General features: G+C 73.4%; 55 protein-coding genes and 1 tRNA gene (2 of these 56 running past the window's edge). 27 read left to right on the top strand and 29 right to left on the bottom strand.

Annotated elements, in window-relative coordinates; genetic code table 11:
- Window positions 1-1,488, top strand: the 3' portion of a protein-coding gene (locus AC1UE5_RS01530) for an N-acetylglutaminylglutamine amidotransferase (protein ID WP_482920295.1). The gene continues 294 nt to the left of window position 1, outside the view; the window shows 1,488 of its 1,782 coding nt (coding positions 295-1,782); its start codon lies off the left edge, out of view; its stop codon occupies window positions 1,486-1,488.
- Here AC1UE5_RS01530 and AC1UE5_RS01535 read toward each other — a convergent pair whose 3' ends face one another.
- Genes AC1UE5_RS01535 through AC1UE5_RS01550 form a run of 4 tightly spaced genes read right to left on the bottom strand, consistent with a single transcriptional unit; the run spans window position 1,489 to window position 4,481 of the window.
- The gene (locus AC1UE5_RS01535; protein WP_482920296.1) at window positions 1,489-1,887 is read right to left on the bottom strand and encodes a hypothetical protein; all 399 of its coding nucleotides are present in this window, start codon (window positions 1,885-1,887) and stop codon (window positions 1,489-1,491) included.
- Window positions 1,863-2,762, bottom strand: a complete 900-nt coding sequence (locus tag AC1UE5_RS01540) for a DMT family transporter (RefSeq protein ID WP_482920297.1) — start codon at window positions 2,760-2,762, stop codon at window positions 1,863-1,865. The genes AC1UE5_RS01535 and AC1UE5_RS01540 overlap by 25 nt, the downstream gene beginning before the upstream one ends.
- An 8-nt stretch (window positions 2,763-2,770) precedes the next feature.
- Window positions 2,771-3,160 carry a cyclic nucleotide-binding domain-containing protein gene (locus AC1UE5_RS01545; RefSeq protein ID WP_482920298.1) on the bottom strand — a complete coding sequence of 130 codons (390 nt, stop codon included), beginning with the start codon at window positions 3,158-3,160 and terminating at the stop codon, window positions 2,771-2,773.
- 28 nt (window positions 3,161-3,188) lie between these two features.
- On the bottom strand, window positions 3,189-4,481 hold the full coding sequence (locus AC1UE5_RS01550; protein ID WP_482920299.1) for a hypothetical protein: 1,293 nt from the start codon (window positions 4,479-4,481) through the stop codon (window positions 3,189-3,191).
- Between the two features lie 113 nt (window positions 4,482-4,594).
- Here AC1UE5_RS01550 and AC1UE5_RS01555 point away from each other — a divergent pair, with 113 nt between their 5' ends.
- Complete coding sequence (locus AC1UE5_RS01555) at window positions 4,595-6,262, top strand: glutamate synthase-related protein (protein WP_482920300.1); 1,668 nt, start codon at window positions 4,595-4,597, stop codon at window positions 6,260-6,262.
- A 39-nt stretch (window positions 6,263-6,301) separates the two neighbouring features.
- On the opposite strand, the gene AC1UE5_RS01560 is transcribed toward AC1UE5_RS01555, so the two are convergent.
- Window positions 6,302-6,769 carry an Lrp/AsnC family transcriptional regulator gene (locus tag AC1UE5_RS01560; RefSeq protein ID WP_482920301.1) on the bottom strand — a complete coding sequence of 156 codons (468 nt, stop codon included), beginning with the start codon at window positions 6,767-6,769 and terminating at the stop codon, window positions 6,302-6,304.
- 62 nt (window positions 6,770-6,831) lie between these two features.
- Between AC1UE5_RS01560 and AC1UE5_RS01565 the strand changes: the two genes are divergently transcribed.
- The gene (locus AC1UE5_RS01565; RefSeq protein ID WP_482920302.1) at window positions 6,832-7,719 is read left to right on the top strand and encodes an EamA family transporter; all 888 of its coding nucleotides are present in this window, start codon (window positions 6,832-6,834) and stop codon (window positions 7,717-7,719) included.
- A gap of 206 nt (window positions 7,720-7,925) precedes the next feature.
- Here the strand turns inward: AC1UE5_RS01565 and AC1UE5_RS01570 are convergent, their stop codons facing one another.
- Entirely contained in the window at window positions 7,926-10,097 is a 2,172-nt protein-coding gene (locus tag AC1UE5_RS01570; protein ID WP_482920303.1) for a molybdopterin-dependent oxidoreductase, read from the bottom strand.
- A 95-nt stretch (window positions 10,098-10,192) separates the two neighbouring features.
- On the opposite strand from AC1UE5_RS01570, the gene AC1UE5_RS01575 reads away from it, so the two are divergent.
- Window positions 10,193-11,809 (top strand): putative manganese-dependent inorganic diphosphatase, encoded by a 1,617-nt coding sequence (locus AC1UE5_RS01575; protein WP_482920304.1) that lies wholly within the window; start codon window positions 10,193-10,195, stop codon window positions 11,807-11,809.
- Here the strand turns inward: AC1UE5_RS01575 and AC1UE5_RS01580 are convergent.
- The 4 genes from AC1UE5_RS01580 to AC1UE5_RS01595 are packed head-to-tail and all read right to left on the bottom strand — an operon-like array spanning window position 11,806 to window position 16,959.
- Window positions 11,806-13,866, bottom strand: a complete 2,061-nt coding sequence (locus tag AC1UE5_RS01580; RefSeq protein WP_482920305.1) for a putative bifunctional diguanylate cyclase/phosphodiesterase — start codon at window positions 13,864-13,866, stop codon at window positions 11,806-11,808. The genes AC1UE5_RS01575 and AC1UE5_RS01580 overlap by 4 nt on opposite strands.
- A gap of 53 nt (window positions 13,867-13,919) precedes the next feature.
- Window positions 13,920-15,248 carry an acetyl-CoA hydrolase/transferase family protein gene (locus tag AC1UE5_RS01585; protein ID WP_482920306.1) on the bottom strand — a complete coding sequence of 443 codons (1,329 nt, stop codon included), beginning with the start codon at window positions 15,246-15,248 and terminating at the stop codon, window positions 13,920-13,922.
- Window positions 15,248-16,060 (bottom strand): ABC transporter permease, encoded by an 813-nt coding sequence (locus tag AC1UE5_RS01590; RefSeq protein WP_482920307.1) that lies wholly within the window; start codon window positions 16,058-16,060, stop codon window positions 15,248-15,250. The genes AC1UE5_RS01585 and AC1UE5_RS01590 overlap by 1 nt, the downstream gene beginning before the upstream one ends.
- Window positions 16,060-16,959 (bottom strand): ABC transporter ATP-binding protein, encoded by a 900-nt coding sequence (locus AC1UE5_RS01595; RefSeq protein ID WP_482920308.1) that lies wholly within the window; start codon window positions 16,957-16,959, stop codon window positions 16,060-16,062. Before AC1UE5_RS01595 ends, AC1UE5_RS01590 begins: the two co-directional genes overlap by 1 nt.
- Window positions 16,960-17,092: 133 nt before the next feature.
- Between AC1UE5_RS01595 and AC1UE5_RS01600 the strand changes: the two genes are divergently transcribed.
- Complete coding sequence (locus AC1UE5_RS01600) at window positions 17,093-18,340, top strand: sensor histidine kinase (RefSeq protein ID WP_482920309.1); 1,248 nt, start codon at window positions 17,093-17,095, stop codon at window positions 18,338-18,340.
- Window positions 18,328-18,990 (top strand): response regulator, encoded by a 663-nt coding sequence (locus AC1UE5_RS01605; RefSeq protein ID WP_482920310.1) that lies wholly within the window; start codon window positions 18,328-18,330, stop codon window positions 18,988-18,990. The genes AC1UE5_RS01600 and AC1UE5_RS01605 overlap by 13 nt, the downstream gene beginning before the upstream one ends.
- Here the strand turns inward: AC1UE5_RS01605 and AC1UE5_RS01610 are convergent.
- Window positions 18,987-20,588 (bottom strand): RecQ family ATP-dependent DNA helicase, encoded by a 1,602-nt coding sequence (locus tag AC1UE5_RS01610; protein ID WP_482920311.1) that lies wholly within the window; start codon window positions 20,586-20,588, stop codon window positions 18,987-18,989. The two genes, AC1UE5_RS01605 and AC1UE5_RS01610, sit on opposite strands and share 4 nt — an antisense overlap.
- Before the next feature lie 48 nt (window positions 20,589-20,636).
- Between AC1UE5_RS01610 and uvrC the strand changes: the two genes are divergently transcribed.
- The 3 genes from uvrC to AC1UE5_RS01625 are packed head-to-tail and all read left to right on the top strand — an operon-like array spanning window position 20,637 to window position 23,836.
- Window positions 20,637-22,499, top strand: a complete 1,863-nt coding sequence (uvrC, locus tag AC1UE5_RS01615; RefSeq protein WP_482920312.1) for an excinuclease ABC subunit UvrC — start codon at window positions 20,637-20,639, stop codon at window positions 22,497-22,499.
- 21 nt (window positions 22,500-22,520) lie between these two features.
- Window positions 22,521-23,474, top strand: a complete 954-nt coding sequence (rapZ, locus tag AC1UE5_RS01620) for an RNase adapter RapZ (RefSeq protein WP_482920313.1) — start codon at window positions 22,521-22,523, stop codon at window positions 23,472-23,474.
- Window positions 23,471-23,836, top strand: coding sequence for a VOC family protein (locus tag AC1UE5_RS01625; RefSeq protein ID WP_482920314.1), 366 nt, complete (start codon window positions 23,471-23,473; stop codon window positions 23,834-23,836). The genes rapZ and AC1UE5_RS01625 overlap by 4 nt, the downstream gene beginning before the upstream one ends.
- On the opposite strand, the gene AC1UE5_RS01630 is transcribed toward AC1UE5_RS01625, so the two are convergent.
- On the bottom strand, window positions 23,782-24,675 hold the full coding sequence (locus AC1UE5_RS01630; protein WP_482920315.1) for a DUF559 domain-containing protein: 894 nt from the start codon (window positions 24,673-24,675) through the stop codon (window positions 23,782-23,784). The genes AC1UE5_RS01625 and AC1UE5_RS01630 overlap by 55 nt on opposite strands.
- Window positions 24,676-24,747: 72 nt before the next feature.
- The gene (locus tag AC1UE5_RS01635) at window positions 24,748-26,031 is read right to left on the bottom strand and encodes a patatin-like phospholipase family protein (RefSeq protein ID WP_482920316.1); all 1,284 of its coding nucleotides are present in this window, start codon (window positions 26,029-26,031) and stop codon (window positions 24,748-24,750) included.
- Window positions 26,032-26,161: 130 nt separating this feature from the next.
- Here AC1UE5_RS01635 and gap point away from each other — a divergent pair, with 130 nt between their 5' ends.
- Genes gap through gpmI form a run of 4 tightly spaced genes read left to right on the top strand, consistent with a single transcriptional unit; the run spans window position 26,162 to window position 30,517 of the window.
- Window positions 26,162-27,169 carry a type I glyceraldehyde-3-phosphate dehydrogenase gene (gap, locus tag AC1UE5_RS01640; RefSeq protein ID WP_482920317.1) on the top strand — a complete coding sequence of 336 codons (1,008 nt, stop codon included), beginning with the start codon at window positions 26,162-26,164 and terminating at the stop codon, window positions 27,167-27,169.
- A complete protein-coding gene (locus AC1UE5_RS01645; protein WP_482920318.1) occupies window positions 27,166-28,299 on the top strand; it encodes a phosphoglycerate kinase in 1,134 nt (377 codons plus the stop codon). Before gap ends, AC1UE5_RS01645 begins: the two co-directional genes overlap by 4 nt.
- Entirely contained in the window at window positions 28,296-29,048 is a 753-nt protein-coding gene (gene tpiA, locus AC1UE5_RS01650; protein WP_482920319.1) for a triose-phosphate isomerase, read from the top strand. The genes AC1UE5_RS01645 and tpiA overlap by 4 nt, the downstream gene beginning before the upstream one ends.
- Entirely contained in the window at window positions 29,045-30,517 is a 1,473-nt protein-coding gene (gpmI, locus tag AC1UE5_RS01655) for a 2,3-bisphosphoglycerate-independent phosphoglycerate mutase (protein WP_482920320.1), read from the top strand. Before tpiA ends, gpmI begins: the two co-directional genes overlap by 4 nt.
- On the opposite strand, the gene AC1UE5_RS01660 is transcribed toward gpmI, so the two are convergent.
- The 3 genes from AC1UE5_RS01660 to AC1UE5_RS01670 all read right to left on the bottom strand — a co-directional run bounded on the left by AC1UE5_RS01660 (window position 30,514) and on the right by AC1UE5_RS01670 (window position 33,975).
- Window positions 30,514-32,529: an Ig-like domain-containing protein gene (locus AC1UE5_RS01660; protein WP_482920321.1), complete on the bottom strand. Its 2,016-nt coding sequence runs from the start codon at window positions 32,527-32,529 to the stop codon at window positions 30,514-30,516. The genes gpmI and AC1UE5_RS01660 overlap by 4 nt on opposite strands.
- A 36-nt stretch (window positions 32,530-32,565) precedes the next feature.
- Window positions 32,566-32,934, bottom strand: coding sequence for a hypothetical protein (locus tag AC1UE5_RS01665; RefSeq protein WP_482920322.1), 369 nt, complete (start codon window positions 32,932-32,934; stop codon window positions 32,566-32,568).
- A 111-nt stretch (window positions 32,935-33,045) separates the two neighbouring features.
- The gene (locus tag AC1UE5_RS01670) at window positions 33,046-33,975 is read right to left on the bottom strand and encodes a VOC family protein (protein ID WP_482920323.1); all 930 of its coding nucleotides are present in this window, start codon (window positions 33,973-33,975) and stop codon (window positions 33,046-33,048) included.
- A gap of 101 nt (window positions 33,976-34,076) precedes the next feature.
- Here AC1UE5_RS01670 and AC1UE5_RS01675 point away from each other — a divergent pair, with 101 nt between their 5' ends.
- The 4 genes from AC1UE5_RS01675 (at window position 34,077) to AC1UE5_RS01690 (ending at window position 37,538) form a co-directional block, all read left to right on the top strand.
- Window positions 34,077-34,571: a MarR family winged helix-turn-helix transcriptional regulator gene (locus AC1UE5_RS01675; RefSeq protein WP_482920324.1), complete on the top strand. Its 495-nt coding sequence runs from the start codon at window positions 34,077-34,079 to the stop codon at window positions 34,569-34,571.
- A 162-nt stretch (window positions 34,572-34,733) separates the two neighbouring features.
- Window positions 34,734-35,171: an Hsp20/alpha crystallin family protein gene (locus tag AC1UE5_RS01680; protein ID WP_482920325.1), complete on the top strand. Its 438-nt coding sequence runs from the start codon at window positions 34,734-34,736 to the stop codon at window positions 35,169-35,171.
- Window positions 35,172-35,316: 145 nt separating this feature from the next.
- Window positions 35,317-36,549: a tRNA guanosine(34) transglycosylase Tgt gene (gene tgt, locus AC1UE5_RS01685; RefSeq protein ID WP_482920326.1), complete on the top strand. Its 1,233-nt coding sequence runs from the start codon at window positions 35,317-35,319 to the stop codon at window positions 36,547-36,549.
- A 110-nt stretch (window positions 36,550-36,659) separates the two neighbouring features.
- On the top strand, window positions 36,660-37,538 hold the full coding sequence (locus AC1UE5_RS01690) for a GGDEF domain-containing protein (protein WP_482920327.1): 879 nt from the start codon (window positions 36,660-36,662) through the stop codon (window positions 37,536-37,538).
- Between the two features lie 57 nt (window positions 37,539-37,595).
- Here the strand turns inward: AC1UE5_RS01690 and AC1UE5_RS01695 are convergent, their stop codons facing one another.
- The 3 genes from AC1UE5_RS01695 to AC1UE5_RS01705 are packed head-to-tail and all read right to left on the bottom strand — an operon-like array spanning window position 37,596 to window position 40,068.
- The gene (locus AC1UE5_RS01695; RefSeq protein WP_482920328.1) at window positions 37,596-38,786 is read right to left on the bottom strand and encodes a protein kinase domain-containing protein; all 1,191 of its coding nucleotides are present in this window, start codon (window positions 38,784-38,786) and stop codon (window positions 37,596-37,598) included.
- The gene (locus tag AC1UE5_RS01700; RefSeq protein WP_482920329.1) at window positions 38,783-39,331 is read right to left on the bottom strand and encodes a hypothetical protein; all 549 of its coding nucleotides are present in this window, start codon (window positions 39,329-39,331) and stop codon (window positions 38,783-38,785) included. Before AC1UE5_RS01700 ends, AC1UE5_RS01695 begins: the two co-directional genes overlap by 4 nt.
- A 2-nt stretch (window positions 39,332-39,333) precedes the next feature.
- Window positions 39,334-40,068: a metallophosphoesterase family protein gene (locus AC1UE5_RS01705; RefSeq protein WP_482920330.1), complete on the bottom strand. Its 735-nt coding sequence runs from the start codon at window positions 40,066-40,068 to the stop codon at window positions 39,334-39,336.
- Between the two features lie 18 nt (window positions 40,069-40,086).
- On the opposite strand from AC1UE5_RS01705, the gene AC1UE5_RS01710 reads away from it, so the two are divergent.
- Window positions 40,087-41,316, top strand: a complete 1,230-nt coding sequence (locus AC1UE5_RS01710; protein ID WP_482920331.1) for a M48 family metalloprotease — start codon at window positions 40,087-40,089, stop codon at window positions 41,314-41,316.
- Here the strand turns inward: AC1UE5_RS01710 and AC1UE5_RS01715 are convergent.
- Window positions 41,313-41,636, bottom strand: a complete 324-nt coding sequence (locus tag AC1UE5_RS01715) for a DUF3467 domain-containing protein (RefSeq protein ID WP_482920332.1) — start codon at window positions 41,634-41,636, stop codon at window positions 41,313-41,315. The two genes, AC1UE5_RS01710 and AC1UE5_RS01715, sit on opposite strands and share 4 nt — an antisense overlap.
- A gap of 21 nt (window positions 41,637-41,657) precedes the next feature.
- Here AC1UE5_RS01715 and AC1UE5_RS01720 point away from each other — a divergent pair, with 21 nt between their 5' ends.
- The 4 genes from AC1UE5_RS01720 to AC1UE5_RS01735 are packed head-to-tail and all read left to right on the top strand — an operon-like array spanning window position 41,658 to window position 44,313.
- A complete protein-coding gene (locus tag AC1UE5_RS01720) occupies window positions 41,658-42,065 on the top strand; it encodes a 23S rRNA (pseudouridine(1915)-N(3))-methyltransferase RlmH (protein WP_482920333.1) in 408 nt (135 codons plus the stop codon).
- Window positions 42,066-42,069: 4 nt separating this feature from the next.
- Window positions 42,070-43,665, top strand: a complete 1,596-nt coding sequence (gene argS / locus AC1UE5_RS01725; RefSeq protein WP_482920334.1) for an arginine--tRNA ligase — start codon at window positions 42,070-42,072, stop codon at window positions 43,663-43,665.
- A gap of 32 nt (window positions 43,666-43,697) precedes the next feature.
- A complete protein-coding gene (locus AC1UE5_RS01730; RefSeq protein WP_482920335.1) occupies window positions 43,698-44,114 on the top strand; it encodes a ChaB family protein in 417 nt (138 codons plus the stop codon).
- A gap of 1 nt (window position 44,115) precedes the next feature.
- On the top strand, window positions 44,116-44,313 hold the full coding sequence (locus AC1UE5_RS01735; protein WP_482920336.1) for a hypothetical protein: 198 nt from the start codon (window positions 44,116-44,118) through the stop codon (window positions 44,311-44,313).
- On the opposite strand, the gene AC1UE5_RS01740 is transcribed toward AC1UE5_RS01735, so the two are convergent.
- Genes AC1UE5_RS01740 through AC1UE5_RS01750 form a run of 3 tightly spaced genes read right to left on the bottom strand, consistent with a single transcriptional unit; the run spans window position 44,310 to window position 46,065 of the window.
- Window positions 44,310-45,053 (bottom strand): cytochrome c biogenesis CcdA family protein, encoded by a 744-nt coding sequence (locus AC1UE5_RS01740; RefSeq protein WP_482920337.1) that lies wholly within the window; start codon window positions 45,051-45,053, stop codon window positions 44,310-44,312. The genes AC1UE5_RS01735 and AC1UE5_RS01740 overlap by 4 nt on opposite strands.
- Window positions 45,050-45,535 (bottom strand): cytochrome c-type biogenesis protein, encoded by a 486-nt coding sequence (locus AC1UE5_RS01745; protein WP_482920338.1) that lies wholly within the window; start codon window positions 45,533-45,535, stop codon window positions 45,050-45,052. Before AC1UE5_RS01745 ends, AC1UE5_RS01740 begins: the two co-directional genes overlap by 4 nt.
- Window positions 45,532-46,065 carry a TlpA family protein disulfide reductase gene (locus AC1UE5_RS01750; RefSeq protein WP_482920339.1) on the bottom strand — a complete coding sequence of 178 codons (534 nt, stop codon included), beginning with the start codon at window positions 46,063-46,065 and terminating at the stop codon, window positions 45,532-45,534. Before AC1UE5_RS01750 ends, AC1UE5_RS01745 begins: the two co-directional genes overlap by 4 nt.
- Before the next feature lie 52 nt (window positions 46,066-46,117).
- Between AC1UE5_RS01750 and AC1UE5_RS01755 the strand changes: the two genes are divergently transcribed.
- A tRNA-Gly gene (locus tag AC1UE5_RS01755) sits at window positions 46,118-46,188 on the top strand.
- 38 nt (window positions 46,189-46,226) lie between these two features.
- On the opposite strand, the gene AC1UE5_RS01760 is transcribed toward AC1UE5_RS01755, so the two are convergent.
- Window positions 46,227-47,330: a calcium:cation antiporter gene (locus tag AC1UE5_RS01760; RefSeq protein ID WP_482920340.1), complete on the bottom strand. Its 1,104-nt coding sequence runs from the start codon at window positions 47,328-47,330 to the stop codon at window positions 46,227-46,229.
- A gap of 33 nt (window positions 47,331-47,363) precedes the next feature.
- Window positions 47,364-47,666, bottom strand: a complete 303-nt coding sequence (locus AC1UE5_RS01765; protein ID WP_482920341.1) for an MTH1187 family thiamine-binding protein — start codon at window positions 47,664-47,666, stop codon at window positions 47,364-47,366.
- A 22-nt stretch (window positions 47,667-47,688) separates the two neighbouring features.
- On the opposite strand from AC1UE5_RS01765, the gene AC1UE5_RS01770 reads away from it, so the two are divergent.
- The 4 genes from AC1UE5_RS01770 to secG are packed head-to-tail and all read left to right on the top strand — an operon-like array spanning window position 47,689 to window position 50,816.
- Complete coding sequence (locus AC1UE5_RS01770; protein WP_482920342.1) at window positions 47,689-48,096, top strand: cytochrome c maturation protein CcmE domain-containing protein; 408 nt, start codon at window positions 47,689-47,691, stop codon at window positions 48,094-48,096.
- Between the two features lie 27 nt (window positions 48,097-48,123).
- Window positions 48,124-50,280, top strand: coding sequence for a heme lyase CcmF/NrfE family subunit (locus AC1UE5_RS01775; protein WP_482920343.1), 2,157 nt, complete (start codon window positions 48,124-48,126; stop codon window positions 50,278-50,280).
- Between the two features lie 2 nt (window positions 50,281-50,282).
- The gene (locus AC1UE5_RS01780; RefSeq protein WP_482920344.1) at window positions 50,283-50,564 is read left to right on the top strand and encodes a hypothetical protein; all 282 of its coding nucleotides are present in this window, start codon (window positions 50,283-50,285) and stop codon (window positions 50,562-50,564) included.
- 24 nt (window positions 50,565-50,588) lie between these two features.
- Window positions 50,589-50,816, top strand: coding sequence for a preprotein translocase subunit SecG (secG, locus tag AC1UE5_RS01785; protein WP_482920345.1), 228 nt, complete (start codon window positions 50,589-50,591; stop codon window positions 50,814-50,816).
- A 111-nt stretch (window positions 50,817-50,927) separates the two neighbouring features.
- On the opposite strand, the gene AC1UE5_RS01790 is transcribed toward secG, so the two are convergent.
- The 4 genes in view from AC1UE5_RS01790 to AC1UE5_RS01805 are tightly spaced (each overlapping or abutting the next) and all read right to left on the bottom strand, a layout consistent with a single transcriptional unit that may run on beyond the window.
- Window positions 50,928-51,866, bottom strand: coding sequence for a P1 family peptidase (locus AC1UE5_RS01790; protein ID WP_482920346.1), 939 nt, complete (start codon window positions 51,864-51,866; stop codon window positions 50,928-50,930).
- On the bottom strand, window positions 51,863-53,233 hold the full coding sequence (locus AC1UE5_RS01795) for a TldD/PmbA family protein (RefSeq protein ID WP_482920347.1): 1,371 nt from the start codon (window positions 53,231-53,233) through the stop codon (window positions 51,863-51,865). The genes AC1UE5_RS01790 and AC1UE5_RS01795 overlap by 4 nt, the downstream gene beginning before the upstream one ends.
- A complete protein-coding gene (locus AC1UE5_RS01800) occupies window positions 53,230-54,669 on the bottom strand; it encodes a TldD/PmbA family protein (RefSeq protein ID WP_482920348.1) in 1,440 nt (479 codons plus the stop codon). Before AC1UE5_RS01800 ends, AC1UE5_RS01795 begins: the two co-directional genes overlap by 4 nt.
- Window positions 54,666-55,272: the 3' portion of an iron-containing alcohol dehydrogenase gene (locus AC1UE5_RS01805; RefSeq protein ID WP_482920349.1), read on the bottom strand. The gene runs 386 nt beyond the window's last position; only the last 607 of its 993 coding nucleotides appear in the window; its start codon lies off the right edge, out of view; the stop codon is at window positions 54,666-54,668. The genes AC1UE5_RS01800 and AC1UE5_RS01805 overlap by 4 nt, the downstream gene beginning before the upstream one ends.

Genomic DNA, 55,272 nt, shown 5'->3' on the forward strand with positions numbered 1-55,272 from the left:
GACACCGAGGTCATCCTCAAGGCGTGGCACAAGTGGGGGCCGGACGCGCTGTCGCGGCTGCACGGCATGTTCGCCATCGCGGTGGCCGAGCGGGACACGGGCCGGCTGTTCCTCGCGCGCGACCGGCTCGGGATCAAGCCGCTGTACCTGGCCGACGTGGACGGCGGGCACGCGCTGCGGTTCGCATCGTCGCTGCCCGCGATCCTGCGCGCCGGCGGCGTGGACACGTCGATCGACCCCGTCGCGCTGCACCACTACCTCTCGTGGCACGCGGTCGTGCCGCCGCCGCGGACGATCCTGCAGGGCGTCCGCAAGCTCCCGCCGGCGACGGTGCTGACGGTGGAGCCGGACGGCTCTCGCAGCGAGCGCCGCTGGTGGGGCCCGGACTGGGAGGAGCACCCCGAGCTCGACGGGCTCGACGAGGCGGACTGGGCGACGCTGGTGCTCGAGGCGCTGCGGCGCGCGGTGCGCAAGCGGATGGTGAGCGACGTCCCCGTCGGCGTGCTGCTGAGCGGCGGGGTCGACTCGTCGCTGATCGTCGGGCTGCTCGCCGAGGAGGGCCAGCGCGGGCTGCAGACGTTCAGCGTCGGCTTCGAGGACGTCGGCGGCCAGTCCGGCGACGAGTTCCGCTGGAGCGACCTGGTCGCGCGCGAGTACGGCACCGACCACCACCAGCTCCGCGTGCCCGATCGCGAGCTGTTCCCGGCGCTGCGCGACGCGATCGACGCGATGGCCGAGCCGATGACGTCCCACGACGTCGTCGCGTTCTACCTGCTCTCGCGCGAGGTCTCCAAGCACGTCAAGGTCGTGCAGAGCGGCCAGGGCGCCGACGAGGTGCTCGGCGGCTACGACTGGTACCCGCCGCTGCTCGACGCGCCCGGGCTGGGGGACGACGCGTACGCGGCGGCGTTCTTCGACCGCTCCCACGCCGAGCTGCTCGGCCTGCTCGCGCCCGAGTACCGGCTGTCGCACGACCCCTCGCGGGAGTTCGTGCGCTCCCACTTCGAGCGGCCCGGCAGCGACCGCCCGCTGTCGCGCGCGCTGCGGCTCGACACCGAGGTGATGCTCGTCGACGACCCGGTCAAGCGCGTCGACAACATGACCATGGCGTGGGGACTGGAGTGCCGCACGCCGTTCCTCGACCACGAGTTCGTCGAGCTGGCGGCGCGCATCCCGGGCGAGCTGAAGCTGGCCCAGGACGGCAAGGGCGTGCTGAAGGACGCGGCCCGCGGCGTCATCCCGTCCGCGGTGATCGACCGCGAGAAGGGCTACTTCCCGGTGCCGGCGCTGAAGGAGCTGCGCGGGTCGTACGTGCAGCTCGTCCGCGACGCGCTGCTGGCGCCCGAGGCCCGCGAGCGCGGGCTGTTCGACGCCGCCGCGGTCGAGCGGCTCCTGGCCCGCCCGAACGCGACGATGACGAACATCGGCGGGAACGTCCTGTGGCAGCTCGGCGTCCTGGAGCTGTGGCTTCAGGCCCGCGCGGTGTAGCTAGGCGAGCGACTCCGGCTCGTCGTCGTCCTCGCCGCCCTCGGCGAGCGACTCGAGCGCGCTGAGCGCCAGCAGCTGCGCGGGCGTGCCCTCGACCTGGCCGTCGCCCAGCTCCCGCAGCTCGGGCATGAACGACGCGCCGACCTGCACCTCGTCGCCGCCGGCGTCCGAGAACGAGATGACGGCGCGGCCCGCGCCGAGCACGGCCGGCGGGTCCTCGAAGCCGTTGCGGACGGACACCAGGATCTCCTCGACCTGCGCGCGCCAGTGCTCGCGGGCCGTCTCCTGCTCCTCGGGGGTCATGTTGCCGAGGTGACGGCCGTGGATGCGCTCCATCGCGGCGAGGCCGGCGCGGACGCTCTCCTCGGACACGATCAGCTCGACGGGGATCTGCTCCATGCGCCGGAGGGTATTCGCAGGGCGCCCGTCGCGGTCAGGACGCCGAGCAGGATCGTCAGGCCGCCGGCCAGCTGGACGCCGCTGGGAGCTTCGTCGAAGATCGCGATGGCGAGGAGGACGCTGCCGAGCGGCTGCAGCAGGAGCAGCACGGCGCCGAGCGCGGCGGGCAGGAGCGGGAGGCTGAGCGAGATGAGCATCCACCCGAGCACCTGCGACGTGAGCGCGAGGAGGAGCAGCCAGCCGGTCGCCTCCCAGCCGGGCGTGACGTCGAGGACGCCGGCCAGCTCGCCGTACGCGAACGCGACGACGCTCGCGACGACGGAGACGTCGAGCAGCGGCCCGGCCGGGCGGCGCGCGCCGGTGTTCGCCCGCCGCACGAGGAGGATGAACGCGGCGTACGTGACCGCGTTGAGCAGGCCGTAGACGACGCCGAGGACCGGGTCGTCGCCGTACGCGCCCTCCTCCAGCAGGCCGGAGATCAGCATGACGCCGGTGAGGACGATCGGGAGCGCGACCACGACCCGCTGCGAGGGCCGCTCGCCCAGCGCGGCCCACGCCGCGAACGCGACGAACACGACCTGGAGGTTGCCGAGGACGGTGCTCAGGCCGGCGCCGACGTTCTCGATCGCGTGGTGCCAGAAGATCAGCGTCGCCGCGAACAGCGTGCCGGCTGCGAGACCCGTGCGCAGGTCGCGCGTGCGCGGTCCGTCCCGCCGCGCCTCCGCCCGCGCAAGCAGCCACAGCACCGGGACCGCGTAGAAGCAGCGGAAGAAGGCCGCGGTCTCGGGCGACACCTCGGCGAGCCGGACGAGGATCGCCGAGAACGCGATGGTGAGCGCGCCGGCCAGTGCGATGAGCACGGGCCGGTCGCGCACGTCCGGAGCTACTGCCCGCCGCGCTCGGCGGCCAGCGCGTTGATGCGCTCCTCCAGCTGCGGGATGCGGTTGCGCAGCCGCCGCAGGTCCCAGCCGGTGAGCGTGATGAGGCGCATCGGCGACGAAGCGGTGACGGTCGCGTTGCGGACGCCCTTCTTGACGACGCCCACCTCGCCGAACACGTCACCCGGGCCGAGCTTCGCCACGACCTCGCCGTCGTGCGAGACCTCGGCCTCGCCCTCGTCGATGATCGTGAGGTTGTACGAGTAGTCGCCCTCGCGGACGAGCTCGGCGCCCTCCTGGACGCTGACCTCCTGCGTGACCTTCGAGACGGTCCGCAGGGCCTCCTCGTCGAGCCCCTCGAACAGGGGCAGCTCCGCCAGCCGCTTCTGGTTCATGGGCGCCGACCCTACCGGCCGATGCGGACTAGCGCGACGCCTCCGCGGCGACCCGCTTGGCCTCCTCCGCCGTCGGCGCGAACGCGAGCACCGTCACGTCCCCGCGCGCGGCCTGCGCCGCGTGACCCTTGCCGATCTTCAGGACGTCTCCGGCGGCCTCCGCGTCGACCGACTTCTCCAGCGCCGCCTTCAGCGCCCCGGTCAGCTCCTCCTGCTCGGCCTCGTTCGCCGTCTTCCACACCAGCGCGGCGGCGAACGACTCGCGGCACGCGCCCTCGCAGTCGTCCTCGACGTCCTCGTGGACCCACGCCTCGAAGCGCCCGGCCGACCAGCCCTCGGCGGCCTTCTTGGCCTGGTCGATCGGCAGGCCGGCGGCCAGGATCGCGACGGTGTCGACCTCGCCGAGGTCCGCGCGCGCGAGCCGCGTCCACTCGTCGTCCAGCGCGCCGCCGAGCGAGAACCGCGGGCGCTCCTGCCGGTCGGTCGGCCACTTCTCCGGGTTCAGGATCGCGCTCGACGTCGCCGGCGGGCGCCTGGCGGCCTGGTCGACCTGCTTCCAGCCGCCCTGGCGGTGCAGCGCGCGCACGAACGTCGCGCCGTCCGCGTACGGGAACTGGCTGAGGACGTTCAGCCCGGGAGGCGCGTCCTCGTCGCCCAGCCGCGCGCGGACCTCCTCCTCGATCATCTGCTCGAGCGGGCGGTCGTCGCCGAGGTGCTTGGCGCGGTACTCGAGCTCGATCAGCGTCGCCGTGCCCTCGAAGAACGCGTGGCGCGCGAACGCGGCCTCCGCGAACGGCTTGCTCTCGCGCGAGAAGCCGCCGAACCGCTGGTCCTCCAGCGCGTGGTTGAGCTCGTGCGCGAGCACGGCCTCGGCGAGCTTGGGGTCCTTCTCCGCCAGCTCGCGCACGACGAACACCCGCCGGCGCTCGGGCACGTAGAGCCCGAGGACCGAGCCGCCCTCCGAGCCGCTGCTGCCGCCGTCGAGCTCCTCCTCGGGCACCAGGCCGCTCAGCCCCATGACCGCCGTCGACGCGACCGAGAGCGCCTCGGCGCGCCGCTTGGCCACGCCCTTCAGCTCCCTCGCCGCGGCGCGGTCGATCTTGCGCAGCTCACCGTCGAGCTGCTTCGCCGTCACGATCTCCACGCGCGGCTGGCGCTCGAACGTCAGCCCGCGTAGCTGCTCGACGCGCTCGGCGACCTTGGCAGCAGAGGGCAGCCCCACGTTCTGCGGATCCGCCGCCTCGCTGCCGCTCGACAGCACGCCGAACGCTCCCACCATCGCCACCACCACGGCGACGAGCCCGAACCACACCTTCCGCACCGATGCCCCCTTGTCCGTCTCTGGTTGTGGAGGCAGGCGTTACCCACGGGTCAGCGCGCTTACACAGGGATGCTTACGCGCGATGTGATCGCCCTCGCGGGTAAGGGCCTGGTGTGAGTTCGGGCAAGCGGATCGGGACGGCGGCCGCGGGCGCGGCGGTCGCCGGCCTCACCGCCTACGACCTGCTGCAGCGCCGCCACGCGATCCTCCGCAACTTCCCGGTGGCCGGGCACTTCCGCTTCTGGCTCGAAGCCGTCGGGCCCGAGCTGCGGCAGTACATCGTCACCAGCAACGACGAGGAGCGCCCGTTCTCGCGCGACCAGCGCCGCTGGGTCTACGCGTCGTCGAAGCGGGAGATCAACACGTTCGGCTTCGGGACCGACGACGACGTCGAGCGCGACCCGGGGCGCCTGGTGATGAAGCATCAGCCGTTCCCGGCGGCGCCGCCTCAGGCGGGCACCACGGGCGCGCCGCCCGAGTACCTGCTCCCGGCGGGCAAGGTGCTTGGCGGCGCGCATCGGCGCCGGGGCGCGTTCCGCCCCGCGTCCGTGGTGAACATCTCGGCGATGAGCTACGGCTCGCTGTCGCGGCCCGCGGTGGAGGCGCTCAACCGCGGCGCGGCCGCCGCGCCGTGCCTGCACAACACGGGCGAGGGCGGGCTGGCCGACGCGCACCGGCTGGGTGGGGAGCTGGTCTTCCAGATCGGCACCGGCTACTTCGGCTGCCGCGACGCGGACGGGCGGTTCTCGCTGGAGCGGCTGCGGGAGGTGGTCGCGAGCGCGCCGGTGCGGGCGATCGAGATCAAGCTGTCGCAGGGTGCGAAGCCGGGACTCGGCGGGATGCTGCCGGCGGCGAAGGTGACGCCGGAGATCGCGCGCATCCGCGGCGTCCCCGAGGGCCGCGACTGCGTGAGCCCCGCGCGGCACACGGCGTTCGGCGACGTCGACGGGCTGATCGCGTTCGGCGAACGGGTCGCGGACGCGACCGGGCTGCCGGTCGGCATCAAGTCCGCGGTCGGGCAGCTCGCGTTCTGGGAGGAGCTGGCGCGGCGGATGCGCGAGACCGGCGGCGGCCCGGACTTCGTCACGATCGACGGCGCCGAGGGCGGCACCGGCGCGGCGCCGCTGGCGTTCGCCGACCACGTCGCACTGCCGTTCAAGGTCGGGTTCGCGCGGGTGTTCGCGGCGTTCGCGCGTGAAGGGCTGCACGAGGACGTGGTGTTCGTCGGCGCGGGCCGGCTCGGGCTGCCCGACGCGGCGGTGTTCGCCTTCGCGCTCGGGTGCGACATGGTCAACGTGGGCCGCGAGGCGATGCTCGCGATCGGCTGCATCCAGGCGCAGCGGTGCCACACGGGCGGCTGCCCGACCGGCGTCGCGACGCAGAACCGCTGGCTCATGCGCGGCCTGGACCCCGACGTCAAGGACGCGCGCGCCGCCAACTACGTCCGCGCGCTGCGGGGCGAGCTCCTCGCGCTCGCGCGGTCGATGGGCGTGCGCCACCCGGCGCTGCTGGCGCCCGAGCACGTCGAGCTGGTCGGCGAGGGGTTCACGACGGCCGGCCTGGAGGACGTGTTCGGCTACGACCCCGCCTGGCGGCGCCTGAGCGACGCGCGGCGGGAGGAGATCGAGGCGCTCGTCGGCCCGCCCGCCGGCGTCCCGGCGCCCGGCACCGAGGGCGGCCCGATCGCGGGCGACGAGTCGGGCCGCGGCGGGCCGGGCAGCGAGGCGCGCGACCTGGCGACGCCCGGCGGCGCGGGCGGGGGCGCGCGGGAGGGCGACTAGCGCTTCGCGCCGCGCCCTCCGGCCCTCCCGCGCGGCCGGCTACGCCAGCGGCGGGTCGAGCGCCACCGGGCGGCGAGGGACGGGGGAGGACTGGACGATCGCGGTCGTCGTCTGGCCGATGACGACGAACCGGTCGATGACCTCCTCCAGGTGCAGGACGTCGCGGACGTGCGCGGTCATGACGTAGCAGTCGTCGCCGGTGACGCGGCGGCACTCGACGACCTCGGGCGTCCGCTGGGCGAGCTGCGCGACGTTCTGCAGCTGGCCGGGGGAGGGCCGGACGCGGATGACCGTCGTGAGGCTGAGCCCGGCCGCCGCGGGGTCGACCTCGGCGCGGTAGCCGGTGATGACGCCCTCGCGCTCCATGCGGCTGACGCGGTCCGCGACGGCGGGGGCGGAGAGCCCGACGCGGCGCCCGAGCTCCGCGAACGTGATGCGGCCGTCGGTCTGGAGGATGCCCAGCATCTCGCGGTCGATCGCGTCGATCTCCCTGCGAATCGAAAGCATGTGCCCGAATCTCCCGTCGATCGGCCATGGTGTCAAGTGCCGCGCGGCGGGATGGTGGACGCATGACACGACGCGTCCCACCACACGCGTGGTTCGTCGTCTCGGCGACGTTCCACTACCTGGGGCCGGCGTTCGCGGTGCTGCTGTTCGCTCGCGTGAGCGTGCTCGGCGTCGCGTGGCTGCGGATCGCGAGCGCGGCGGTGGTCTTCGCGCTGTGGCGCCGCCCGTGGCAGGTGCTCCGGACCGCCGCCCGCTCAACCCGAGACCTCCTGCTCGCGTGGGGCGCGGTCCTGGCGTTCATGAACGCCTGCTTCTACCTCGCCATCGACCGGCTGCCGCTGGCGACCGTCGCCGCGATCGAGTTCCTGCCCGTCGTCGCGCTGGCGGCGCTGGGCGCGCGGACCGGCCGCAACGGCGCGGCGCTCGTCCTCGCCGCGGGCGGCGTGTACGTGCTGACCGGCGTGCGGATCGAGGGCGATCCGCTCGGCGTCGCGCTCGCGGCGGCGAACGCCGTGCTCTTCGCGGCGTACATCGTGCTCGCGCACCGCGCCTCGCGCGACCCGCACGTCGCCGGCATCGACGGCCTCGCGGCGGCGATGCTCGTCGCGGCCGCCGCGGCGACCCCGTTCGCCGCGCCCTTCGCGGCGCCGGCCTTCACCGACCCGGTCGCGCTGGCGGCCGGCGTCGGCGTCGGCCTGTGCTCGTCGGTCATCCCGTACGTGTCCGACCAGATGGCGATGCGCGCCCTCCCGCGCGCGACCTACGCGCTCCTCGTCTCGCTCCTCCCCGCCACCGCGACCGTCATCGGCATCGTCGTCCTCGCGCAGATCCCGTCGACCCGCGAGGTCGTCGGCGTCGCGCTGGTCATCGGCGGCGTCGCCCTTCATCGCGAGCACGGTTACGGCAAGTCTGAGGCTCGGGTCGAGGTCGAGGCTGTTCCGGCGGGGTGAGGGTGCTGATCGGGCTCCTGGCCGGCGATCGCACCGTCGCCCCGCCGCGCCCCCGCGTCAGAACCGCGGTGAACTCGGAGAAGCCGCCCGCGGCACATCTTCCCAGCCGTCGCGGCCATCGCGACGCCGTGGAAGTTGTGCCGCGTGGCGCGGCACAGCTCCCCATCCGGGCGCGCGAGGGCGACGAGATGGATGTTGCGCCGAGCTCACACGGCGGCGACGGCGGCCTCGACGGGGGACAGCGTGACCGGGATGCCGTTGAGGATCGCGGTGCCCGAGAGGGGCTCGAGGGTCTCCTCGTCGGTGAGGAGGTTCGAGTTCGTCCCCGCGTGCGCGCGTGCGACGGAGAGCTGGACGCCGTCGGCGTCGTGGCCCCAGCCGTGGGGGACCGAGACGACGCCCGCCATCACGTCCTCCGTCACCTCGACCGGCACGACGATCTCGCCGACGCGGGAGGCGATGCGGACGTCGGCGCCGTCGGCGAGGCCGAGCCGGGCCGCGTCGTCGGGGTGCACCCACGCCGTGCAGCGCGGCGGGCCGGAGACGAGCTTCGGCAGGTTGTGCATCCACGAGTTGTTCGAGCGCAGGTCACGGCGGCCCACGAGGACCATCGCGCCGTCGTCAGCCGCGCCGGCGGCCAGCGCGTCGTGCAGCCGCTCGACGTCCTCGACGAGCAGCGAAGGCGCGAGGTCGATGCGGCCGGTCGGCGTCTTGAGCGTCTCGGGGAGCCGCGGCTCCAGCGGGCCGAGGTCGATGCCGTGCGGCGCCGCGCGCAGGTCCGCGAGCGAGAGCCCGTACGCGCCGCCGCGCAGGAGCATGTCGAGGATGCGCTCGGGGCCGCGCAGCGACGGATCGGGCTCGACGCCCGCGCGGCCCGCGGTGTCCGCCGCGACCATGTCGTCCAAGGCGGCGATGTCCACGGCCGGCCCCGCGCCCGCCGCGACGCCCGCGAGGCGCAGGAGCGTCTCCCACTCCTCCGGCATCGTCGCCGGCAGCACCGGCGGCGAGTAGTTGGCGACGTTGCGCACCGAGAAGCCGTACAGCGCGAGGTCGTAGTGCGCCTTCTCCAGCGGCGACGGCCCCGGCAGGATCACGTCCGCGTGGCGCGTCGTCTCGTTGACGTAGACGTCGACCGAGACCATGAAGTCGAGCGACTCCAGCGCCGCCGCGAGCCGGGCGGAGTTCGGCGTCGACACGACCGGGTTGCCGGCGATCGTCACCAGCGCGCGGACCTGCCCCTCGCCCGGCGTCTCGATCTCCTCCGCCAGGCACGCGGCCGGCAGCTCCCCGAACACCTCGCGCGCGCCGCGCACGCGGGAGACCCAGCGCCCGAACCGCGCGCCGCGTCCGGAGCCCTTGCCCCGCTTCTCGTGCGCGGCGAGGGGGAACATCGCGCCGCCCGGCCGGTCGAGGTTGCCCGTCAGCGCGTTGAGCACGTCGATGAGCCACGACGTCGTCGTCCCGAACGCCTGCGTCGTCGTCCCGATCCGCCCGTAGACCACGCCAGAGTCCGCCGCGGCGAGCTCCCGCGCGAGGCGGCGCGTCGTCTCCGGCGCGATGCCCGTGAGGTCCGCGACCGCCTCCGGCGTGAAGTCGGCGGCGAGCGCGCGCACCTCCTCGACGCCGTCCGCGAGCGGATGCGCGTCCACCAGGCCTTCGGCGAACAGCGTCTGGATCATCGCCATGAGCAGCAGCGCGTCGGTCCCGGGCCGGATCGGCACGTGCTCGTCCGCGACCTGCGCCGTCCGCGTCCGCCGCGGATCCACGACGACAACGCGGCCGCCGCGCGCCTGGATCGCCGCCAGCCGCCCGCGGACGTCCGGCGCGGTCATGAGGGAGCCGTTCGAGGCGAGCGGGTTGGCACCCAACATGAGCAGGTGCTGCGTGCGGTCGATGTCGGGGATCGGCACGACCGACCCGCCGCCGAACATCAGCGCCGACGCCATCTGCTTCGGGTACTGGTCCACCGTCGAGGCGCTGTAGACCTGCTTCGTCCCCAGCGCCTTGATCAGCACGCGCCCGTAGATCAGCGACGAGAGGTTGTGCGCGGTGGGGTTGCCGACGTACACGGCGGCGGCGTCGCGCCCGCCGGCCTCGAGCAGCGGCGGGAGCCGGTCCGCGATGACCGCGAACGCCTCGTCCCACGTCGCCTCGCGGAAGCCCGACGGCGCGGCGGGGTCGCGCAGCAGCGGCGTCCGCACCCGGTCGGGATCCTCGTGGAACGCCTTCAGCCCCACGCCCTTCGGGCACAGGAAGCCGTGGGAGAACACGTCGTCCGCATCGCCGCGCACCGACGCGACGGTGTCGTCGTCCGCGAGCGTGACCTCCAGCCCGCAGGTCGCCTCGCAGAAGGGGCAGGTCCGGTAGGCCGTCCGCATGCGCGGATGATAAACAGCACGACCGTTCGGTCGGAAGGAGACGTCACGTTCGTCACGAACAGGCGTCCGCCGCCTCCTACTCTCTGACGATCCTCGTGCGCCCCGTCTACGTCACCGGACACAAGAACCCCGACACCGACTCGATCGCCTCCGCGATCGGGTACGCGGAGTACCGCAGCCGCCTCGACCGCGACACCGACTACGTGCCGGTGCGCCTCGGCGAGCCGAACGCCCAGACGACCTGGGTCCTCGAGCGCGCCGGCGTGCCGGCCCCGCGGTTCCTCTCCCACGTGTCGCTGCGCGTCCGCGACGTGATGCAGACGAAGTTCGACCAGGCCGACGTCGAGGAGCCCGTCCGCCAGGTCGGCCTCACGATGGCCCAGGAGAACCTCGACCTGCTGCCGGTCGTCGACCACGACGGCAAGCTCGCCGGGATCATGACCGAGCGCGAGCTCGCGCGCCGCTACATCCGCGAGTCGCGCGAGGCGTCCAGCCTGGTCGACGCCCCGACGGCGGTCGAGATGATCGCCGAGGCGCTCGACGGCGAGATCCTCACGAACACCGACCACCGCGTCGCCGGCCGCGTCTGGGTCTACGCGATGGACGCCGAGTGGGAGGCGTCGGGCATCCGCGAGGGCGACGCCGTCGTCGTCGGCAACCGCGAGGACGCCCAGCGCCGCGCGATCGAGGTCGGCGTCGACCTGCTCGTGATCTCCAACGGCGCGCGCCCCTCGGACGACATCATCGCGCTCGCCGAGGAGCGCGGCACCGCGCTGGTCACCTCCAAGCTCGACAGCTACGTCTCGGGCCGCATGATCACGCTGGCCTCGCCGTGCTCGACGCTGATGGACGGCAAGCCGCTGACCGTCCACCCCGACGACCTGCTCACCGACGTGCAGGAGTCGATCAAGGACGTCCACTACGGCGCCGCGATCGCGGTCGACCACGACAAGCCGGTCGGCGTCGTCTCGCGCTCGGACCTCGTGCGGCCCCAGCCGCGCAAGGTGATCCTCGTCGACCACGCCGAGCAGGCGCAGTCGGTCCCGGGCATCGACGAGGCGGAGATCGTCGAGATCCTCGACCACCACCACATCGGCTCGATCGAGACGCGCATCCCCGTCCGCGCGACATTCGACCCGGTCGGCTCCACCGCGACGCTCGTCGTCGAGCGGTTCCTCCAGGACGACCTTGAGCCCAGCAAGGGCTCGGCGACGGTCCTGCTCGGCGCGGTGCTGTCCGACACGGTGATCCTCAACTCCCCGACGACGACCGACCGCGACCGTGCGGTCGTCAAGTACCTCGAGGAGCGCCTGGGCCTCGACGCCGCCGAGTTCGGGCGCGAGATGTTCGAGGCCGGCTCCGACGTCTCCGAGGCGTCCGCCGAGGACATCGTCATGCGCGACGCCAAGGAGTACGAGGTCGGCAACGGGACGATCGCGATCGCGCAGATCGAGACCGTCGGCGCCGCCCTCGACGACCGGCGCGACGAGCTGCTCGACGCGCTCACGAAGGCTCGCGACCGCAACAACCACATGGTGATGGCGCTGATGGTCACCGACATCCTCGAGAAGGGCACGACGCTGCTCGTCGCGGGGGATCGCGTAGGCGTCGCGCGCGCGTTCGGCTCGGACGCCGAGGACGGCATCGTCGACCTGCCCGGCGTGATGAGCCGGAAGAAGCAGGTCGCGCCGGTGCTGCTCGGCGCGTTCTAAGCGGCCGCGGCGAGCGGCGGCAGCAGGTCGTCGAGCGGGACCGGCCGCGAGAACCGGTAGCCCTGGCCGAAGTCGCACCCGAGGCGGCGCAGCAGCGCATGCTGCTCGTCGTCCTCGATGCCCTCGGCCACCGTGCGCAGCCCGAGCGTGCGGGACAGCCCGACGATCGCCTCGACGACGGCGGGCTCGTCGACGGTGAGGAACGCGCGGTCGACCTTCAGGACGTCGACCGGCAGCCGGCGCAGGTACGCGAGCGACGACCAGCCGGTGCCGAAGTCGTCGATCGCGACGCGGACGCCGAGTGCGCGGAGCCGCTCCAGGACGACGCGCGCCTCGTCGGCGTCGTCGACGAACGCGTGCTCGGTGACCTCCAGCATGAGCAGCTCGCCGCGGCCGTCCAGCCGCGCCACGGCCGCCGCGACGACGTCGTGGAAGCCGGGATCGTGGAGCTGGCGGGGCGAGACGTTGACGCTCACCGACAGCGGCGCGGCGCCGTGCGTCTCGCGCGCGGCGTTGAGCACGCAGAGGTCCTCGACCGCCTGCCCGAGCACCCACGCGCCGAGCTCGACGACGAGGCCCGTCTCCTCGGCCAGCGGGATGAAGTCGTTCGGCGGCACGAGGCCGCGCTCGGGGTGGCGCCAGCGGACGAGCGACTCCAGGCTGACGACCTCGCCGTCGCCGATGCGCACGATCGGCTGGTGGTGGAGCTCGAGCTGGCCCTCGGCGATCGCGGTGCGCAGCTCGCCGATGCGCCGGACGCGGTCGGCCACGTCGGCCTGCATCCACGTCTCGAACACGCGGTGGCTGCCCGCGCTCTCGGCCTTCGCGCGCGTCATCGCGACGTCGGCGTCGCGGAGGAGCACGTCGGCGTCCGCGGCGGTGGCCCGCGCGGTGCTGACGCCGGCGCTGGCGGTCACGCGCAGCTCGCGGCCCTCGAACTCCAGCGGCTGGTCGAGCGCCGCGACGAGCCGCTCGGCCACCAGCACGGCCTCGGACGGGTCGTAGAGCTCCTCGAGCAGGACCGCGAACTCGTCGCCGCCCAGCCGCGCGACCGTGTCGCCGGGACGGACCTCCGCGCTGAGCCGCTTGGCGGCGGTGCGCAGGAGCGCGTCGCCCGCCTCGTGGCCGACGGTGTCGTTGAGCGCCTTGAAGTCGTCGAGGCCGAGCAGCACGAGGCCGAGCTGCAGGTCGGGCCGCTCGCGCAGCGCGCGCGCCGACGCGTGCTTGACGCGGTCGACGAGGACGGTCCGGTTCGGCAGGCCGGTGAGCGCGTCGTGGCGCGCCTGGTGGACGAGCTCCTGGTGCGCGCGCAGCGTGCTGGCGGCCATCGCGTCGAACGCGTCGGCCAGGTCGCCGAGCTCGTCGTCGCGCTGGGAGTCGATCCGGTGGTGCAGGTCGCCGGCGCCGACGCGGCGGGCGGCCTCGCGCAGGGGCTGCAGGCCGCGGCGCAGGTCGCGCCCGAGGCGGCGGCCGAGGACCATCGCGGTGAGGCCGGTGAGGACCAGCAGGCCGAGGAGGGTGAACGTCGCGCGGTGGTGCTCGCGGTCGGTGACTGCGGCATCGTGCTCGACCTCGGCGACGGCGATGCGCTCGGCGTGCGCGAGCGCGGTGACGGCCCGGTAGACGTGCGTGTGGAAGCGGGTGAGCTGCTCGGCGTCCGGGACGCCGGCGCCGCGCAGGCCGCGCAGCTCGGCGAAGCCGAGGAGGATCTGCGTCCGCGCGCGCCCGACGATCGCGCGCTCCTTCCGCGTGTCGAGCTCGATGGCGTCGATCGCCGCGATGACGCGCTCGCGCTGGCGCGTGAGCCGCAGCCGCGCGCCGTCGCGGCCGATGAAGACCCGGACGGCGTCGGCCTCCAGCTCGCCCACCTCGGTGCGGGCGTCCCCGAGCGCGGTGCTCTCGGCGACGATCTCGTCAGCCGTGTCCGCCGAGCGGTCCGCGGCCTGCCGCCCGAGCGCGAGCTGGAGCCCCGCCAGGACGATCAGCGGCAGCACCATCATCGCCAGCGAGCTCACCAGGCGGTGCGCGAACGAACGACTGCGGATGGGTGCCATCATCGACCCAGGTCATCGGTCGATGACTGCCGATCATCATCGGCCGATCGGCGGATTCATCCGGTTGGCGCGGACGGACGCTCGAGGCGCGTCCCGTCCGTGGGGGCGTGGGGGAACGCGACCCCGCCGGGCGGCAGCACGCCCGCCGAGCGGCCCTCGCGCTCGAGCGCCTCGCGGTGCTCGGGTGCGGCGATCGCGATCAGGCGTCGCGCCCGCTCGGCCAGCGAGACCCCGCGCAGCTCCGCGAGGCCGTGCTCGGTCACCACGTTGTCGACGGTGTTCTTCAGCGTCGTCACGATCGACCCCGGCGTGAGCGCCACGCGGATGCGCGAGCGGCCCTTGCGCGTCGTCGAGTGCAGGACGACGAACGCCTGCCCGTCCTCGCTGTACATCGCGCCGCGCGCGAAGTCGGCCTGGCCGCCGCTGGAGGACCAGTAGCGGCCCGCGATCGTCTCGGACGCGCACTGGCCGTACAGGTCGACCTCGGTCGTGGCGTTGATCGAGACGAACCGCGGCTCGGCGGCGATCACGCGCGGGTCGTTGACCTCGTCGACCGGCAGCAGCTCCACCGCGGAGTTCTCGTGCATCCAGTCGTAGAGCCGCCGCGTGCCCATCGCGAACGTCGTCACGACCTTGTTCGGGCGCAGCCGCTTGTACGTGCCGGTGACGACGCCGGCCTCGACGAGGTCCATGATCCCGTCGGCGAGCAGCTCGGTGTGGATGCCGAGCGCGGTGTGGCCGGTCAGCGACGCGAGCACCGCGTTCGGGATGCCGCCGATGCCGACCTGGAGCGTCGCGCGGTCCGGGATGCGCTCCACGATCCGGGCGGCGATCGCCTCGTCCCGCTCGTCCGGCACCGCCGGCGGCACCTCGACCAGCTCCCGCTCGGCCTCGATCCACCCGACCGTCTGCGTGGTGTGGATCTGGTTGAGGCCCATCGTCCGCGGCATCTGCGGGTTGACCTCGAGGAAGAACGGGACGCGCCCGATCAGCCGCGCGACGTACTCGGCGTTCGTGCCGAGGCTGAAGTGGCCGTGCTTGTCGGGCGGCGACGCGGCGGCCAGGACGATCGTGGACTTCGTGCAGCGCTGCAGCAGCGCGGGCATCTCGCTGAAGTTCGCGGGCACGAGGTCGCACCCGCCCTCCCAGTACGCCTGCCGGGTGGCGGCGGAGAGGAAGTAGCTGACGTGGCGCAGGCGGTCGCCGTACGCGCCGTGGATGTAGGGCCGCTCGTGGAGCGCGTGCATCTGGTGCACGCGCACGCCCTCGAGGCGCTCGTGGTGCGCCTCGAGGGTGTCGAGCAGCGTGACCGGCTCGCCGTTCGCCATCGGGACGATGACGTCGGCGCCGGCGGGGATGTGGTCGAGGACCTGCTCCGGCTGCACTACTTCACTTCAGCACGGCGCAGGCGCGCCAGGCCAGCCGCCAGCGGCAGCGCGAGCCACATGAGCAGCGAGACGCCGAACTGCGCCCACTCCTCGCCGGTGACCGTGGCGCCGTCCTCGCCGTCCCCGCCGGCCGGCAGCAGCGCGCCGCTCGTGCTGTTGAGGTCGAGCCAGTCGGCGACGCTGTCGAGGCCGGGGACGGTGTTCACCAGGATCATCCACACCGTCGGCAGGACGAAGTAGAGGACGATCGCCAGCGGCGAGTTGAGGAACAGCAGCGCGAAGCCGAAGCCGACGAACGACGCCGCGAGCTGCGTGGCGAGGACGTTGTGGATGTTGCTGAACCCGTCGGTGAACGCCTCCGGCGGGCTGCTCACGGCGGTGCCGATCGCCGCACCGACGTACGTGATGGCGATCGCGACGAGGGTCAGCGCGGTCAGCGCGAGGGCCTTCGCCGCGACGATCCGCCAGCGGTTCGGGGTGAGCGTGAACGTCGTCAGCGCCGAGCGCTGCGACCACTCGCTGGTGACGAGCAGGATGCCGACGACCGGGAGCAGGAAGCCCGTCGGCACCTGCATGATCTGGATCAGGATCTCGAAGCGCTGGTCCTCGACCTCGAAGACGAGGACCGAGAGGACGAGGATCAGCAGCGTGATCGCGGCGATCGTGGTGAGGAGCCAGAACCCGGCGCGCGTGTCGTACGCCTTGCGCAGCTCGACCTTCGTGAGCCTGCCGAGCGACGGGCGGGGCTCGCCGAGGAGCGCGTCGCGCGTCGGCGCGGCGAGCGAGGTGGGGGTGGCGGTGGCGGACATCAGGCGGCGATCCCCTGCGGCTCCGGCGCCGCGGTCAGCTGGAGGAACAGGTCCTCGAGGCGCGCGCCCTCGGCGGGCCGCAGCTCGAGCAGGACGGTGCCGGCGGCGGCCGCGGCGCGGCCGATCGCCTCGGGCTCCGCGTCCACGAGGAACGCGTCGTCGTTGGTGCGGGTCGCGTCGAGGCCCGCGCGGGCCAGGACCTGGCCGAGCTCGTCGGGGTCGAGGCCGCGCACGAGCATCCCGCGCCCGGCCAGCAGCTCCTCCTTCGTGCCCTGGGCGACGATCTTCCCGCCGCCGATCACGACGAGCCGGTCGGCGACCGCCTCGATCTCATGCAGGAGGTGGGAGGAGAGCAGGACGGTGCCGCCGCGGTCGGCGAAGTCGCGCAGCAGCCCGCGCATCCAGTGGATGCCCTGCGGATCCAGGCCGTTGGCCGGCTCGTCGAGGATGAGGACCGACGGGTTGGCGAGCAGCGCCTGCGCGATCCCCAGCCGCTGGCGCATGCCGAGCGAGTAGGTGCCGACGCGCTTCTTGGCGGCCGACGGCGGTAGGCCGACGTGCTCGAGCAGCGCCGGGACCTTGCTCGCGTCGAGCCCGAGCGTCATCGCGGAGAGCGTGAGCGTCTCGCGGCCGGTGCGGCCCGCGTGCTGGGCGGACGCGTCGAGGAGGACGCCGATGTGGCGGCCTGGGTTGGGCAGCTGGGAGTAGGGGACGCCATGGACGGTCGCGCGGCCGGACGTCGGGACGGTGAGCCCGGTCAGCATGCGGAGCGTCGTGGACTTGCCGGCGCCGTTCGGGCCGAGGAAGCCGGTGACCGTGCCGGGCTCGCACGTGAAGGACACGTCGTCGACGGCCAGCTGGTCGCCATAGCGCTTTGAGAGATGCTCGACAGCGATCATGGTCTCCAGGATCCCGGTTGGAGCGCCCCACGACAATCGGCCGCGGGGCCACGGTCGACCCGACCGAAGTCGGCCTGAGGAATGGACCAAGGTCGGTGGGCGGGGCGCTATGGAGCACCTACCCTTCCCGGCCATGGGCACGCACGGCGCCGTCGAGCATCCACGGCTCCTGCCCGGCGTGCTCGTGCCGGACCCCGACGCCGGGCGCGTCCGCCGCACCGCGCGGGACTGGTACGTCGACGTCGTCGTCTTCTGCCTCGTGCTCTTCTTCGCGGCGCTGTTCGTCGGCATCGAGGAGACGGAGAACCGCCTTGGCGGCGAGCTGCTGTTCGCCGACGTCGTGGGGGGCGTGGCGCTGACCGTCGCGCTGTGGTGGCGGCGGCGCTGGCCGGTCGCGATCGCGCTCGCCGGGGTGCCGCTGACCGCGTTCTCCGCCGCGGCCGGGCCCGCCTCGCTCGTGCTGCTCTTCACGGTCGCGGTCCACCGGCGGTGGCCGGTCGCGTTCGCGGTGGCGGCGGCGCAGACGGCGACGCTGCCGGTCTACATCCAGGTCCACCCCCAGCCCGACGACGAGCCCTGGTGGCTGTTCTGGTTCTTCGTCGCGTTCGTCACCGGCATCACGCTCGCGTGGGGGATGTTCGTCCGTGCGCGCCGGCAGCTGGTCGTGTCGCTGCGCGACCGGGCCGAGCGGGCCGAGGGCGAGCAGCAGCTGCGCGTCGAGCAGGCGCGGTCGGCCGAGCGGGCGCGCATCGCGCGCGAGATGCACGACGTGCTCGCGCACCGCATCTCGCTGCTGTCGCTGCACGCGGGCGCGCTGGAGTTCCGCCCGGACGCGCCGCCGGAGGAGGTCGCGCGTGCCGCCGGGGTGATCCGCGCGAGCGCGCACCAGGCGCTGGAGGACCTGCGCGAGGTGATCGGGGTGCTGCGCGACGGCCTCGACGCGCCGGAGCGGCCCGACCAGCCCGAGCGGCCGCAGCCGACGCTCGCGGACCTGCCGTGCGTGATCGCCGAGTCCCGCGAGGCGGGGATGAAGCTCGACGCGGACATCGCGATCCCGGAGCTGTCCGCGGTCCCCGCGTCGATCGGCCGCACGGCGCTGCGCATCGTCACCGAAGGGCTGACCAACGCCCGCAAGCACGCGCCGGGCGCCGCGGTCACGGTCCGCGTCTGGGGCGCGCCGGGCGAGGGGCTGGAGGTCGCGATCCGCAACCGGTCGTCGGTGCTCGCCGGCGTCGTGTCGACCGGCCCGGCGATCCCGGGCGCCGGCACCGGGCTGATCGGGCTGACCGAGCGCGCGTCGCTCGCGGGCGGCCGCCTGCGGCACGGCGTGGAGCCGACCGGCGACTTCACCCTGCAGGCCTGGCTTCCGTGGCCGGCGTGATCCGCGTCCTGCTCGTCGACGACGACGCCCTCGTGCGCGCCGGCCTGACGATGATGCTGTCGGGCGCCGACGGCCTGGAGATCGTGGGGGAGGCCGCCGACGGGGCGGAGGTCCCGGGCGCCGTCGCGGAGCTGCGCCCCGACGTGGTGCTGATGGACATCCGGATGCCGCGCGTCGACGGCCTCGCCGCCACCGAGGCGCTGCGGGCCGGCGGCGAGGACGCGCCCGAGGTGATCGTGCTGACGACGTTCGACGCCGACGACCACGTGCTGCGCGCGCTGCGGGCGGGCGCGAGCGGGTTCCTGCTGAAGGACACCCCGCCGGCGGACATCGTCCAGGCCGTGCGGCTCGTCGCCGCCGGCGAGGCGATGCTCTCCCCGGCGGTGACGCGCCGCCTGATCGGGCACGTCGCCGACGGCGGCGTCGAGGACCGCGCGTCGACCGCTCGCGCCCGCCTGGCCTGCCTCACCGACCGCGAGCTGGAGGTCGCGGTCGCGATCGGCCAGGGCAAGTCGAACGCGGAGATCGGCGCGGAGCTCTACATGTCGGTCGCGACGGTCAAGGCCCACGTCTCCCGCCTGCTCACCAAGCTCGACCTCAACAACCGCGTCCAGATCGCCCTCCTGGCGCACGACGCGGGCCACACCTAGGCCGGTTCGAGCAGGCCCCGCTCGAGCACCAGGTCGATGCCGAGGGTCTTGTAGCCCACGGCGTCGAAGACGACGGTGACGTTGCCGTCCTCGACCTGGCCGACCGTGCCCGCGCCCCACTCGTCGTGGGTGACGCGCTGGCCGACGGCGAAGGGGGAGTCGTCGTCGGCGGCGGCCGCGACCTCCTCCGGGCGTGCCTCGCAGACGTCGCACTTGCCGCAGGGCGGGTCGTAGGCCTCGCCGAAGTAGCCGAGGACGAACGCGCGGCGGCACCCGTCGGTCTCGGCGTACGCGCGCATCATCTCGACGCGCGAGCGGTCGAACTCCTGGCGCTGCTCCTCCGCCTCGTCGGCGCGCTCGACCGCCTCGATGAGGTCCGCGTCGCGATCGATCTCGATCGCGCCGTCGTCGCGCACGTGGGCCAGACCCGCCTCCTCCAGGTGCTGGACGGCGGTCGCGAGCTTCGTGTCGGAGATCGGCAGCTCGTCGGCCAGCTCGCCGGGCTGCACCGGCTCGCGGTGGACGAGCAGCGCCTGCGCGACCTGCTCCAGCTCGTCGTGCTTGACCCGCCCGGACGCGAAGAAGCGCCGCAGCCCGAGGTCCTGCGGCCGGTAGAAGAGCACCGCGTCGGCGGGCTCGCCGTCGCGGCCCGCGCGGCCGATCTCCTGGTAGTAGGAGTCGACCGACTCGCTGATGTCGTGGTGGAAGACCCATCGCACGTCGGGCTTGTCGACGCCCATCCCGAACGCGATCGTCGCGACCATCACGTCGAGCTCGCCGCTCGGCTCCATGAACGCGTCCTGCCGCGCGGCACGCTCCTTCGCGCGCAGCCCGCCGTGGTAGTGCGCCGCCCGCACGCCGCGCTCGACCAGGTGCGCGGCCAGCTCCTCGGCGCCCTTCTTGGTCGCGCAGTAGACGATGCCGTTCGCGTCCGGCCCGGCGACCTCCACGACCCGGTCGACCACCGCCCAGTGCTTGCGCTCGGCGTCCTCGTGGCGGACGACCTCGAGCCGGATGTTGGGCCGGTCGAACCCGCGCACGATCACGTTCGGATCGCGCATCTGCAGCACCTCGACGATCTCCTCCCTCACCGGCGGCGCGGCGGTCGCCGTCAGCGCCAGCACCGGCGGGCGGCCGAGCGCCTGGATCGCCCCGGGAAGCCGCAGGTAGTCCGGGCGGAAGTCGTGGCCCCACTGCGACACGCAGTGCGCCTCGTCCACCACGAGCAGCGAGATCCCGGCGTCGCGCAGCTCGTCCAGCACCTCCTCGTTGGCGAGCTGCTCGGGGGCGAGCAGCACGAACTCGACGGCGTCGTCCTCGACGTCCTCCAGCACCTCCTCGCGCTTGCTCTCCGACAGCGTCGAGTTGAGCACCGCGGCCTCGCCCTCGACCGCCTCCATCTGGTCCTGCTGCAGCGCGATCAGCGGCGAGACGACGACCGTCGGGCCGTCGAGGAGGAAGCCGGCGATCTGGTAGATCGCGGACTTGCCGGAGCCCGTCGACATGACGCAGAGCGTGTCCTTGCCGGCCACCACGGACTGCACGCCCTCGAGCTGGCCGGGGCGCAGCGAGGCGAAGCCCAGCTTCTCCTCAGCCACCAGCTCAACGGACCGTTTCTCGACAGGGGCGCTCATATCCTCGTGAGGGTGCCGAGTGATGCCCTGAAGGAGCAGCGACGGAACCTGCCCGACGGGCCCGGGGTGTACCTCTTCCACGACGAGCGCGGCAAGGTCATCTACGTCGGCAAGGCGAAGTCGATCAAGAAGCGCGTCGCCGGGCACTTCTCCAACCGCGTCACGCGCGGCGAGGTGCAGATGGTGGAGATGGCGGCGTCCATCGACTTCCTCCTGGTCGCCTCCGAGGCCGAGGCGCTGCTGGTCGAGCAGAACTTCATCAAGCAGTACCAGCCCCGGTTCAACATCCGCCTGCGGGACGACAAGTCGTACCCGTTCATCGCGATCTCGATGGACGAGGACTACCCCCGCGTCTACTTCACGCGCGAGCGCCACCGCAAGGACCGGCTGTACTTCGGGCCCTACTCGTCCGCCAAGCGCACGCGGTCGACGCTCGACACGCTCGGCAAGATCTTCAACTACCGCTCGTGCCAGGGCGCGATCCCCGGCCGGCGCTCCGGCTCACCCTGCCTGGACTACTACATCCGCCGCTGCGGGGCGCCCTGCGTCAACTACGTCACGCAGGAGGAGTACCGCGAGTCGATCGACGGCGTGGTCGCGTTCCTCCAGGGCCGCTACAAGGAGATCGAGTCCGAGCTGGAGGGGCGGATGAGGGACGCCGCCGCCGTCCACGAGTTCGAGCAGGCGGCGGTGGAGCGCAACCGGCTCCAGGCCGTCCGGTCGCTGCTGGAGAAGCAGCGGGTCGCCAACCAGGCGGTCGGCTCGATCGACGCGGTCGGCATCGCGGGGTCCGGCAGCGACGCGAACGCGCAGGTCTTCCAGGTGCGCGACGGGGTGCTCGCCGACCGCCAGACCTTCTACCTCACGAACGAGTCGCAGATGAGCGAGGCCGAGGTGCTGGAGGAGTTCCTGCTCCAGTACTACACGGAGGCGCCGTCGGTGCCCTCGCAGATCGTCGTCGCGCACCCGGTCGACGAGATCCTGGGGGAGCTGCTGACCGAGCGGCGCGGCTCGCGCGTGGAGATCCGCGTGGCCGAGCGGGGCGACAAGCGGCGCATCCTCGACCTCGCGACCCGCAACGCGCACCTGGCGCTGGAGACCGAGAAGCTGAAGGCCGAGCGGTCGCGGCAGCAGCGGTCCGAGGCGATGGACGAGCTGCAGCGCGAGCTGGGGCTCGACCAGCTCCCGCTCCGCATCGAGTGCTTCGACATCTCGCACGTGATGGGCACGCACACGGTCGCGTCGATGGTCGTGTTCGAGGGCGGCGCGCCGAAGAAGTCCGACTACCGGCGGTTCAACATCAAGACGCTCACCGAGGGCGTCGCCGACGACTTCGCGGCGATGGAGGAGGTGCTCGGACGCCGGCTCGCGCAGTGGGAGCGCCAGCAGGACCTCTCGCCGCACGACCCCAAGCGCAACGAGTCGTTCGCGACGCTGCCGAACCTGATCGTCATCGACGGCGGCCCGGGCCAGCTGTCGGCGGGCCTGCGCGCGCTCCAGGGCTTCCGCGAGCGCGGCGTCGCGGTGGTGTCGCTGGCCAAGCGCATCGAGGAGGTCTTCCTCCCCGGCCAGCGCTCGCCGATCGTGCTGCCCCACGACACCGTCGCGCTGCAGCTGCTCCAGCGCGTCCGCGACGAGGCGCACCGGTTCGCGATCACCCACCACCGTACGCGGCGCGACAAGGCGATGACGGAGTCGATCCTCGACGGGCTGCCGGGCATCGGGCCGACGCGCAAGCGCGCGCTGCTCAAGCACTTCGGCTCGCCGGAGGCGGTGCTGGGCGCCTCGCGCGAGGCGCTGGAGGCCGTCCCGGGCGTCCCGGCGAAGACCGCGCGCGAGCTCCACGCGCACCTGCGGATGCAGCGGGGTGAGTGAGTTCGTGCATCATGTGCCGCGATGGCCGCGACCGAGCCGGACGCTCAAGTGACCGACGACGAACGCCCCGTGCTCGAGGACCTCGTGGTCATCACGGGGTTCTCTGGCGCCGGCAAGTCCACGGCGATGAACGTGTTCGAGGACGCGGGCTACTTCTGCGTCGACAACCTGCCGCCGGAGATGATCCGCGGCCTGGCCGAGCTGCTCCGCCACCCGGGGCAGAAGGTGCAGCGCGCGGCGGTGGTGTGCGACGCGCGCGGCGGGGAGCTGTTCGAGCCGCTGGTGGAGGTGCTCGACGAGCTGCCGCAGTCCGAGCTGCCGCACCGGCTGCTCTTCCTCGACGCGGACGACTCGACGCTGATCACGCGCTACAAGGAGACACGCCGGCGGCATCCGCTGGCGCCCGAGTCGACCGTCGAGGCGGGTGTGGCGGCGGAGCGGGAGATCCTCGCGCCGCTGCGCGAGAAGGCCGACCTGGTCATCGACACGACAGGGCTCTCGGCCGCGTCGTTCCGGCGGCGGATCGTCAACGAGATGCTGCCGCGCGGGACGAACCGCCGGCTCGCCGTGACGTTCGAGTCGTTCGGGTTCAAGCACGGGCCGGTCCGCGACGCGGACCTCGCGTTCGACGTGCGGTTCCTCCCGAACCCGCATTACGTCGACGAGCTGCGGCCGCTGACCGGGCGGGACGAGCGGGTCGCCGCGTACGTGGCGCGTGACGGCAAGCTCGACGAGTTCTACGAGCGGCTCCATGCGCTGCTCGACTTCCTCCTGCCGCAGTACCAGGCGGAGGGGAAGGCGCACCTGACGGTCGCGATCGGCTGCACCGGCGGCCGCCACCGCTCGGTCGCGATCGCCGAGCACCTCGCGACGCGCTTCGACGGTGCGGAGGGCCTGACGGTCGACGTCGTCCACCGCGACGCGCACCTGACGCCGGCCGAGGCCTACCGCCCGATCCCGGCCTCCGGCACGTGATCGACCACCTGGCGTTCGAGGTCGCGGACCTCGAGCGGAGCGCCGCGTTCTACGACGCGATCTTCTACGCGCTCGGCGTCCGGCGGGCGTTCGAGTCGTCCGGCGCGGTGGCGTGGGGCGACAACCGCCCGGTCTTCTGGATCGTCGCGCGCGGGCGGGAGCCGGGCGCGGGGTACGGCCACGTCGCGCTGCGCGCGGTGGGGCGCAGCGCGGTCGACGCGGCCCACGCCGCCGGGCTCGCGCACGGCGGCTCGTCGGACGGGGAGCCGGGCCCGCGCCCGAACTACGGCCCCCGCTACTACGCGGCCTACCTCCGCGACCCCGACGGCCTGCGCGTCGAGCTCGTCACCGGCGCGTCGTAGGCGAGCCCGAGCGCGGCGAGGGTCGCCGCCGTCTCGCGTGGGCGCCGCATGATCTGGTGCCACGTGAAGCGCTGGCAGCGCAGACCGGCACGCGTGAGCGCGGCGTCACGTTCTCTGTCCGCGATCGCATCCGCGACCGTCCCGTGCCACGCCATCCCGTCGGTCTCGACCACGACGCGGTGGTCGGGCCACACGAAGTCGAGCGTGTACTGCATGAAGGACACGTTCGTCAGCGGTCGCTCGATCCCGTACCGCTCGCAGAGATCGAGGAAGGCGATCTCCAGCTCGCTCTGCGTCGGCGCGCCGTCGTACGCGGCGAGCACCCGCATCAGCCGCCGCGCTCCGCTCCGCCCGCGCGCGGCCTCCTTCACGGCGCCGAGGTCGAAGATCCGCTGCCGCTCCGCCCCCTTCACCGCCGCCCGCACGACCCGCTCCGGCGCGGTGGCGGCGAGGTCGACGAGGGTCCGCGCGGGGGTCGTCACCGGGATGCCGTCCACGACCGCCCGCTCGAACGGCAGCGCGCGATGGAGCACGATCCCCGGATGGCCTCCGCGCCCGCCTGCCCGCGGCACGGTGACGTGGATGGTCGCGCCCGCCTCGTCCAGCATCCGCCAGAGGACGGCGGCGGTGCGGTGGCTCACGGCCGACCCCGGCCCTCCCACCAGCGCGGCCGCGATCCAGCGGCCTTTCGCGGTGAGGGAGGCGTGGCCCACGGCGTACACCCCGCGCCCGACCGGGTGCAGGGACCGGCCGATCCGCCGCTCGACCTGCTGCCGCGAGATGCCGGCGTCGAGCGCCTGCCACCGCGAGACGACCCCGTGCTGCCGCCCGGCGGTCACCGTCAACCATCCATCGACGTCTTCGACTCGCATACCGAGTCGAAGACGTCGTTCGGTGGAAGTTCGCCCCGGTCAGCGGCGGCGCGCGCGGAACTCGGAGAGCGCGACCGCGTCGTGGGCCGCCGGCGACCCGGGGCTCACGTCGAGGTCGTGGGACGCGTCGGAGCACCAGAAGGACGGGTGGCGGTCGAGCCAGCGCTGGGCGTCCGCGCGGCCGGCGGCGACGAGCTCGGCGATGAAGCGCTCGTCGAAGAGGAGGAACGAGAGGAGCTCGCCGCGCGACGGCCCGTTGCCGAGCAGGCGCGAGAGGAGGAGGTAGTCGGGGTCGCGGAGCTGGCGCCAGCCGCCGTAGCGGGAGCGGAGGACGTCGGCGGCGATCGCGCCGATCGCGCCCCGCTCGGCCGGCGCGACGAGTGCGTAGGACACCTTGCGGTAGGGCTCCCGCCCGCCGGAGGCGCGGTAGGAGCGCGCGGACGTCGCCGCTCCGCCCTCGACGAAAAACGAGTTGATCGCCGCGAGGCGGTGGAGGTCGTCGGCGACCTGGTCGACGAGCAGGCCGTCGAGCACGTTCGCGGTCACGTCGGCGAGGCGCGGGGCGTGGACCCGCGCACGCTCCGGCCGCCCCGCGAAGGGTTCGAACCCGATCACGACCACGCGGTCCGCGCCCAGCGCGAGCGCGGGCGCGAGCGGCGCGTTCAGCCGCGTGCCGCCGTCGATGTAGTGGTCGGCCGCGGACTCGGGGGACGTCACCTCGACGGGTGGGAACAGCAGCGGGATCGCGGCGGAGGCGCGGACGTGCTGCGCGTCGAGGGTCGCGCTGACGTAGTCGAGCTGGGAGGAGGGAGGGGATGACGGGGGCTTCGACGTCGACTCGACGAACGCGACGGGTCTGCCCCGACTGAGCGCGGTCGCGACGACGCAGATGGCATCGACCACGCCGTGCTTGACGTTGCGGTGCAGGGCGAGCCAGTCGACCCACCGCTCCAACGACCCCTGCAGCGGGGCGGGGTCGAGGATGGACGACAGCCGCATGTGGGGGACGCGCAGCAGCTCTCCGACCGTGTGCATCGTCTTGAGGGCGAGGCGCGGGGAGATGAGCGGGCGCAGGACGTCGCCCTTGCGCATCGCCAGCCACCGCTCGACGATCTCCGCCGTCGCCTCACGCGCCGGCCGGTCCGCGAGCGACCCGACGACGGCCGCGTTGATCGCGCCCACGCTCGTCCCGCACACGATCGAGACGCGCTCGCCGCGCGCCTCCAGCGCCGGGAGCAGCACCGACAGGGCGCCGGCCTCGTAGGCGCCGCGCGCGCCGCCCCCAGGCAAGACGAGGGCGACGCGGGGCACGCTTCTGGCCATCGCCGACCATCCTCGCCGCCGCCTGGCGACCCATCAACCGACCGGCGGGACAGGCCGCGAGGCTTGCCGGAGGACCGAGGGGATAAGGTCCAATGCCCGACTTTCGGCTACCAGGAGGACTGGAAACGACATGCCCGTACGCGTGGGGATCAACGGCTTCGGGCGGATCGGCCGCAACCTGTTTCGCGCCGCCAAGGCGGCCGGCGCGGACATCGACTTCGTTGCCGTCAACGACCTGACGGACAACAAGACGCTCGGCCATCTGCTCAAGTACGACTCGATCCTCGGCCCGTACCCCGGGACCGTCGAGGTGACGTCCAACGGCCTCGTCGTCGACGGCGACGAGCTGCGCGTCCTCGCCGAGCGCGACCCGGCCAAGCTGCCGTGGGGCGACCTCGGCGTCGACGTCGTCATCGAGTCGACCGGCTTCTTCACCGACCGCGAGAACGCCGCCAAGCACCTCGACGGCGGCGCGAAGAAGGTCATCATCTCCGCGCCCGCCAAGGGCGAGGACATCACGGTCGCGCTCGGCGTCAACTTCGACCAGTACGACCCCGAGAAGCACCACGTCATCTCGAACGCGTCCTGCACGACGAACTGCCTCGCGCCGTTCGCCAAGGTCGCCAACGACACGGTCGGCATCAAGCACGGCCTGATGACGACGATCCACGCGTACACGGCCGACCAGCGCCTGCAGGACCTGCCGCACAAGGACCTGCGCCGCGCCCGCGCCGCCGCGCTCAACCTGATCCCGACCTCGACCGGCGCCGCCAAGGCCGTCGGCCTGGTGCTGCCGGAGCTCAACGGCAAGCTCCACGGCTTCGCGGTCCGCGCGCCCGTCCCGACCGGCTCGGTGGTGGACCTCACGTTCGAGGCGAACCGCGAGACGAACGTGGAGGAGCTCAACGCAGCGTTCAAGGCCGCGTCGGAGAGCGACCAGCTCAAGGGCATCCTCGAGTACACGACCGACCCGATCGTGTCGACCGACATCGTCACGAACCCGCACTCGTCGATCGTCGACGGCCTGCTGACCTCCGTCATCGACGGGACGATGGTCAAGGTCGTCTCCTGGTACGACAACGAGTGGGGCTACTCGAACCGCTGCGTCGAGCTGGCCCAGAAGGTGCTGCCCGCGTGAGGACGCTGGACGATCTGGGCGACGTCGCCGGCAAGCGCGGCGTCGTCCGGGTCGACTTCAACGTCCCGATCCGTGATGGCGCCATCACGGACGACACGCGCATCCGCGCGGCGCTGCCGACGTTGACCGCGCTGCGCGATCGCGGGGCGCGCCTGGTGTTGCTGGCGCATCTCGGACGGCCGAAGGAGCGAGAGCCAGAGTTCTCGTTGAGCCCCGTTGCGGCGCGGCTGTCGGAGCTCTTGGGCTGCGACGTTCCTCTCGCGTCCGACTTCGACTCGGTGCCCGACGGCGATGTCGTGATGCTCGAGAACGTCCGCTACTTCCCCGGGGAGACCAAGGACGACGAGGCGCTCGCGGCCAGGTACGCGGCGCTGGGCGACTTCTACGTCAACGACGCCTTCGGCGCCGCGCACCGCGCGCACGCGTCCACGCACGGGGTCGCGAAGCTGCTCCCGTCCGCGGCGGGGCTCCTCCTCCAGCGCGAGGTCGAGACGCTGGAGCAGATCCTCGAGGACCCCAAGCGCCCGCTCGTCGCGATCGTCGGCGGCGCGAAGGTCACCGACAAGATCGGCGTGCTCGACGCGTTCCTCGCGCGCGCGGAGACGATCCTCATCGGCGGCGCGATGTGCTTCCCGTTCTTCAAGGCGCAGGGCCACGACGTCGGCTCGTCGCTGTGCGAGGAGGAGGGCATCGAGCCGGCCAAGCGCGTGCTCGCCGAGGGCGGCGACAAGGTGCTCCTCCCGCAGGACCTGACGCTGGGCCGCGAGTTCTCCGCCGACACCGAGGTCCGCGCGACCAACGGCGTCGACGTGGAGGAGGGCTGGATGGGCCTCGACGTCGGCCCGCGCACCGCCGAGCGCTACAGCGAGGTCATCGCGACCGCCGGCACCGTGTTCTGGAACGGGCCCATGGGCGCGTTCGAGCTGGAGCCGTTCAGCGCCGGCACGAAGGCCGTCGCGGAGGCCGTGGCCAAGGCGCCCGGCACGACGGTCGTCGGCGGCGGCGACAGCGCGGCGGCGATCAAGCAGTTCGGGTTCGCGGACGACGTGACCCACCTGTCGACCGGCGGCGGCGCCGCCCTGGAGCTGCTCGAGGGCAAGACCCTCCCGGGCGTGGAGGTCCTCCGTTGAGCCGCACTCCGCTCATCGCGGGCAACTGGAAGATGCACAAGACGGCGGCCGAGGCGCGCGAGCTCCTCGGGCAGATCGACGGCTCGAAGTACCCGGGCGTCGACGTCGCCGTGTGCGTCCCGTTCACCGCCCTGTGGGCCGCGCAGGAGGCGGCGCAGGGCGTGGCCGTGTACGCCCAGAACCTCCACGAGGCCGCGTCGGGCGCCTACACCGGCGAGGTCTCCGCGCCGATGCTGACCGAGATCGGCATCGCCGGCGCGGTGCTCGGCCACTCCGAGCGGCGCCAGCTGTTCGGCGAGACCGACAAGGCGCTGCAGAAGAAGGTCCCCGCGGCGCTGCAGGCCGGGCTCACCCCGATCCTCTGCGTGGGCGAGACCGAGGAGGAGCGCGACAACGGCGACACCGAGCGCAAGCTCCGCCACCAGGTGCAGGAGGGGCTCCACGACGTGCCCACCGACCGCCTGCACGAGGTCGTCATCGCGTACGAGCCGGTCTGGGCGATCGGCACCGGCAAGGTCGCCACGCCCGAGCAGGCGCAGGAGGCGTGCGGGTTCGTCCGCGCGCTGGTGAGCGACCGGTCGAAGGAGGCCGGCGAGCGCACCCGCGTCCTGTACGGCGGCTCGATGAAGCCGGACAACGCGGCCGAGCTGCTCGCGCTGCCCGACGTGGACGGCGGCCTGATCGGCGGCGCGTCGCTGAAGGTCGACGACTTCCTGGCCATCGCGGCCGCGGCGGTGCCGGGCTCGTGAGCCTGCCGGCCGGAAGCGTCGCGCTGATCATCCTGGACGGGTGGGGCCTGGCCCCGCCCGGTCCGGGCAACGCGGTCGACCTCGCCGACACGCCGGTGATGGACGAGCTGTGGTCGACGTACCCGCACACGACCCTCACCGCCAAGGGCAAGGCCGTCGGCCTCCCCGAGGGGCAGATGGGCAACTCCGAGGTCGGCCACCTCAACCTCGGCGCGGGTGCCGTCGTGAAGCAGGACCTCACCCGCATCGACGAGGCGCTGCTGGAGGAGCGGTCACCGAACGAGGTGCTCGAGGCGGCGATGAAGGACACGCCGCGGCTCCACCTCGTGGGGCTTGTCAGCGACGGTGGGGTCCACTCATCGCTCGACCACCTCGAAGCCCTGATCGAGCGGGCCAAGGCGGCACAGGTCCCCGACATCGTCGTCCACGCGTTCACCGACGGGAGAGACACCAGCCCCACGGGTGGCGTCAACTTCCTCCAGCGCGTCGAGGACCTGGAAGGCGTCAGGGTCGGCACCGTGATCGGCCGCTACTACGGCATGGACCGCGACAACCGCGAGGAGCGCACCGAGGCCGCGCGGACGTTGATCGTCGACGGCATCTCCGAGCACCACGCGGACAGCGCGGTGCAGGCGGTCAAGGACGCGTACGACCGCGGCGAGACCGACGAGTTCATCACCGCCACGACCGTCGGCGACGAGGCCACGATCCGCCCCGGCGACAGCGTCCTCACGTTCAACTTCCGCCCCGACCGGATGCGGCAGATCGTCACCGCGCTCGCCCCGAGCGTGGACCGCCTGACGACGCTGACCGAGTACGAGGAGGGCTGGGAGTACGCCGTCGCGTTCCCGCCCGCGCGTCCGTCGGTGACGATCGCGAAGGTGATCGCCGACCGCGGGGACAAGCAGCTCCACGTGGCCGAGACGGAGAAGTACCCGCACGTGACGTACTTCTTCAACGGCGGCGAGGAGGAGCCGTACCCCGGCGAGCGGCGCGAGCTGCTGCCCTCCCCGCGCGACGTGCCGACCTACGACCACAAGCCGGAGATGAGCGCCCGCGCCGCCGCGGACGCGTTCATCGCGGCGTGGAAGGAGGACCGGCCCACGTTCGGCGTCATCAACTTCGCCAACGCGGACATGGTCGGCCACACCGGCTCGATCCCCGCGGCGATCAAGGCCGTCGAGACCGTCGACGCCTGCCTCGGCGACGTGGTGAGGACCGTGCTCGACTCCGGCGGCGTCTGCCTCGTCACCGCCGACCATGGCAACGCCGACGAGATGCTCGAGGACGACGGGTCGCCGGACACCGCGCACTCGCTCAACCCGGTGCCGTTCATCATCACGTCGCACGACGTCGAGGCCGACGGCGAGGGCATCCTCGCGGACGTCGCACCGACCGCGCTCGCGCTCCTCGGCATCGACCGCCCGGCCGAGATGACCGGGCGGCCGCTCTACAGCCCGAAGGGCTAGCCCCGCTTCAGCGTCACGGTCCGCGTGTAGGCGGGCCGTGACGCGCCGCGCGGGACGAACGTGAGCTGCGCGGTCGCGGTGCGCTTGCCGCGCACGGCGCGCCGGCCGGAGCGGGTCAGCTTCATCGTGACCGTGCGGGTGCTCCCGGCCGGGAGGTCGACCTTCGCCGAGGCGAGCGTGCGGCGGCGCGCGGTGAGCTTCACGACGCCCGTGCAGCGCGCGGTCGCGCAGGAGAGGGAGAGCTGCGTGGAGCGCCCGCGGACGACCAACCGGCCGGTGACTCGTAGGGTCGCCCTCCGCGCTGCGGAGCGCTGCGCGGGAGCGCGACCGCCATCCCCACGCGCTGCCTTGCCGTTGCCGTTCCCTCCCGGGGCGGCCGGCGGGACGGGCGGCGCCGCGACTGTCACCGGGATCTCCCGCACGTCGCCCGTGTTCGTCCCGTCCGACGCCACGATCGCGAAGCGGTCGTTGCCCGCGAAGCCCGCGGCCGGCGTGTACGTGACCGTCCCCGCGGCGTCGACCGTGGCCGTGCCGTTGACGGGGGTGGAGGCGATCTGCACGGTCACCGGGTCGCCGTCCGCGTCGGCGCAGAGGCCGCCCGCGGACACCGGCGCGCCCGGCCCGGTCGACAGCGCGGCCGACTGGCAGGCCGGCGCGGTCGCGACCCGCAGCACCCGCAGCGCGCTGACGCCCGCGGCGGTGACGTAGGCCGACGTCCCGTCGGGCGCGACCGACACGTGCTCGAGCCCGGTCATCTGGTCCGCGCCCGTGGTGCAGAGCAGCGGCACGCTGGTCGTGTCGGCGACGCACCGGCCCGCACCGGGGTGCCCCGTCAGCGTGCTCCCGTCCGTCCGGAAGCTGTTGACCTGCGACGCGTTGGGGACGAGGAGCGAGCGCCCGTCCGGCGTCGGCGTCAGCGACAGCGCGTGGTAGAGGAACACGGCGCCCTCGGCGCACGCGGCGCTGCCGGTCGTGCCGCGGACGCACGACCCGGGCGTGAGGCCGCCGTCGGGCTCGATCGCCAGGGAGGTGACCGCGTCGCTCGTCTGCCCGGTGGTCGCGATGCCGGCGCCGCGGCCGACCATGCCGACCGCGTACGGCTTGACCAGCCCCGGCGTGGTCCGCGCGCAGACCGTGCCCGGCGCGCCGGTGCCGTCCTGCACGCAGCGGTCGGCGCCCGTCCGCGGCGTCAGGCGCCCGGTCGCGGGGTCGACGTCGACGGCGAAGATGGCGTTCGCGTCGCGGGAGGCGGTGTAGAGGTGCTGCCCGTCGGGCGTGATCGCGAGGTCGCGGAACCGCTGCGCGCCCTCGACCTTCCCGCACCCGTCCGCGCCGGCCTGCTGGACGCACCAGCCCTGGCCGGTCAGCGGCGTCAGGCGGCCGGTCCCCGTGTCACGCGCGATCGCGACGATGCTGCCGGAGTTGAACGTGGCGACGTAGAGGAAGCGCCCGTCGGGGCTGAGCGCGAGGCCGGCCGGGTTGTCCAGCTGCGGGGTCGTCGTCTCCGGACACGCCTCCGGCACGCCGGCGTACGCGACGCAGCCGTCCGCCCCGGTCAGCTCGGTGATGCGGCCGGTCGCCGGATCCCGCTCGAGCCCGAGGATCGTGTCGGAGTCGCGCAGCGCGGTGTAGAGGAACCGCCCGTCCGCGCTGACGACGATCGCCTCGGCGTTGCCGACCCACCCGTGAGTCACGGGGCAGCTCGACTTCGCCTCCTGGCCGAGGCATGAGCCCGGGCCCGTGAGCGGCGTCAGGCGGCCGTCGGCGGCGCGCGCGAACGCCTTGATGCCGTTGCTCGACGTCGTGTAGACGTTGCGCCCATCGGGGCTGACGACCGACGCGTTCGGCTGGGCGAGCTCGGTCTGCCCGCAGCCGGCCGGCCCGGTGTCGGACCAGCAGGCACCCTCACCGGTGAGCGCGGAGAGCGCACCATGGGGTGGGGGCGCCGCGAGCGCGTGGCCCGCCGTCGCGGTCAGGATCAGCAGGGAGAGGAGGAGGGAGCGCCTGAGCATGGCGGCGGACGCTCCCGGGTCCGCCTTACGGCGCGGTTACCGTCCGAAGGAGACGTCCACGCGCGGCAGGTCCTCCGCGCGCGGGTAGGCGCGCTCGGTCCGCAGCACCCGTCGGGCGAGCGCGGCGGCGAGGTCGTGGTGGCAGTCGGGGTCGTCGGCGCAGCACGGCGGGAGCGAGACGTGCAGGCGGTAGTGCGGCTCGGCCATCGGCCGGCCGGAGGCGAACGCGGCGCCCTCGTCCACCTCGCGGGCGAACGCCCAGGCCCGCGCGGGGATGGCGTCGGCGCCGGCGGTGTCGAGGTGCCGCTCGACGAGGTCCGTGAGGTCCTCGAGCAGGCCTTCGCGCCGGGCCGGCTCCAGATGCCGGCCGAGCACGAGGAGATCGATGAGGGCGGGTCGGGTCACGCCGCGGATGGTCGGGCAGCGGGCCCAGTCCGACATCGGGGAAAGCCCCAACGCGCTCCCGCGGGCCGTCCGCCGAAGGTCGCGTCGTGGGGAGCCCGCTTGCGCGCGTCGTCAGGCCGCGGGCGCCCGCGGGTTCACCAGCGGCGTCAGGCGCTCCTCCAGCCGCGTCCGCCGCGCCTCGTGCTGGGGCGGCAGGCGGAGCGCCTCGCCGAGGTGCGCGGGCTCCTCGTCGACGGCGAAGCCGATGTCGCGCGTGGCCAGCTCGAACAGCACGCCCGCCGCGACGCGGAAGTAGACGGAGTGGAAGTACTGGCGGTCGACGATCGAGGTCGGCCGCGCGCCGAGCTGCCGCAGCGCCTGGCGCCGCACCTCGAGCTCCGCGTCGTCGGCCGTGCTCCACGCGATGTGGTGGACCGTCCCCGCCCCCGAGATGCCCGCCTGCGCGGGCGGCGCGTCCCACTGGAGCTGGCCGGAGCGGTGCTCGCCGCGCGCCCACCACCGGCCCCGCTCGTCGCGCTCCATGCCGAGCGCCTCCAGCACCGGCACCGTCGCGGCGACCGCCTCGTCGCCCGCGTACGCGCGGACGCCGTGGAACCCCTGGATCGCGTGCTCGGCCGCGATGCCGTCCGCCTGCGCGACCAGCGGCGCGTCGGCGACGTCCGCGACGACGAGCGCGTTGCGCAGCCCCTCGGGATCGTCGAACCGCAGCGCGCGGCCGCCGCGGTCGAGCCCTTCGACGCCCTCCGCTGCCAGCCGCTCCTGCCAGAAGTCGAGCGCCTCCGCCGAGCCGACCCGCCAGCAGACCGTGTGGACCATGCCCGCGCCCGCGCGGCCGCGGCGCGCTCCCGGGAACTCGAAGAAGGTCATGATCGACCCCGGCGTCCCGGCCTCGTCGCCGTAGTAGAGGTGGTAGACGTCGGGCGCGTCGAAGTTGACCGTCTTCTTGACGAGCCGGAGCCCCAGCACGCGCGCGTAGAAGTCGACGTTGCGCGGCGCGTCGGCGCAGATCGCGGTGACGTGGTGGAGCCCCTCGATCCTCATGGCGTCAAGGCTACGCCGTCGTACACTTGGTTGTGCGAACAACAACCCCACTGTCCCGCTTCCGCCGGGACGCCGGTTCCACTGCTACCTTCGCGCCAGCCTTGTCATCCCAGGTCACAACCACGCCCCTCAACGACACCGAGCTCGCCGCCTGGCGCGGGCTCCTGCGGGCGCACGCCATGCTCGTCAAGCGCCTCGACGCCGAGCTCGAGGCCGAGCACGGGCTCGCCCTGACGTCCTACGAGGTCCTCCTGCACCTGTCGCACGCCGACGAGCGCAAGATGCGCATGTGCGACGTCGCCGAGTCCGTCCTGCTCTCGCGCAGTGGCCTCACCCGCCTGATCGACCGCCTGGAGCGCGACGGGTTCGTCGAGCGCGTCTCGTGCGCCGACGACGCCCGCGGCGCCTACGCCCAGCTCACCGACGGCGGCCTCGCGAAGCTCCGCGAGGCGCAGGCGACGCACCTCGACGGCATCCGCCAGCACTTCCTCGGTCACTTCGACGAGGACGAGCTGCGCGTCCTGGGCGAGGCCTGGGTGCGCGTCGGCGTCCGGGCGCCGTCGCCGAACGCCGGCGACAGCTGCTCGACCGCGTAGCCGCCCGCTCGCTCGTCCCCTGACCGTCCTCGAAGGGCCCGCCTCGCGCGGGCCCTTCGTCGTTCTGCGCCCAGACCAGGAAGAAGATTTGACATCCGGCGACTGAGATTTCTATACTTGGGCGCAGGAACTTCTTCTTCGTCATCAGGAGGCACGAACGACATGCTTCTCACGACCCTCTTCGACACGCCGACCACCGCACGTTTCGCCGCCGCGCGCCGCTGGTCGCCCGACCTGGACCTGCTCGAGCGCGACGACCACTACGTCCTCACGGTCGACCTGCCGGGCCTCTCGGAGCCCGACGTCAAGGTCGAGGTCGACGGCGACGTCCTCACGCTCTCCGGCGAGCGCAAGATCCAGCGCGAGGTCCGCCGCGGCGGCGCGTACCACGTCGAGCGCGCGTCCGGCGCGTTCTCGCGCAGCCTCAACCTCCCCGAGGGCGTCGACGTGAGCGCGATCGCGGCGACGTTCGACCACGGCGTGCTGGAGATCCGGATCCCGAAGCCCGAGCAGCGCAAGCCGCAGCGGGTCGCGATCGCGGTCGGCGGCAGCCAGCCGGCGATCGAGGCCGAGGCCGCGGAGGCGGCCGCCACGAACTAGGTCCTCCCACGAAACCCTCCGGTGCGTGTGCTTCGCCGGATTCCGGGTAAACCCAGAGCACTCTCTCCTCAGAACCCGATCGGAGGCGCGGCACGATGTCGCGCCTTCGGTTGTTAACGGCCGGCCCGCCGTACTCTCGGAGTCCATGCCCGACGCGCCCTTCGAGATCACCGCCCGCGACGAGCACACGCAGGCGCGTGCGGGGCTGCTGCGCACCGCGCACGGCGTCGTGCGGACGCCCGCGTTCGTCCCGCTCGCCACCAAGGCGACGGTGAAGGGCATCGAGGCCAACGAGGTCGCCGCGCTCGGCTACGACATGGTGCTCGGCAACACGTTCCACCTGTGGCTGGACCCCGGGCACGAGCTGATCGGCGGCTACGGCGGGCTCCACGAGTTCATGCAGTGGGACATGCCGATCATCACCGACTCCGGCGGCTTCCAGGTCTTCTCGATGGGCTACGGGAACGTGTCCGCGGAGATCAAGAAGACCGGTGCCGGCCCGGGCGGCAAGTCCGTCATGGGCATCACGGAGGAGGGCGTCACGTTCAAGCACCCCAAGAACGGCGACGCGATCTTCATGGGCCCGGAGACGTCGATGGAGGTGCAGGCCGCGCTGCGCTCGGACATCGCGCTGGTCTTCGACGAGTGCACGCCGTTCCACGTCGACCGCGACTACACCGCCCGGTCGACCGAGCGCACCCACCGCTGGCTCCAGCGCTGCCTGGACTGGCACGCGGCCAACGGCCCGGAGGGACAGCTCGTCTACGGGATCGTGCAGGGCGGCGTGTACCACGACCTGCGCATCGAGTCGGCCGAGACGATCGCGGCGAGCGCCGTCGACGGCATCGCGATCGGCGGCTCGCTCGGCGCCGACAAGGCGCAGATGCACGAGGTCGTCGGCTGGACGACCGCGGTCCTGCCCGAGGAGAAGGCGCGCCACCTGCTCGGCATCGGCGAGGTCGACGACCTCATCCGCGGGGTGGAGCTCGGCATCGACACGTTCGACTGCGTGACCCCGACGCGGCTCGGCCGCCACGGCGTGGCGCTCATCCCCGAGCCGGACAAGCGCTTCCGCGTCGACTTGACCGCCGCGCGCTTCAAGGCGTCGCGCGAGCCGATCGAGGACGGCTGCCCGTGCCCCGCGTGCGCCGGCGGCCACCACCGCGGCTACCTGCGCTACCTGGCCAAGAACCGCGAGCCCACCGGCCAGCGCCTCCTCACGCTCCACAACCTGACGTACCTCGCCCGCGTCATGCGCGACCTGCGCGACGCCATCGGCGCGGGGACGCTCGCGGAGACGGCGGACGCCCTCCGCCGCGGCGCCCCGCCGTCCACCGCCCCGGTGGAGCCGCTCCCTCGGACTAGAACGTTCGCCTAGTTGCGACAAATCGCGCTAAAGACGGGTGGAATTCCCAGCGCGAGGGGTATTAGATTCCGCGATTCCGCCGCGATGTGCGTCACGGATGGCGAGCACGCGGACGGCCACACATGAACGGGGCGACCTCCATTGCACAGCTCATGGGCGGCGTGCGCCGCCTCGCCGCGCTCGCGCACAGCGCGCGCGACGAGGACACGGTGCTGCGCGCGCTCCGGTATGAGCTCCACTACGCGCTCGACGTGGACGAGGTCCGCTTCGAGCCCGAGAGCGATCCGGCCTGGCCCTGCCTGCCGCTGATCGTGGACGGCCGCCGGCGCGGCGCCTTCGTGTTCGTCACCCACCCGCCGCGCACGGCGACGGTGGAGGAGATGGACGTCGCGGCCGCGCTGATCGAGGCCGCCGCCGCCGTGCTCGCGCTGCAGGAGGCGCGCCACGCCGCGCGCGTCGACTCGCTGACCGGCGCGCTCAACCACGGCGCGATGATCGGCCGGCTGGAGGAGGAGATCGACCGCGCCCGCCGCTACCGGACGGGCCTGGCCGCGCTCATCATCGACCTCGACGACTTCAAGTCGATCAACGACCGCTGGGGCCACGCGACGGGGGACAGCGTCCTGCGCCAGGTCGCCGCGCTGCTGCGCTCCGAGTTCCGCGCGCACGACCAGGTCGCGCGCTACGGCGGCGACGAGTTCGTGGTGCTGCTCCCGCACGCGGTCGGCCCGCGCGCGGAGATCGCCGCGCGCCGCGCCCTGCGCCGCCTGCGCGACATCCACGTGGTGACGGAGGAGGGCCGCCGGCCGCTGTCCGCCTCGATCGGCCTGGCCGAGTGGGCCGAGCCCGAGACCCCTGCCGAGCTGCTCGCGAAGGCCGACCGGGCCCTGCTCGCCGGCAAGCGCGGCGGCAAGGACCAGCTCCGCACCGCCTCCAACGAGTGGCCGTGGAGCGACCGCGCGGCGGTCGCCCCCGACGAGCACGCAGAAGCCCGCGCGTAGCGCCGCGGGAGAACGAGCGCCAGCGAGTTCTCCCGACGGTAATCCGCCCCTGGCGGATTACCGCGTGTTCTCGTCGATGAGCTCCTTCATCGACTGGATCAGCTGGGAGGTGTCGTCGCCGCTGACCTCGCGGACCTCCGCGCCGCCGCCTCCGCTCGACGAGAGCGCGACGTAGGCGACGACGGCCACGATGGCGAGGACCGCGAGGAGGGCGAGGATCGCGGGGGCGCGGCGCTTCTTCTTGGCCGGCGCCTGCGGCGGCGCGATCCCGGACGGCGGGTAGTGGCCGCCGGTGACCGGCCCGGGCGTCGGCTGGAGGCGGCGGGGGCGCGCGGCGGGCTGGGCGGTGGTCGCGCCGAGGGCGCGCGTCGCGGTCGTCGGGTCGGACGCCAGCACGGAGGTCGCGTCGTCGAACGTGCGGCCCGCGGCGCCCGCGGCCAGCGCGTCGCGCATCGCGGCGGCGCTCTCGAAGCGGTCGCGCGGATCCATCTCCAGCGCCCGCGCGACGGCCTGCGCGACGCCGTGCGGCACCGAGCCGTCGAGCTCGTCGAGGAACGGCGGGTGCTCGCGCTGCTGCTTGAGCGCCAGCTCGGTGAGCGACTGCGCCTCGTAGGGGAGCCGTCCGGCGATCAGCTGGTACGTCACGACGCCGAGCGAGTAGAGGTCCGAGCGCGGCGTCGCCTCCTCGCCCGCCGCCTGCTCGGGCGACAGGTACGCGGCGGTGCCCAGGACCGAGCCGACCTGCGTGATGCGCGACTCGGCGTCCGCGGACGCCTTGGCGATCCCGAAGTCGGCGAGCTTCACCGGCCCGTCGTCGGAGCGCAGCAGGTTGCCCGGCTTGACGTCGCGGTGCACGACCCCGTGGCGGTGCGCGTGCTCGAGCCCGCGGCAGGACTGGTCGACGATGAACAGCGCCTCGCGCAGCTCGAGCCGCCCGCGGTCGCGCAGCAGCTCGGCGCCCGACTTGCCGCGGATGTACTCCATGACGATGAAGTGGCGCCCGGACGCGTCATCCAGGCCGAAGTCGAAGACCTGGACGATGTTGGGGTGCACGAGCCGTGCCGCCGCGAGCGCCTCGCGGCGGAAGCGCGAGACGAACTGCGGGTCGTCGGCCAGGTGCTCGGCCAGCAGCTTCACGGCGACCTGCCGCTCCAGCCGGCGGTCGAAGGCCAGGTGGACGGTCGACATGCCGCCGAAGCCCAGGCGCTCGCCCAGCTCGTAGCGGCCGGCGATCAGCTCCCCGCTCACTCGATCACCCCTTCCGGAGCCTCCGTGCCGCCCGGGTCGCTCGGCGGCACCGTCTCCGGCGGCACCGTCTCCGCGGGCGGCGTCGTCTCCGTGGTCTGCGGCGTCGTCGGCGTGGTCTGCGGCGTCGTCGGGGTCGTCTCCGGCGTCGTCTCAGGCGTGGTCTCGGGCGTCGTCGGCACCGTCTCGGTCGTCTCCGGGAGCGTCTCGGTGGTGTCGGTCGTCTCGGTGGTCTCGGTGGAGAGGTCGCACTCCTGCGGCGCCTGCTCCTCCAGCCGCGTCACGCCGTCCCGCAGCGCGCGCCGCAGCCCCGCGTCCACGCTGCCCGGCAGGTCCTGGACCTCGCGGCGCAGCGACGAGAGCCGGCCCTCGACCGCGTCGCAGCGGCCGGCGGCGACCTGCTCGTCGATCGCGTCGAGGTCGTCTTGGAGGGCTTCCGCGCGGGACGCGGAGATCAGGCCCTCCCGCTCCTCGCCGCAGGCGACGGCGAAGGCGGACAGCGCGCCCAGGGCGAGCGCGAGCAGCATCACGGTGAGGCGAGAACGCACGGTCATTGACCGTACCCGAGCCGCTCCGCCAACGAATCCGGGAGGCCCGCCTCGCGGATGGCGGCCTGCGCGCCCGCGATGTCGTACACGGTGCGCTTCCACGTCGCGTGGCCGCTCTCCGTGTCCAGCAGCAGCCAGGCCGCGCGGGGGTCGCCGTCCCGCGGCTGGCCGACCGAGCCGGGGTTGAGGATCCAGTTGCGGGTCCGCACGTCCGCCGTCGCGCCCGCCTCGCGCAGTGCGCCGGTGGTCCGTCCGTGATCGTTCTCACGGACGAACGCGAGCGCCACGTGGGAGTGGCCGACGAAGCAGACCCGCTGGTGGGCGACGTCGAACGACCGGTCCGCGATCGCCTCGGACAGCACGTACTCCCACACCGGGTCGCGCGGGGAGGCGTGGTAGAGCCCCCATTCGCCCTCGACGCCGGCGGGCGCGAGCGCCTTCAGGTAGGCGAGGTTGTCCGGGCGGATCACCTCCATCGTCCACCGCGCGCTGACGGCGGCGCCGTGCGAGAACTCCTCGATCCCCAGGTCGCCCGTCACGGCGAGGTCGTGGTTGCCGGCGAGGCAGATGTCGGCGTGCTCGCGGGCCAGCGCGACGCACTCGTTCGGCTCCGCGCCGTAGCCGACGACGTCGCCCAGGCACCAGATCTCGTCGGCCTCCGCGTCGCGGGCGGCGGCCAGCACCGCCTCGAAGGCGTGGCGGTTCCCGTGGATGTCGGAGATGATCGCGGCGCGCACGTACCCTGCAACGTCGTGGTGGCCCGAAGGTGGCAGCTTCCCGTCGCGCTCCTGGCCGCCGTGGCGGTCGCCGAGCTGGCCGTGCTGCTCCTGTGGCCGCGGGACGGGATCATCACCCCCGCCGAGGTGAGCGCGGCATCGTACTTCACCCCGGCCGAGTTGGCGCGGGCGGAGGGCTACCGGGACGGCCAGGCGTGGCTGTACTGGGGCCGCGTCCTGGTCGAGCTGGTGGTGCTGATCGCGGTCGTGCTCCGGCCGCCGCGCCGGCTGCTGGACGCGCGCCGGCCGGTGCTCGCCGGCGCCGCGACGGGCGCGGCGCTGAGCGTCGCGACGGGGCTCGCGGCGCTCCCGCTGGCCGCCTGGTCGCGTCAGCGGTCGATCGATGTCGGCCTGACGACGCGCTCGTGGTGGGGCTGGGTGCAGGACGTGGCGCTGAGCTGGACGATCGGGGCGCTGATCGCGGCGGCGGGCGCCGCGCTGGCGGTGGTGATCCTGCGCCGGTTCGGGCGCCAGTGGTGGCTTGCCGGGACGGGGATCGTGATCGCGTTCGCGGTGATCCTCACGTACGCGACGCCGGTCGTCCTCGACCCGCTGTTCAACGACTTCAAGCCGGTCCCGCAGGGGCAGACGCGCGACGACGTGCTGGAGCTGGCGAAGAAGGCGGGGCTCGACGTGGGGGAGGTCCAGATCATGGACGCCTCCAAGCGCACGACGGCGGCCAACGCGTACGTGACCGGGCTCGGCCACACCAAGCGCGTCGTGCTCTACGACACGCTCGTCGAGGACTTCAGCCCCGCGGAGGTGCGGCTCGTCGTCGCGCACGAGCTCGGCCACGTGCACTACGACGACGTCCCGCACGGCCTGCTGTGGGTGGCGCTGGTGGCGCCGGCGGGGATGTTCGCCGTCGCGCTCCTCACCCGCCGGATGTCGCCGCGCGAGGCGACGCAGGACGGCAACATCGCGGCCGCGATCCCCGCCCTGGCGTTGGCGATCGCGATCGTGGTGCCGGTCCTGACGATGGTGTCCAACCAGCTCTCGCGCGCGGTGGAGGCGCGCGCGGACAGCTACTCGCTGGAGCTGACGGGCGAGCCCGACCCGTTCATCGCGTTCGAGCGGCGGCTGTCGCTGCGCAACGTGTCGGACCCGGACCCGCCGGGGCTGCGCACGTTCCTGCTGGGCACGCATCCGCCCACGATCGAGCGGATCGGGATCGGCGTGGCGTACCGCGACGAGCGCGCCGGGCGCTAGCCCTGCGTCGAGGAGCCGCCCGGCGGCGGCGGACCGCCCTCGGGCAGGTTGCGGATGCCCTCGCGGGTCTGCCACTTGGAGAAGTTGTCCTCCATCGCGTCGATCAGCTCCCGCATGAAGCGCGGGCTCAGGTTGACGCGCGAGACGACGACCCCCGGGACCTCCTCCTCCTCGACCTCGTGGTCCACGCGCGCGAACGTGATCGTGAACTCGTAGTCGGAGTGCGAGACGTTCGCGAAGTTCGCGTAGACGCCCGCCATGATCTCCGGCGAGAAGTGGATGTTGATGTGGCGGCCGGGCTGCTCAGGATCTCCTGCCATGCGGGCTAGCATCGCACAGCGATGAAGCTCACCGTCCTCGCCGTCGGGCGGCTCCGGCCGCCGTACGCCGACGACGTCCACCACTACCTCACGCTGCTCACCCGGCACACGAAGCTCGAGCACGTCGAGGTCCGCGAGGACGAGCAGATCCAGAAGCGCATCCCGGAGCGCGCGTTCGTCGTGCTGCTGCACAGCGAGGGGCGGCAGCTCGACTCGATCAAGTTCAGCGGCTGGCTGGAGGAGCGGCGCCACGCGGGGCTCGACGTGGTGTTCGTCATCGGCGGCGCCTACGGGCTCGATCTGGAGCGCGCCGACATGCGGCTCTCGCTGGGCCCGATGACGCTCCCGCACCAGCTCGCGCGGGTCGTCCTGCTCGAGCAGCTCTATCGTGCTCACAAGATCCTCGCCAATGAGCCCTACCACTATTGATGCGTTGCGGACCGCGGTCGAGGAGGCCGCGACCGCCCTGACCCCCGAGACGCCCCGCTCGCGCCCCACGCTCGAGCGCCCGAAGAAGGCCGAGTTCGGCGACTTCTCCACCAACGCCGCCATGCTCCTCGCCAAGGGGCTGGGCCAGCCGCCGCGCGACGTCGCCGCGCGCCTGGCCGACGCGCTCGCCGAGCGGCTGGGGGATCGCCTGGAGCGCACCGAGGTCGCGGGTCCCGGGTTCCTCAACCTCTTCCTGACCGACGAGTGGTACGCGGGCGCCGTCCGCGACCTGGTCGGCGCGGGTGACGCGTGGGGCGGCGGGACGGTGGCCGTGGCGGAGAAGGTCAACGTCGAGTTCGTGAGCGCGAACCCGACCGGGCCGGTGCACCTCGGCCACGCGCGCAACGCGGCGTTCGGCGATGCGATCGCGCGGGTGCTGGCGTTCCACGGACACGAGGTCTTCCGCGAGTTCTACGTCAACGACGCGGGCGTCCAGATCACGAAGTTCGGCGAGTCGCTGCTCGCGCGGGCGCGTGGGGAGGACGTCGCCGAGGACGGCTACAAGGGCGAGTACATCGCCGAGGTCGCGGCGCAGATCCCCGACGCCGCCTCGAAGGACGCCGCGGAGCTGGGGCGCGCGGGCGTCGAGCTGATGATCGCCAGGATGCAGGAGACGCTGGGGCGCTTCGGGGTGCACCACGACCTGTTCTTCTCCGAGTCCAGGCTGCACAGCGGCTCGCCGTCCGAGGTCGAGCAGGCGTTCGACGTGCTCGCCGAGCAGGGCCGCACGTACGAGAAGGACGGCGCGCTGTGGGTGCGCACGTCCGAGCTCGGCGACGACAAGGACCGCGTCGTCCGCAAGGCCAACGGCGAGCTGACGTACTACGCGTCGGACATCGCGTACCACTGGGACAAGCGCCAGCGCGGGTTCGACCGGATGATCGACGTCCTCGGGGCCGACCACCACGGCTACGTCGGGCGGATGAAGGCGGCGATCGCGGCGCTGGGCGAGGACCCGGGCGGGCTCGAGCTGCTCATCATGCAGTTCGTCCACCTCGTGCGGAACGGCGAGCGCGCGTCGATGTCCAAGCGCGCGGGCGAGTTCGTGACGCTCGACGACCTGCTCGACGAGATCGGGTCCGACGCGGCGCGGTGGTTCCTGCTCAACCGCTCGCACGACACGACGATCGACCTCGACCTGGGCCTCGCGGTCCAGGAGAACTCGACGAACCCCGTGTACTACGTGCAGTACGCGCACGCGCGGATCGCGTCGATCCTGGCGAAGGCGGGCGGCTTCGACGCCGATGCGGCGGTCCCGTCCGTGGCGCTCCTGCCGGCCGAGCGCGCGCTGGTGCAGCGCCTGCTCGCGTTCCCCGGCGTGGTCGCGGAGGCGTCGGACAAGCGCGAGCCGCACAAGGTCGCCACCTACGCGCTGGAGCTGGCGCGCGACTTCACCGGCTTCTACGAGCAGGCGCCGATCCTCAAGGAGGACGTGCCGGAGGATGCGCGCGCGTTCCGCCTCGCGCTGGCCGCGGTCACCCAGCGGACGATCGCGCGAGCGCTCGACCTGCTCGGCGTCTCCGCCCCCGACTCGATGTGAGCAGCCGGACGGGCTCCGGGTAGCCCGTCCGTATGCCGCTGAGGAGATCGGACCTCCCGAGCACGCTGCAGCGGTCGCCGGAGAAGGTCCAGAAGACGTACGCCAAGACGCTGGACGCCGCCGAGGAGCAGTACGACTCGGAGGAGCGCGCCCACCGCACCGCGTGGGCGTCGGTCAAGCACGTCGCCGAGAAGAAGGGCGACCACTGGGAGCCGAAGGACGAGTACGGCCCGTCCGACGAGCGCGCCGCCCGCGGCGGGCGCTTCGCCCGTGAGGGCCGTGGCGAGACCCACGGCGGGATCGACGCCGGCAAGACGCGCGACGAGCTGTACGCCGACGCGCAGGAGGCCGGGATCGACGGCCGCTCGAAGATGACCAAGGACGAGCTGGTGGACGCGCTGGAGCAGCACTCGCAGCGCGCGACCGCGCGGGCTCGCGAGAGGAGCTGACATGACCGGAGAGACGACCGGCACCGACAAGCAGCCGCCCGAGGCCCCGATCACGCCGCCGGCGTCCGACAAGGACGTGGAGAGCGACGCGCCGGGCGCCGACGCGGGCGGCAAGGCCCACACCTCCACCTCCGAGCCGCATCCCGCCGGCGACGGCGAGCGCACCGACCGCGAGACGGGCGGCCCGAAGCCGGGCTAGAGGTTGTAGAGGCCGTCGAGGCCGAGCTTCTCGAGGAAGCGCTGGGCGTCGGTGTTGAGCGAGGTCATCTCGCCCGTGAAGATCAGGACGCCCATCGTGATGAGGATCGCGCCCGACACCGCGGTGATGATCACGTAGCGGTCGCGGAGCCAGCGGAAGACCGTCGTCGCGCGGTGGAAGGCGACCGCTGAGACGAGGAACGGGACTGCGAGGCCGGCGGAGTAGATCGCGAGGAGGATCGCGCCCTGGCCGACCGTGTCCTTCACCGCGGCCGCGTTGAGGATCACCGTCAGCGTCGGGCCGATGCAGGGCGTCCAGCCGATCGCGAACGCCGCGCCGGCGATCAGCGGGCCGCCGCTGCCGGCGCGGGCGAGCAGGCCCGTCGGGTGCCACTCGCGGTTGAGCCGCGTGATGAACGGCGTGGCGACGAAGAAGACGCCCATCACGACGATCAGCGCGCCCGCGATCTGGTTGAGCAGGTCGCGGTTGTCGCGCAGGGTCGAGCCCAGGCCGGTCGCGACCATCCCGAGCGCCACGAACACCGCGGTGAAGCTCAGGCAGAAGACGATCGCCGGGAGCAGGACGCGCGAGACCCTCTGCTCGCCTTCCTGCAGGTCGGCGACGTTGACGCCGCTCACCGCGCTCAGGTAGCCCGGGACGAGCGGCAGCACGCACGGGGAGATGAACGACACGAAGCCGGCGGCGAACGCCGCGAACACCGTGGTGTCGACGGCGCTCATCGGTCGCGGCGGCGGAGGTCCTCGTCGAGCCGCGCGAGCTCGGCGTCCGTCGCCCCTCCGGGACCGGTGCCGGCGCCCGCGGCGACCATCGGCGCGGGGGCGCGCCGGCGCCACTTCGGCAGCAGGAGCGCCGCCAGCGCCGCGAGGATCAGCACGACCGCGATCGGCACGAGGTACGCGGCCAGCCCCATCCCGTCGTCCTCCTCGGGCATCGCGAGGACGGCGGCGCCGTACTCGGCCACCAGCCGGTCCTTGACCTGCTCCTTCGTCAGCCCCTCGTCGACGAGCCGGCGGATCAGCTCCCGCTGGCGGTAGGCCTGCGGCGACTCGGCGACGTTCAGCGCCACCCGGCAGGAGACGCACATGACCTCGTCCTCGATGTCCGGGAGCGAGGTCTTGGGCTCGGCGGCGAGCGCCCCGGCCGGCACGGCGAGTGCCAGCACGGCGACCAGCGCGGCCAGCACGCGGAGCGGCGCGCTCACGGCAGCACCTTCGCGAGCGCGCGGTCCATGAAGTCCTGGTCGATCTGCCCGCGGCTCATCGCGACGACGTTGCCCTCGCCGTCGATGACGAAGGTCTCCGGCACGCCGGTGCCGCCGTACGCCTCCTTCATGTCGCCGTCGACGTCGCGCAGGCTCGGGAAGCTCAGGCCGTGCTCCTTGAGGAAGCGCTTGGAGTCCTCGGTCGCGTCGTCGACGGTCACCCCGAGGATCGTCCCGCCGGCGGCCTTCAGCTTGGCCTGCGCGTCCTTCAGCACGGGCGCCTCGGCCTCGCACGGCTCGCACCAGGAGGCCCAGAAGTTCAGGACGACGGGCTTGCCGCGGTAGTCCGCGAGCGACCCGGTCGCGCCGTCGAGCGTCGGCAGCGTCCGGTCGGGCGCGGCGGGCGTCTCGCCGCGCGCGACGGCGTCGTCGAGGGTGGTGGACTCGCCCACGGCGAGCACGCCGTAGACCAGCAGGGCGACCAGCGCGGTCGCGGCGATGACGACGAACGGGACGGCACCTCGGCGCACGCCGTCAGGGTAGTGGCGGGGTGATCCGCGGTCGCTACTATGTCCCACTCTCGCGGGATTAGTTCATCGGTAGAACGCGAGCTTCCCAAGCTTGAGAGACGGGTTCGATTCCCGTATCCCGCTCTGACAGACGCCCGGGCCTCTACCGGGCGTTTGTCGTTCTACGGGTTGACCGCGAAGTAGATGAAGGAGGCGAAGAGCACCAGGTGCACGCCGGCCTCCTGCAGCGTCGCGCGGCCCGGGAGGATCGTGAGCGCGCCGACCACCGCGCTGATGGCCAGCAGGACCATCTGCAACGGCTCCAGGCCGAGCTCGAGCGGGCCGTCGAGCCAGATGGAGGCGATCGCGATCGCGGGGATGGTGAGGCCGATCGACGCCATCGCGCTGCCGAGCGCGAGGTTGAAGCTCACCTGGATGCGGTCGCGGCGGGCGTTGCGGACGGCGCTGAGCGTCTCGGGGAGCAGGACGAGCAGCGCGATCACGACGCCGACCGCCGAGTGCGGCGCGCCGATCGCGCTCACCGCGTCCTCGATCGCCGGCGACTCGATCTTCGCGAGTCCGACGACCGCCACCAGCGCGACGATCAGCAGGCCGAGCGAGGTGTACGCCTCGCGGTCGGTCGGCGGCTCGGCGTGCACGTCGTCGGGGCACGGCTCCCCCTCGGCCGTCACCGGCAGGAAGTAGTCGCGGTGGCGCACGGTCTGCATCAGCACGAACAGCCCGTAGAGCGCGATCGACACGACCGCCGCGAACGCGAGCTGCGAGCCGGAGAACTCGCCCACCGGCGCCGCGGTCGTGAACGTCGGCAGCACGAGCGACAGCACCGCCAGCGTCGCGACCGTCGCCAGCGCACTCGCCGTCCCCTCGGCGTTGAAGGCCGTCGTCTTCGTCCGCAGCGTCCCGACCAGCAGCGAGACGCCGACGATGCCGTTGAGCGTGATCATCACCGCCGCGAACACCGTGTCGCGCGCGAGGGTCGACGTGTCGTCGCCGCCGCTCACCATCAGCGTCACGATCAGCGCGACCTCGATCACCGTCACCGCGACGGCCAGCACCAGCGAGCCGAACGGCTCCCCGACCCGGTGCGCCACGACCTCCGCGTGGTGGACGGCCGCCAGCACCGCGCCGCCGAGCGCGATGCCGACGATGATCAGGCCGACGGTCGGCGGCTTCGTCCCCCACGTGAGCGCGAGGAGGACGAGCGCGAGCAGGGGAACGAGGGTCGTCCAGCGGAAGACGCTGAGGCGTTCGCGGAGGAGGGCCACGCCTTCACCATGACGTACGTGGCACGCGCCCGCTCAGCCAAGCAGGCGCTCCACCGACTCGACCTTCGAGTCGAGCGTCTGCTCCTTGTCGCGGCGGTCGTCGAGCTTGAGGACGGTGTAGACGCGCTGCATCCCCAGCTCGAACGGGACCTCGTGCAGCTCGCGGACCAGCGCCAGCACGTCGTCGGTGCTGCCTTCCAACGAGGTGCCCATCGCGTGGAGGCGGTAGCGGACGCGATCCTGGGCGGCCAGGCGGCGCTGGATCTCGGCGATGTAGGGGCTCGCGCTGAGCTCCGCGCGCCCGAGTGTGATCACGGTCAGGTCGGCGGTGGCCATCCATGCGTCATACTCGATCCCGATGGACCCGTCCCGTAAGCGCACCGTGCGCCTGGTCGTCGCGCTGACGGCCGCCGTCCTCCTCGCGGGGGCCCTCGCCGTGACCAGCTTCAGCGCCTCGTCCGAGGCACGGACGCCGAAGCAGCTCGCCGACGCCGTCCCCGGGGAGAGCTACCAGCTCACCGGCCGCGTGCAGAAGGGCAGCTACGAGCGCCGCGGCGACGTGCACACGTTCGTGGTGCAGGAGCGCAAGGGCGTCGAGACGGTCGCCGTCACGTACCAGGGCAGCGTCCCGGACGCGTTCCGCGAGGGCCGTGAGGTCATCATCACGGTGCAGCGCGAGGCGCAGGGCTCGGGGTTCGTGGGCGAGAAGGACTCGCTCATCACGAAGTGCCCGTCGAAGTTCACGGCGAAGGAAGAAGCGGCGTAGCGCGCCGCCGCTTCCGCACCTGACGTCATGGCGACCCTCGGTCGCGCGCTCCTCTTCCTCGCCCTCGCCGTCTGCGTCTACGGCATCGTCGCCGCCATCTGGGGCGGCCGGACGGGGCGGCGCGACCTCGTCGACTCCGCGCGGCGGTCGGTCTACGCGCTCGCGGGCCTGACCGTCGGGGCGTTCGCGATCCTCGAGATCGCGTTCCTGCGCTCGGACTTCTCCTTCGCGCTCGTCCAGTCGCACTCGTCGACGACGACGCCGGCCTTCTACCAGGCGACCGCGGCGTGGTCCTCGCAGGAGGGCTCGCTCCTGCTGTGGGTGATGCTGCTGGCGCTGTGGTCGAGCCTCGTGCTCTTCCTGACCCGCCGGACGCTGCGCGACGTCGTCCCGTACGCGACCGCGGTGCTGCTCGGGATGGGCCTGTTCTTCGTGGCGCTGCTCGTCTTCCTCGAGTCGCCGTTCGACACGCTCGCGGCGGTCCCGGCGGAGGGGATGGGCCTCAACCCGCTCCTGCGCCACCCGTCGATGATGCTCCATCCGCCGGCGCTGTACTCGGGCTACACGCTGTTCGCGGTGCCGTTCGCGTTCGCGGTCGCCGCGCTGCTCAAGCGGCGCGTCGACGCGACCTGGATCGCGGCCACGCGGCGGTTCGCGCTGTCCGCGTGGCTCTTCCTCGGCATCGGCATCCTGCTCGGCGCGCGCTGGTCGTACGCCGAGCTGGGCTGGGGCGGCTACTGGGCGTGGGACCCGGTCGAGAACGCGTCGCTGCTGCCGTGGCTGACCGGCACCGCGTTCATCCACTCGATCATGCTCCAGGAGAAGCGGGGCATGCTGAAGGTGTGGAACGCGTCGCTGATCCTGGCGACCGGGACGCTCTGCATCATGGGCACGTTCCTGGTGCGGAGCGGCATCCTGGAGTCGATCCACGCGTTCGGCGCGTCGACCCTCGGCACGCCGTTCCTGATCCTCATCGGGACGATGGTCTTCGGCTGCGTGGCGCTGGTCGTCTCGCGCCGCGACGCCCTGAAGAGCGAGCACCGGCTCGACTCGCTGCTCTCGCGCGAGGCGATGTTCATCGGGAACAACCTCGTGCTCGTCGCGCTGGCGTTCGTCGTCTTCTGGGGGACGTTCTTCCCGCTCATCTCCGAGGCGCTGTCGGGGGAGCGGCAGACGCTCGGGCCGCCGTGGTTCGACGAGTACACGGTGCCGCTGGCGCTCGTGCTCGTGCTGCTGACCGGCGTCGGGCCGATCATCGCCTGGCGGCGCGCGACGTGGGCGAACGCGCGGCGGGCCTTCCTGTTCCCGCTGACGTGCCTCGTCGTCTGCGCCGTCGCGTGCCTGGCGCTCGGCCTGGGCTCGTCGATCCCGTCGGTGTTCATGTTCGCGCTCGGCGCGTTCGTCTTCGGGACGGTCGCGCAGGAGTTCTGGCGCGGGACCGGCGCGCGGCGCGCGATGGCGGGTGAGTCGCCGCCCGTCGCGATGGTGTCGCTCGTGCGCCGCAACCGCCGGCGCTACGGCGGCTACATCGTCCACCTCGGCGTGGCGCTGATGTTCGTCGGCGTGGCCGCGTCGTCGGCTTTCCAGGACGAGAAGGACGTCCGCATGCGGCCGGGCGACACGACGACCGTCGGCGACTACACCGTGCGGTTCACGAAGGCGACCGCCGACCTGGAGACGCAGGGCGGCCGGCTGGAGGACATCCGGTTCGGCGCGACGCTGCAGGTGCGGCGCGGCGACGGGGAGCCGTTCGCGGTGCGGACCGAGCGGCGCTACTTCCCGTCGAGCGACCCATCGCTGGGCGCCGTCGGGCGGTTCTTCGAGGGCGAGGCGACGAGCGAGATCGGCCTGCAGGCCGGCTTCCTGCGTGACTTCTGGGCGGCCTACCAGCCCGATCAGGAGTCGATCCGCGCGGTGGTCGAGCAGCTCGACGAGCGGCTGGCCGACGCGTCGCCCGAGCAGCAGATGCGGGCCGCGCTGGGGCTGACGGAGATCCTGCGCCAGCAGCCGCCGCCCGCGACGTTCCGCCTGATCGCGTCGCCGCTCGTGTCGTGGATCTGGCTCGGCGCGCTGACCGTCTTCGGCGGCGGTCTGCTCGCGCTGTGGCCGGCCCCCGACGCAGCGCGCCGGAAGGCGACCGCCCGGGCCGCCGCGCGCGTCGCGCAGGACCTCGGTCGCGCATAACGTTGGACGCGCTCGCCCCGCTGCTCGTGATCGTCGCGCTGGCGCTCGTCGTGCTGGTCGTGAGCGCGCCCCTGCGCCGCGGCGCGGGGGCGGCCGACGAGGCCTTCGACGCCGAGCGCGCCGGCCTCGAGGCCGCCCGCGACGCGAAGTACCGCGAGATCCGCGAGCTGGAGATGGACCACCGCACCGGCAAGCTCTCCGACGAGGACTTCCGCGCCCTGGACCGCCAGCTCCGCGGGGAGGCCGTGGCCATCCTCCGCGACCTCGACAGCCTCGACTCCTAGCCGACGGCTACACTTCCCCGCGCAATGGAGACCGTGCTCGAGATCATCCAGGTGATCCTTTCGATCGTCGTGATCTTCCTCGTGCTCATGCACTCGGGGAAGGACGCCGGCCTGTCCGGCGCGTTCGGCGTCGGCACGGGCTCCGGCCCCTTCGGCGGTGGGTCGCTCGTCGAGCGCAACCTGAACCGCTGGACCGTCTTCTTCGCGGTGCTCTGGGGCATCAACTGCATCGTGCTCATCAAGCTGTCCTGAGGGCGCCGACGGCCCTCGCCGCGCCTGGCGGCACCGACGGAAGGGAACCGGCCTAGCGGCCTAAGACCCTCCCGCCGGCACCACCAGCCACGACGATGGCTCGCCGGTCCGCTACCCGTTCTTGGGGAGGGCCGGGCAGTCGTGCAGTGACGTAGCGGAGCGGACGCCGTCGCGGATCGCTGCCGCGACGACGTGGGGAACGACCGCCGCGAGGACGAGCGGGTCGACGTGCACGTCGCCCGCGGCGACGACGAAGGCCGCGTCGCCGTCGAAGGACGTGTGGGCGGGGTCGACCGTGCGGCCGATGCCGGTGGAGGCCGCGCGGGCGAGGAGCCAGGCGTCGGTCTTGGACATCGCCGCGTCGGTCATGACGCAGACGAGGGTCGTGGCCTCGCGGGCCGTGACGTCGGGCGCGCCGTGCTCGCGCAGGAGGTCGACCGTCGAGGGCCCGCCGCGGACGCCGGCGAGCACCGAGCCGTCCTCGGCCAGCACGTCGCCGAGCGCGTTCACCACCGCCAGCGCCGTCACGCGCGCGCCCGCGACGAGCTCGCTCGCCAGGCCCACGCCGCCCTTGGTCCAGCCCGCCGGCCCGAGCAGCTTGCCGACCGCGCAGCCCGTGCCCGCGCCGACGGTCCCGCGGGCGACGTCCGCGGTGACCGCCGCGTCGCACGCCGCCGCGCCCATCGCCGCGTCGGGCCGCGCGTCGGAGGAGCCGAGCGGGAGGTCGAACACGACCGCCGCGGGCACCAGCGGCACGACGACGTCCAGCCGCGTCCGGTAGCCGCGGCCACGCTCGGCCAGCCACCGCATCACGCCGTCCGCCGCCGCGAGTCCGTACGCGCTGCCGCCCGTGAGCAGCACCGCCTGGACCTCGCGCGCGCCGGACGCGGGGGAGAGGAGGTCGCTCTCGCGCGTGCCCGGCCCGCCGCCGCGCACCTCGCCGGCCGCGGTCGCCCCGTCGGGCGCCAGGACGACCGTGCAGCCGGTCCCGCCGGCGAGGTCCGTCGCGTGGCCGACCGCGAAGCCCGCGGGGAGCGGCGGCGCGCTCATGCTCCTCCGGTGATCCGCAGCCCGGACGCGCGGAGCGGCGGGCAGACGACGCCGGTCGCGAAGCGGCGTCCGTAGTACTCGCCCTCCGACACGAGCCGCGGCGTCGTGCCGAGCGCCTCCACCCGCGACAGCACGCCGAGCACGGTGTCGGTGAAGCGCACGTCGCGGACCGGGCGCGTGATGCGCCCGTTCTCGATCAGGTGCGTGCCGTCGCGGGTCACGCCCGTGAGCAGCGTCTCGCTCGGGTTGACCGGGTTGACGTACCAGAGGCGGTGCACGTACAGGCCATGCTCGATCTCCCGCGCGAGCGCGTGCTCGTCCGCCGCGTCGCCCCCCGCGAGCACGAGGTTCGTCGGCGCGGGACCCCACGGGGAGCCGCCCGGCACCGTCGCGTGGCCGGTCGCGACCGCGCCGTCGCTCGCCAGCGCGGCGGAGCGCCGGTCGTGCACGACCTGCTCGACCACCCCGCCGCGGATGAGGCTGATCCCGCGCTTGGGGACCGCCTCGGCGTCGAACGCGCGCGGCAGGGTGAGCGCGGCGAACGGGTCGTCGCGCAGCTCCACCGCGGGTGCGGCGACCTGCGTGCCGAGCCGGTCGACGAGCGCGCCGCGCCCCTCGACGTGCGCGAGCCCGTTGAACGCGAGCCCGCCGAGGAACTCGAGCAGCGTCGCGACCGCCTCCTCGCCGAGCACCACCGGGTACGTCCCCGGCCGCACGTCGGCCAGCTCGCCGCGGGGGAGCTTCGCCGCCGCGCGCCGCGCCAGCGCCTCCAGCGCCACGTCGGCCGCGCGCACCGCCGTCCCGGACGCGTAGGCCGAACGCCCGTCCGCGTCGCGCAGCACGACCTTCCCGAACGCGTCCGTCACCGCGTCGGCGACCCGCACGCCGGTCGACGACGCGATGGCCGTCTCGACCGCCGCGGACGACCAGATGCCGAACGCCTCGACGCTCTCGTCCGCCGCCACCGCGAACGCCGCGCGCAGCGCCGCGCCGGCGACGCCCGGGTCGAGGGCGGCGGTCTCGGCGTCGAAGCCGGTGTGGGCCGGCACCGGCGCCGGCGCGGAGAGGCCGGGATGGTCGCCCGGGCCGCGCCCACCCGCCGAGGCGGCCGCGGACGCCCGCGCCGCCGCCCCACACGCCCGCAGCGCGTCGTCGTCCAGCGCGTTCGTCGTCGCGCTCCCCGCGTGCCCGTCGCGCACGACCAGCACGTGCACGGACGTGTCGTCGATCGCGGTCGCCTGGGTCGGTGCGGAGCGGGCGAACCGCGTCGCCAGCGACCGCTCCCGCTCCACCGTGACCTGGACCGCGTCCGCACCGCCGGCCAGCGCCAGCGCGCGCTCGGCGAGATCGAGCAGCTCGGTGCTCACGCCACGCCCACCTCGACGCCGCGGAACCGCGCCGGCGCCGCCCCGTGCGAGACCGCCATGAACTGCCCTGGCTCGGCCTTGCCGCAGTTCGTGACGCCCCACAGCGACCACTCCTCCGGCCCGCACACCGCGTCGAGCGACGACCAGAACGTCGGCGTCACGCCGTGGTAGGACGCGTTGCGGTACAGCCGGCCCAGCTCGCCGCCGCGGATCTCGTAGGCCACCTCGGTCGCGAACTGGAAGTGCAGCCGCCGGTCGTCGATCGACCACGAGCGGTTGGTCTCCAGGTACAGCCCAGACCCGGTGTCGGCCAGCAGGTCCGCCAGCGAGCCCGCGGCGCCCGGCTCGATCGACACGTTCGTCATCCGCACGACCGGCTGGCGGTCGAACCCGCTCGCCCGCGCGCACCCGCCCGACGCGGCCCATCCGGCCGCGCCCGCCGACTCGCGGTCGCTCAGCGCGCCGACGAGTCGGCCCCGGTCGATCAGCACCGACCGCCGCGCCGCCGCGCCCTCGTCGTCCCACGCGAACGTCCCGAGCCCGCCCGCGAGCGTCGCGTCGGCGGTCACGGTCAGCGCGCCGGAGCCGTACGTCAGCGATCCCACGTCCCCGACGCCGACCCAGCTCGTCCCCGCGTACGCGGCCTCCAGGAGCTGCATCCGATCGAGCTCGAGCGCGTGCCCGATCGACTCGTGGACCTGCAGCGCGAGCTGCTCGGCCCCGAGCACGAGCGTCACCGGGCCGGTCGGGCAGGGCGGCGCGGTGAGCAGCTCGACCGCCTCGGCGGCCACCCGGGGCGCGTTGCCGACCAGGTCGAGCGCGAGCACGTGCTCCCACCCCGCCTGGCGCACGAGCCCGCCGTGCGCGCTGGGGTAGGTCCGCGTCTGCACCTCGCCGTCCGCGACCGCCGTCGCGCTCAGCCCCGCGCCGCACGACGTCCGCCGCTGCGTCAGCGCGGCGCCCTCGGTCGACGCGAAGGCCTGCTCGGTGCGCGTGGCGACGAACACCGCCTCGGTCCGGACGAGGCGCGGGTCGGTCCGCAGCGCCTCCTCCGCCTCGACGAGCAGCGCGAGCTTGTCCTCCAGCGGCAGCGCGAGCGGGTCGACCAGGCACGGCGACGACCACGAGCCGACGGCCGCCGGCTCCGGCAGCCGCACGCGCCCGCCGAGGCCCGCGGGCAGCGCCCGGGCCGTGGTGAGCGCGCGGTCCAGCGCCGCGTCGAGCCCGCGCGTGGACAGGTCCCGCGTCGCCGCGAAGCCCCAGGCGCCGTCGACGAGCACGCGCACGCCGACGCCCTCGGACAGCGCGCTCGTCACCTGCTCGACCGCGCCGCTGCGGACGACCAGCTCCTGCTCCTGGACGACGACGTGGCGCACGTCGGCGTACGCCGCGCGCCCCGAGGCCGCGTCCATGAGGGCCACGAGGCGGTCGATCACCAGGCGGCCTCGTAGAGCGCGAGCAGCTCCTCGCGATCGGCGCGCGGCGGGGTCTCGTCGAGGTCCGGGCGCTTGGCCGCGGTGTCGGCGAGGCCGGACAGCGCATCGTGCGCGACGCCGAGGTCGCGCAGCCGCTCGGCGCTCGCCCGGCGGGCCAGCTCCCACGCGAGGTCCTCGGCGCCGCCGAGCGCGAGCTCGGGGGCGCGGCGCGCGAGCGCGGCCGCGGTGTGGGGGAGCATCGCCGCGTTCGCCGGCCCGTGGCCCACGCCCGCGCCGCGCACGAGGGTCTGGGAGAGCACGTGGTGCAGGCCGTAGTGCGTGGTGTCGATCGTGTAGCCCGAGAGGACCGCCGCCAGCGCCAGCCGGTCGCGCGCGCCCTCGTCCGGGTCCTCGTCCGCGCCCGCGTAGGCGTCGGCGGTCAGCCGCAGGGCCTCCAGCGACGCCATCCGGGGGACCGGGGACGCGCTGCGCGTGCACGCGCTCTCGACCGCGTGGGCGAGCGAGTTCGCCGCGCTCGCCGCCAGCGCGGCAGGGGGCTGCGAGCCGCACAGCGCCGGGTCGTTGAGCACGATCGCCGGACGCACGCCGCCCTTGGCCTCGTGG

It is taken from the genome of Parviterribacter multiflagellatus (assembly GCF_056863265.1).

What these genes read in the sequence shown, in the direction of transcription:
- rapZ (WP_482920313.1), top strand. Translation starts at nt 22,521, where the DNA reads ATGGCCGCGACCGAGCCGGACGCTCAAGTGACCGACGACGAACGCCCC.
- AC1UE5_RS01580 (WP_482920305.1), bottom strand. Translation starts at nt 13,866, where the DNA reads ATGATGGCACCCATCCGCAGTCGTTCGTTCGCGCACCGCCTGGTGAGC.
- AC1UE5_RS01720 (WP_482920333.1), top strand. Translation starts at nt 41,658, where the DNA reads ATGAAGCTCACCGTCCTCGCCGTCGGGCGGCTCCGGCCGCCGTACGCC.
- AC1UE5_RS01730 (WP_482920335.1), top strand. Translation starts at nt 43,698, where the DNA reads ATGCCGCTGAGGAGATCGGACCTCCCGAGCACGCTGCAGCGGTCGCCG.
- AC1UE5_RS01790 (WP_482920346.1), bottom strand. Translation starts at nt 51,866, where the DNA reads ATGAGCGCGCCGCCGCTCCCCGCGGGCTTCGCGGTCGGCCACGCGACG.
- AC1UE5_RS01715 (WP_482920332.1), bottom strand. Translation starts at nt 41,636, where the DNA reads ATGGCAGGAGATCCTGAGCAGCCCGGCCGCCACATCAACATCCACTTC.
- gap (WP_482920317.1), top strand. Translation starts at nt 26,162, where the DNA reads ATGCCCGTACGCGTGGGGATCAACGGCTTCGGGCGGATCGGCCGCAAC.
- tgt (WP_482920326.1), top strand. Translation starts at nt 35,317, where the DNA reads ATGCCCGACGCGCCCTTCGAGATCACCGCCCGCGACGAGCACACGCAG.
- AC1UE5_RS01735 (WP_482920336.1), top strand. Translation starts at nt 44,116, where the DNA reads ATGACCGGAGAGACGACCGGCACCGACAAGCAGCCGCCCGAGGCCCCG.
- AC1UE5_RS01560 (WP_482920301.1), bottom strand. Translation starts at nt 6,769, where the DNA reads ATGCTTTCGATTCGCAGGGAGATCGACGCGATCGACCGCGAGATGCTG.
- AC1UE5_RS01740 (WP_482920337.1), bottom strand. Translation starts at nt 45,053, where the DNA reads ATGAGCGCCGTCGACACCACGGTGTTCGCGGCGTTCGCCGCCGGCTTC.
- AC1UE5_RS01590 (WP_482920307.1), bottom strand. Translation starts at nt 16,060, where the DNA reads ATGTCCGCCACCGCCACCCCCACCTCGCTCGCCGCGCCGACGCGCGAC.
- AC1UE5_RS01535 (WP_482920296.1), bottom strand. Translation starts at nt 1,887, where the DNA reads ATGGAGCAGATCCCCGTCGAGCTGATCGTGTCCGAGGAGAGCGTCCGC.
- AC1UE5_RS01600 (WP_482920309.1), top strand. Translation starts at nt 17,093, where the DNA reads ATGGGCACGCACGGCGCCGTCGAGCATCCACGGCTCCTGCCCGGCGTG.
- AC1UE5_RS01775 (WP_482920343.1), top strand. Translation starts at nt 48,124, where the DNA reads ATGGCGACCCTCGGTCGCGCGCTCCTCTTCCTCGCCCTCGCCGTCTGC.
- AC1UE5_RS01635 (WP_482920316.1), bottom strand. Translation starts at nt 26,031, where the DNA reads ATGGCCAGAAGCGTGCCCCGCGTCGCCCTCGTCTTGCCTGGGGGCGGC.
- AC1UE5_RS01670 (WP_482920323.1), bottom strand. Translation starts at nt 33,975, where the DNA reads ATGAGGATCGAGGGGCTCCACCACGTCACCGCGATCTGCGCCGACGCG.
- secG (WP_482920345.1), top strand. Translation starts at nt 50,589, where the DNA reads ATGGAGACCGTGCTCGAGATCATCCAGGTGATCCTTTCGATCGTCGTG.
- AC1UE5_RS01680 (WP_482920325.1), top strand. Translation starts at nt 34,734, where the DNA reads ATGCTTCTCACGACCCTCTTCGACACGCCGACCACCGCACGTTTCGCC.
- AC1UE5_RS01595 (WP_482920308.1), bottom strand. Translation starts at nt 16,959, where the DNA reads ATGATCGCTGTCGAGCATCTCTCAAAGCGCTATGGCGACCAGCTGGCC.
- AC1UE5_RS01545 (WP_482920298.1), bottom strand. Translation starts at nt 3,160, where the DNA reads ATGAACCAGAAGCGGCTGGCGGAGCTGCCCCTGTTCGAGGGGCTCGAC.
- AC1UE5_RS01570 (WP_482920303.1), bottom strand. Translation starts at nt 10,097, where the DNA reads ATGCGGACGGCCTACCGGACCTGCCCCTTCTGCGAGGCGACCTGCGGG.
- AC1UE5_RS01765 (WP_482920341.1), bottom strand. Translation starts at nt 47,666, where the DNA reads ATGGCCACCGCCGACCTGACCGTGATCACACTCGGGCGCGCGGAGCTC.
- AC1UE5_RS01690 (WP_482920327.1), top strand. Translation starts at nt 36,660, where the DNA reads ATGAACGGGGCGACCTCCATTGCACAGCTCATGGGCGGCGTGCGCCGC.
- AC1UE5_RS01565 (WP_482920302.1), top strand. Translation starts at nt 6,832, where the DNA reads ATGACACGACGCGTCCCACCACACGCGTGGTTCGTCGTCTCGGCGACG.
- AC1UE5_RS01770 (WP_482920342.1), top strand. Translation starts at nt 47,689, where the DNA reads ATGGACCCGTCCCGTAAGCGCACCGTGCGCCTGGTCGTCGCGCTGACG.
- AC1UE5_RS01660 (WP_482920321.1), bottom strand. Translation starts at nt 32,529, where the DNA reads ATGCTCAGGCGCTCCCTCCTCCTCTCCCTGCTGATCCTGACCGCGACG.